A 45,678-nucleotide genomic window follows, 5' to 3' on the forward strand; every position below is an offset into this window, starting at 1 on the left:
ATCCCATCGCTTTATTAATGAGATTATGAGAAATAAGGGAAGCGAAGCGGAGTAACTATATTACTTTGCAATATACATTTAATAAAATAATGCTATATTTTATCTTTATATTTTTTTAAGCTTATAAGTTAAGTTTATTTTAATATTTATATTCTCTCTTAATCTAGAAAATATATTTTTAAATTAAAAGAAACTTAAATATTATTTTTCTTTATTTTTTTTCAGCTAAATTTTTTTAATTAATTTTTGCTTAAATCTTGCATTTTGTTATAATTCAATTATAATTTTTTATTTAAGTTTATTTTTATAATTGATTAAGCTTTAATCGAAAGCTTAAAAAAATAAAAACTTTCAAATTTGCGTTTTAAAAGCTTTTTTGTTTCATTAATAAAAAAGTATTTGTTTTAATTGTTTTTTGTCATTTAAGCTTATTTATTCTTTGATTAAAGTTTTGATTTTTATTTATTTGATTTTATTTCAAAAGATGAAATTTATTTTTTAGTTTAAGGTTTAAAGAAAAAAAAGATTGAAACTTTTATTATAAGATATAGAAATAAAATTAAGCTTAAGAATTAGATTTTTCCATAGTTTGAAAGAAAAAAAATTAAGCTCAAGTTAATTTTTTTTAAGCTCAAGTTAATTTTTTGCTTATATAAAACTTAATCTTATAAATATCTTAATTTTATTAAAGTATGGTAAAATAGCGTTTTGTGTGTTTAAACTTAAATATTTTTTAATTTAAGGTTTGGTGATTTTTTGGCTTAAGTTTATTTTTTTCCTTAAAATTATAGTTCAATTATAATTTTTTTAATTAATGTTTGCTTAAATCTTGCATTTTGTTATAATTCAATTATAATTTTTTATTTAAGTTTATTTTTATATATAATACTATATAATACTATATAATATAATATAATATAATATAATATAATATAATATAATATAATATAATATAATATAATATAATATAATATTAATTATCTTTGGAATAAAAGGAGAAAAAATGAATGACAAAAGAAAAGTTAGGGAATTTCTGTCTTATGCGGAGAAATATCTGTCTTATGTGTTATTTTTTTGTATAGGTTCTTGTTTCGTTGCTTTAATGCTAAGTGCGGTCATTGATAGTGATTTTTACTCACTTTTTATTATTTTATTTTTAACAACTACGATCAGTCCTCTTATTTGTATCGGGTTGTTTACATTAATAGAAAAATTGATAAAAATAATAAAAAAAGAAAAACAATGAAAATTGCATAAAAAATAAGGTGAGAACAATAATGCTTGATTATGAAAAATTTCAAACAATGAGTAAAGAAGAATATTTTAAAAAATATAATGTCGGAATTAGGTTTTTGTTTGGGTGCGATCTCAATCAAAAAAATGAAACTGAGATGATAAGTCTTAGAGTTTTTTTGCCAAAGAAGCACTTTCAAGAATACAAAAACATTGATATTTTTAAAACAATGGACTTGTTTAAAGAAACGCTATTGTTTAAAGGATTAACAGAACAAAGCATTAAGATTGATTTTGAAAAAAGAGAATTTGTAATGCCTGATTTTTTTATTAAACACGATATAGAAATCATTCCTTATTTTACGCAAGGTGGCGAAAAAGAAGAAGAATTAAGCAAAGAGAAATTTTTTGAACTTTTAAAGCAAAACAAGATTAAAGAATTAAACTATTTATGCTTTTTATTTTTCGGCTCTTTTTGTAAAGAAGAGTATGAGTATTTTTATAATCAGGAGTTACTAAAATGAAAATATTAGATTTATTTAAAGTCAAGGCTTATTATTTTTGTAGTTATAAGGCAAATAAAGAGGATAAAATTATAACAGGCAGTTGTTTAGTAGATTATAGTAGATATTTTTGGAAAAAAACAGATTTTGAAGTTGTTTATCATCTTATTTCTAATCAAATAAAAAAAGATTTAAAAGCTACTGGTATTTATTTCACGCAATTTCATAAATTATAAATCGGAGAATTAAAATGAATTATGGAACATTAACAATTAAGCCAAAAGTTTTTGGGACAATTTATGTTATTTTGGTTTTTAGTTCTATGGATAAATAAATAATTATACAAAGGAGAAACAGTGAAATTAAAAGATTTTGATTTTAGGATTTGGGATGGTAAAAAATATTTAAAACAGAAAATATACAATGATAATATAAACAATAATGAGTATATTGCAGTTACAGGAAATGTTGATGATGAAAACTATGTTCTTACTATAGAACATAGTTGCGAAAGCAATTATTACGGTGGAGACTATGATGAATATTGTAAAGTTAAAGACTTTACATCATGTAATTATGAGATAGAATTATTTACAGGACTTTATGATAAAAATGGAAAAAAGATTTATGAAGGGGATATTATTAAATATGTTTATATATTTAAACATGAGCTTCTGGATAAAGGTATGATTAAAAAATTACCTAAAAAAGTAAGCATAGGTTGTATAGGAATTGATAATTTTCTTGGTTTTAGAATATTGAAAAATAAAGAACTTCAATGCTTTATGAAAGATATTGCAAATATCGAAATCATAGGTAATATACATGAAAATGCGGATTTATTAGAAGTTAAGGAGTAAAAATTTTATAATATAATATAATATAATACTATATAATACTATATAATATAAAACTTAAAGTAAGGAGAAAACAAAATGATTATTTCTATTGCAAATGAAAAAGGTGGAAGTGGAAAAACAACTATTGCAACTAATTTGGCTTTTAAATTGGCTTTTGAAGGTATAGATTTAATGTTAGTTGATGCTGATCCACAAAGAAGTGTTGAAACATTTATTGATTATAGGGTCAATAATGACTTGGAGTTGCCTTTTAGTTCTATGTCAAAAATAGGTAGTTCTTTAAGTCAAGAGGTTATTAAATTAAAAGAAAAATATGATAGTATTATTATTGATACTGGAGGGCGTGATAGTAAAGAAATGCGTCAAGCTTTTGTAGTAAGTGATTTAATTTTAATTCCAACTATTGCGAGTGGTTATGATTTAGCTGTTTTAAATAAAATGCTTGAGATCATTAAAGAAGCAAGTGTTATTAACGATAAATTAAAAGTTTTAATTTTTATTAATAGAGCTTCTCCAAATCCATTTTTGAAAGAAAAAATTAAAAATTTAAAAGAATATTTAAATGAGAAAGATATTCCTGATAATGTTAAAATAGCAGAAACTATAATTTTTGAAAGAGAAAGTTATAGAAATGCAGTTTATGATGGTTTGAGTGTTATAGAATTAAAAGAAAAAAATAAAGCTAAAGAAGAAATAGAAACTTTTTATAGTGAAATTTTAGAATATTGTAAAAATTAATTATAAGGAGATTAAAATGTCAAAAACAAATCCATTTAAAAAAATTGATTTTGTTGAAAAAGAAAAGAAAGAAAAAGATTTAAACGATAAATTAGAAAGAAAATTTATTGAAGAAGCTAGAGGTGAAACTAGTTATGAAGCTAAATTAAAAAAGAGTAAATTAATAATAATGGAATATAATTTATATAAGAGATTAATTAAATATATTTCCGAGAAAGGAAGCAGAGTTGAGTCCCAAAATTATGTTATTAATTTAGCTTTAGATGACTGGCTTACTAAAAAAGGTTTTTGAAAAAAAAGATAAATGTATAAGATTATATGGACTTGTCAAAATTGCTTATTTCAAAATAAACTTAAATCAATAAAAGCAGCTAAACAAACTAATCATATTTTAATAGATTTAAATTGTAATAATGAGATAATTTTGACATGCTATAAATGCAAGGCACAAAGTATTTTTAAAATTGATTTTCAATTAATTTCAATTGAAAAAGAAAATAAAATAGAATTTGAAGATAAAAGAATTAAAAGATTAAAAATTTTTAATAAAAATAGAGCTAGTAAAAATAAAAGAATTGTTTTTAATGCTCTTAATTCATTATTTAAAGAAAAATATTATTCAAATGGAAAAATAGATATTAAAACTTTATGTGATGATACTAATTTGAATTATCTAACTGTGGTTAAATATATAAAAGAATTTGAAAAAGAAAATGAAGAATTAAAAAATAAAAATGATATAGATTTGTGAATATCATAGTAACTTTAGAATGTAGGAAATTATTCTAAAGTTACTATTTCTTATTTTCATAATTAAACTTTTAGTTCTTTTAAAATTCTATAAGCTTCTTTAATAAATTGTCTTTTATTTATATATTGAGTTAATGGAATTTTTTTGTCGCTCATTCCCTCGTAAGTAACTTTTTTTCCTAAAGTAAGTAAAGAGCTTTCCGCTTGGGCTATAGCTCTGTGTAATTTTCCATTCGCAAATACCATCATCTCACCGTTATTCATGTTTGCAACTTCATTATGTTCGAAAGCAGGTTTTTCTTCAAAGTCATAAGAATCTTCTATGCTTCCTTCCCCTTTAGCAAATTCTCTTCTTTTTGTAAATTTTCTTTTCATAACTTTAATCTTATCTACCATTTTTTGATAAAACTCTGTGGTTTCTGGATGAAGAGTTTTCATAATAATATGCACTCCTGTTACATCTATAATTTCTTTTTTTTCATATTCAGCTTTTGCTATAACATCAATTTGTGCTAATGATTGAAATATTGGCATAATTGAAATACCTAGAGAACGAGATTTAGATTCTAGTCTTCCAAAACCTTCTATAGCGTAAGAGCCAAATTCATCACCAAAAAATGCAAATGGAATTTTTGGTTCTTTTGCAAATTTTGCTTTTTGAGCTGCAACGCCTTTAATTAATCCTAAAAACAATCTTCCAAGTTCTTTAGGAGTGGTATCAGAGTCCATAGTTGGTAAAGTTACAAAAATGATTTTGTTTCTTTGAGTTGCTTCCCATAAAGAAATATCAGGATTTGGAGCATTAAAAATTTTTCCATAATCAGAACTTAAATTTGTTAAAACATTTCTCCATGCTCCAACACAAACGCTTACATCATAAACTCCTTGTCCCGAGTTTTGTGGATTAATTTTTTTATACATTTCATCTATCCAGTTTTTATCGTTTTTATCACCATTTAAAAAATCATTAATATCAACTTCAATTGTTGTTGAAACATATTTCACATAATCCATTAAACCTATATTGTTTTTTGCTAAATCTTTATATTCTATAGCGTATTTTAGTAAGCTAGCTAAACTCATCATATTTGTTAAAGCTGAAAAATCAAAAATAAAATCTTTTTCATTATCTCTTTTATAAACCATAAGTTTTAAAACATTTTTCATAAATTCTTTTTGTTTTTCTTTCCATTCATTCTCTTCGCCAATTAGTAAAGCTATTAAAATTTCGTATATAGCTAAAGCTCCTCCACTTAATAACGGATTAATAGTATGAGTATTATCCATGTCTAATAAATTTAAATGAACAAAATCATCTTCTCTACCCAAACTTGCTACAAGTCCATAAATTTCTTTTGCAAATTCAACCGTTCCTTTTCCATCTATTATAAAACATCCGCCACCTAGTTTCACATATTGTTCTATAAGCCCTTTCATCAAAACCGATTTTCCTGCACCAATAGTAGCCATAACCAAAAAGTGTCTTTTCATTGTTTCGGCATTAATTAATAAAGGACGAATTTTATTATTTTTCTTTTTTCCGCTTTTAACAGCATCGCCATAAAATTTTTTTACTTCAGTTCCTAAAGAAATAAGATAATCTTTATTTTTTTCATTTGGTATAATAGCTTCTTTTTCATCTTTTTCTTCTTCGCACATTGATAAATTTACTGCAATAAAAGCTGTTAAAATGGAAACGATAATAACAAAAACAAGAATATTAGAATTATTTTTATAAAAAGACATAATTATTAAAAATATTATATTTAAATAAACTAAGCTATTTAAAAATAAAATAAAATCATTATTTTTTCTCAAATATTCCAATATATTCATTCTTTGTGGTTTTATATGCTGAACTCGAGCGTCAATATATTCCATTTTTACCTCATTTCATTTTGTTTTTTAAATTCAAATATTTTTCTATTTATTTCTAATAAATCATTACTTAAAATTTTATTGTTTTTTTCAATTATATTAATCTGAGTTATTATTGTGTTTTTGTTTGTTTCGATACTTTTTTGTAATATTTTTAATACTTCTTCTTGTTTTGATAATCTTGTGATAATATAATTTTTATAATCATTATAAGAAGAATTAATTTGTGATGAACAAACACAAGCGTTAAGTGTTTGACTTAGAATATATAAAATAATAAAAAATCTAATAATCATTTTTTAACCTTTGTATATTGTCTTATCGCTGTCATTTTCTAAAGCATAGCTTTCATCGAAAATTTTATCATTTGTAGGATTATCATTATGCTCTCCTTTTAAATATTCCTTAATTCTATTTTTATGTTCTAAATACTTATAATAAATTACAGCACCTTTTCTTTTGATACAATTTAAATGAACTAGATCAACAGCTCCTAAAAATTCAATTTCTTTTTCATTTTTAGCTAAAATATCTAAATTTGCTACTCCTATATTAAATCTTGAAGTATAATTTTCCCATAAATCTAATAGAAAGAATTCCAAACAATTATTATTTTCTTTTAATTTATTTTCATAATTAATATTAATTTCTTGTTGTTTAATAAAATTTTGTGCTTTTTTGAAAATAATATTATGAATTTTATAATTCTCAATTTCATTTAAATTTTCAATTTTTGTTAATTCCATATTTTTATAATTTATAAAAAATTCAGGAACTATATAACCGTTTTTCATTAGTTTTTTTGAATTTTCATTGACTGATACTTCAATTCTATCTCTTTTTATTATTCTTCTATTTTTATAAAATTCATCAATCATTTTAGAGTTAACCTCATCAAAATATCTCTGCTGGTTTGCTATAATATCAAGTCCTTTAACTTTAATTCTTTTTTTAATATATTTAAGCATTAAAATTAAAAATGGTATTAAAATTAAATAGTATAAACTTTTTTCAGGTTTTGAATCATCAGCAATAAAAAATGTAAAACATATAAATGAAACCAAACCAATTACATAAGAAAAATTTTCATAGATAAATTGATTTAAAATATCTGTTTTTGACTTTTTATAAAATATAAAAGCTAATATAATAAAAAAAATAGATACTATCATTTCTTATCTTCCTGTTCGTTTTCTTTTTTAATATCATCAGGATTTGTTGTAAAAATTTTCATTTCATTTTCTGGAATATCAAATTTCATGTGGAAAATTCCTTTTGAATACCAAAAGCACATTTCATGTTCTTCTGTATTTGTTAATGCTATTTCTACATTTTTTGGAATATCAAAATTTTCTTTAGCTTCATTAATTGCTTCTAATTTTTTCAAAGGAGATAGCATAAAAATTCTTGTATCTAAATTTTTTAATATTCTTTTTGGAATATGATCAGCATCTTGAACGATAAAACATAAATGAACGCCGTATTTTCTAGATTCAAACGCTATCTTTTCAAACATAGTTGTAAAATAATTTACTCTAAAATAATTTCTAGCTTCTTCTATAGCATAAAAAATTTTAGGAAAGTCTAATCCTTGGTTTTTTCTTGATAGTGCATACTCTCTATCTTTTAAATAAGTTTTTTGGAATATAGATAAAAATATTGGAGTGAATAAAGAACTTTCTTTAAAATTATTTAAATCCATGGATAAAAAATCAACATCACTAATATCAATTTTATCAAAATCAGAAAAAATTTCTAATTTATCTATACCATCTAATTTTCTAGCTAAATTTAAATAATCTTGTCTCTCATTTTCTTTAATTTGTTGATTTTGTCCTTCTTTATTTGCAAATTTAATTACATCTATTAGTAAAGGAGTTTTTAGAAAATTAAATTCTTTTTCTTTAATATCTTGCAAAAAAGTAGATTCCAAATAATTTAAATTAATTAATTTTTCATAAACTTCTTTATTTTTATCCTTTAAGTCTCTAACTCTATATCTTTGATATTGTTTTGTATGATATATTTTTCTTATAATTGATTTAAAATTTCCACTTTCATTGCTTGTTAATGGTTCTGAATTTTGCGTTTCTAGAATAATAGAAACCAAATCTGTATTAAATGTTAAATCAGCTTCGAATAATTCTTTATTTTCAAAATCGATAAAGCCAACTAGATTGTAAGAAAAGTCATAAAAATTTGAAGCGATATGTGCTATATTATTATCAGGATTTAGCTTTATTAATCTAATTAATTTTTCATCAGAAAAGCCTATATCATAACTTCTAATTCTTACATTAACTCCATTTTTTCCCAAATTGGAACATTTTCCATTTTCAAAATTTAAACCTATCATTTGAGAGATAATTTTTTGTTTAGCCACAGATTTTCCTGCACCTGATTTAGCAATAATACAAGAGTGCGGGTTGAAGTTTTCTTCTTGAAAAGCAAAATTAACAAAAGCTCCATTTTTATCAATTCCGTAAATATCAGGCGTATTAGTTTGTTTTTTGTGAGTAGAAGCTATAAAATTATGCAAAAAGCTATCTTTAACAATAAAATCAAATTCACTATCTCTAAATTTTAAAGGTGTTTTTTGAAGATGAGAACTTTTATACGATTCTTTGGAAATAAATGAAGTTTTTAAATAACTTCCTAAAGAGCCTATAATTTCACTATCATACTTTTTTAAATAAGCTATTGCGTTAACAACAACTAAATTATATTCTTTGTTTTCATAAGATTTTTTTAATTCTACAAAAGGTTTTTTATCTCCTAGCAATTTAGAATAATTGATTAATTTATCAATATGTTTTTCAATTTGCAAAGTTGAAATATCAAAATAAAACCAAATAGATCCTTCAAAATTTAATTTAAATATTTTTTCTATACTAGCTTGATTTATGTCTAAGTGTCTAAAACCTTGAAAAATTTCAATATCATTATAATTTTTTCTTATAGCTTGTTTTGCTAATCTTTTAAAAATCATAAATTCAGGTTCGCTTAACTCCGTGTTTTTTTGTATAGTTAATGCTGTTTTAAGTTTTTTATCTTCTTCATAAAAATTATTTTGCAAATATTGATTATAAATAATATTGCATAATTCAACTCCACTTAATAAATTAACGCCAAAATATGAAGCTAGAATTTTTATTAAAGTTTTGTTGTATGATAGAATATATTGTTTTTGAAATTTTTCTTGTTTTTGCAAAACATAATAAAAAAAAGCATCGTTATTTTCTTTCAAATTTGAAATTAAAGAATCAATTTCATTGGAATTTATATAATTTGGTAAAGTTGAATAAGAAGAGATTTCAATTCCGAAAAGTTCGGAATAAGGAGTATTGCATAAAATAGAATTTTCTTTAATAGAGTCAATTAACAATAAAGAATTACTGTGATATTCGTTAAATAAAGTATATAATGGTGTTGCTAATTTATCAAAAAAGCAAGAGCTTATATTTGTATTTGGATCTTTCTTTTTAAATCCAAAATAAGTTCCAGCTAATGCTAATCCACTTAAAGCTAATAATGTAATATTCATGAAATTTCCTTATTAATAAATATTATCTTAAATATAATTTTTTATTATATTTAAGATAATATTTAGCCAAAATCTTTAAGATAATGACTTAAAAATCTTTTATAATAATCATAGTTTTTTCCCAATTTATTCCCTTTGTTATAGCATTCAATGGTATTTTTTACATTTTTAAATTTGTTTTTGCATTGATACAAAATATCAACGGCTTTAGAGATATTGTAATCAAGATTAAAAATATAGTCTAATTCCTGTAAGGTAAAATTTTGAGAATTAATTTGCATTAAGCCAACATCTATTTTATAACCTTTTTGTATAAAGAATATGGCTATTTTTTTTAAAGTATTAATATCAGAATTAATTTGGATTAAATATTTATTTTTATAATTAAGATTTTTAATTTTAATATTTTTTCCTATGATATTAACTTTTTTATCACTTACAAATGCTATAACATTTGTATTAAAATTACTTTCAATCTTTGCTATAGTATAAAGTATTTTTTTATCAATATTATATTTTAAAGCATTATATTTTAAAGCGTTTGCTATTTCTTTTGAATTAATATTGCAAAAAGATAAACTAAAAGTTAAAAACATTAAAATTATTATTTTCATTTTTTTATCTTTTTAATTTGATTTACAATATTTTTATTTTCATTTTTGTTTTCATAATATTCTTTAACCTTAGGATTTTTAAATTCCATTGCTTTATTAAGATTTCTATCAGAATAAAAGGTTATAATTGCTTCATCAGAGGGGGATAGTGGCGGGATGAGACCCTCCCCTTTGATTTTATCTGTTGCAATTCTAAAACGCACTCCATTATTATTTTGCCACTCATATACTTTTCCACCTCTACCATCATCAAAAGGCTCTTTGAATACTTTTAAATATTCTCTTATAGAATTACCTAAATTTAAAAGTTCATCTAGGGTAATTTCTCCTTCACTTCCCTTTTCTAAATGAAATTTAATGTGTTTTGCACCTTTGCCTTTATCTCTTTTTATATTATGAAAACCCTTAATATAATGAATTATATAATCTATAACAGCATTTTCTATGAGTTCTAAATCTGTATTTATAAGAGTTGAATTTTTATTATTAAAACTTACATTATAAATACCTCTTATTTCTTGCTTAAGTTTTTGAGTCCTATTTTTAAGTTGTTCTAGCTTTTTTTTCACAATATATCCTAAAAAAGTTGAGCAAAAATATTAAATTTAAAACATATAAACAATAAAAGTCCAAAAGATAACATAGACATTAAAAACGATAAATTGACTATTATAGAATTTTGTTTAACATTAGAATAAACTGGTTTTGTTTTGCCTCCCAACTCTCTTCTTAATTCTTCAATTATTTCGTGTTGTTTTTTAGCAAAATCTTCTTGTAATAAAGATTTTAGAAAATTTGTATAATTATTACCAGAATTTTCTTCACTTTGTTCGATTACTTCTTCGATGATCTCGCTAGTTTCATTAATGTGATTAATCATTTCATTATTTAAAGTATTCATCGTTTTCGTTGAATTGCTTTTTAATATTGATAAATGCTGTGCATTAACCACTGTATCTTCTCTTAATTCCTTAACTTCTTTTTGTAAAGTTAAAACTAGATGAACTAGTTTGTCGCTTAATTCTTTATTTTTTAAAGTCATTTCATCATTCATTTTATCTCCTTTAAATATTTGAAGAATTTGATTTTATAAGTGGATAAATTTTTAAACTTTCTATTCTTAAACCATAAGGATTAATATCATTAGATTTACTTAAATCAAAACTTCCTTCACTAACAATTTTAAATATTCCTTGTTGTTGAGTATAAGCTCCTTGGCTTATAATCCAACTTTGTGCAATAACTTTAATAGATAATTCAATCTTATATTTGTTTCCATTGTATTCATATTTATCCAAAGAATAATCTTTTATTGAAATATATTCTGGAAGTTTATCTTCTGCAACCGCTGAAATAAGCCATTGTGTATAAGCGATTAAATCGCCTAAAGCTTTTTTATTAACTTTTATATTTTTTGCATCATCTGCTTTTGAATCAATATAATAATAAAAAATATTTCTAAGGGTAGGAACGCCTTTTAAAACTTCACCATAATTTTTAAAACTATTTTTTTCAAAATTATTAGTAAGTTGAGATTTTGAAACAATGAAGTTATTTACATAGACTGAAATTGCATATTGTTTTAAATATTCTGCTCTTAAAGGCTCTTTCGTAACCTTTAAGGCTCTCCCATCACTAGTTGTTAGAACTACTTTTCCATTATTATCTTCGACAACTTTTTCAAGTTTTTCCATTCTTGAGCTTATATTTGAAACTTCATAAGCGACTATAAGTAACGATAAACCTATAAATAAACCTACATACTTCCAATTTTTTCCAAAAAATTGTTCGCATTTAAAATTAAGATTTTCTTCTTTTCTTATTTCTTTTTTTGAATGATTATTTTTTTCTTTATTGTTTTCCATTGTCATTTTACTCTTCTTTATTTGAATTATCCGAATTTGCATCTTGAATGATTTTATCAATTTCAGCTTTTGCACCTTGTTCATCAAATTTTTGTGCTAAAATTACTTCTTTGTCTGCTAAAAGCTTTGCGATTTCATATTTTTTTTGCCATTTTTCTTCAATTTGAGATATAGTTTCAATTTCAATTGCTTGTTGCTTTCTAATTTTGGCAATCATTTCTGGTCTTAAATCTCTTCTGATACCATTAACATATTCTTGAGTAGGAATAGCTATCTTTTCATATTTTCTAGCTGATAAAGCTTGTCCTATTTCAATATTTTTTGCAAGGTCGAATTGTTTTTTGTTTTGTTGAACTAGATTTTTAGCTAAATCTTCATTGTTTTCATTGTCTTTTCCATTTTGAATTTTACTTCTAACGAGAGAACTTATATCACTTGGACTAGTATCTTTTAATATTTTTTTATAATTTTTAACGCTTTCACTAATTCCTTTTTTATATTCTTCTAAATTTGCAGGAGCTTGCAAATCTTCAATTTTAATTTCAGATGGATCAGTTTTAGCACCATTACTTTTTGCATAATCCATAAATAAATTTACTACTTCTTGATTTCCTTGTTTTAAATATTCTAAAACTTGATTTTCTGGAGAATTTTTATTTGTTATTGAATTTATATCCCATGTTCGTAAATAAGTTTTCATATCTTGTCCATTAGGTAGTTTAGACAAAAATTGTTTAGTTTCATCATCAGCATTTAAACTCGCATACTCTGCAAAATCACTAACTTGTTTTGAAGCATAATCAGAAAATTTTTTAACTTTTGCATTACAAAAAGCATTAGCTCCACTTAAACCAATTTGTTTTCCGCCTTCTCCGCCTATTAAAGAACAAGAGTCTATTTTTAACTTATCAATTGCACTAGCAATTTTACAAATATCAAAATCTGTATCAAAATCAATTTTTGTATCAAAACAAGTTTCAGAGAGAGATAAAGAATTTGAAAAAATATTATCAAATTTTTTATCAAGTTTCCCAAGAACATTATCAACTACATCATCTAATGAAACGGCATTAAGATTTATTATTGCTAATAAGCTAAAAACTAAAAAATATTTTTTCATTTTATCTCCTTTATTTTTTATTTTTTTCTAAATAGTCAAGTATTAAATAGCGAATAACTTTTTCTTTATCTGTAGTATTGTATTTTTCTACCATTTCTGTATTATTCATAGCCATTACATTTTTTTGTATTTGTTCAAAAGCTGTAAAATTATCTTTTAATTCAAAATAAGCCCAACCAATTAAAACAATAAAAAAAACACTTAAAACAAAAAATATTTTTAATAATAATTTAATTGTTTTCATTTCATATCGCTTTATTTACAAATTTGAAATTCTTCACAAAAATTTTGTTTTTCTGTATTTGTAAAAAATAAAACTTGATAAGATGTTCCTTCGTCAGAAAAAACAACATTAGCTTTTTTCAAAATATCTAAATTTCTTGAGTTTTTTTCAACTGATAAAGTTTTTTTATTTGCAAGTTGTGATACTTTTTGTGGCATTTTATTTATATTAGAATCTCTATAAGATAATTGAACACTATTTTTTTCATTTATATTTAATTCTAAATTTTGATTAATATTAGGTTTTATTTGCGGAATAGAAGCGTATTTAGCAAAAAGTTCATCTATATTAATTTCTTTTTCAATTTTTGAAGGTAAAACTCTAAGTTTCACTAAACCATTATCATCAATTTCTTGCCAAACTTGCGGATAGGTAAGATTTTGATTTTTTATAAGATATTTTCCGATTTCATAAGCTTTCAGTTCGTTTTGATAATTTTTCAACATATCCTTAGCCGCTAAAAATGCTTCTTTAACTCCTTGCTCATAACCACTGCTAAAACCATTTTCATAGCCTCTTTGATAGAAAAAATCTTCTGTGCTAGTATTTTGAGCATAAAGGCTATTTGAAATTCCAAATAAAATAAATAGACAAATTTTTAATTTATGATTTGATTTCATTTTACATATTCTCCTTTTTTATTTACTTTTAAATCAATCCATATTTTTGTTTTTGGAACAATTTGATACAAATAAGGTAAGTCTTCTTTTGCTATGTCAGCAAAAGCTTTAACAGCACTTGCAGTTACATTAACAGCTCCTTTAATTAAATAGTCCAAAGGATCTGGTTTTTCAGTATTTGTATTTTGAATAGCTTGCGGATAAACATTTCCTTGCCCATCAGAAATATTTACATAACTGATGTTTTGTTTTTTCTTGCTTTCTTCTAAAGCTCTTAAATATTCATTAGTTGAATTTTTAACTTCATCACTTCCAAGACTTAAAGCTCCATATCCAACTTTTGCTAACATTCTATCATTAACAAAAGTAGCTATATTGTATGAAGTCTTTTTTTCATTTGTTACAATAGAGCTTTTTACTTCAAATCTTACTCCGTTTTTTTCTATATATTTTGGATCAACTACCAAAGAAGCTTTTTCATTCAAATTGATTAAATTTCCAAACATTACTATTGAGCCAACATTTGTTTGACAATCAAGACGAAGGCTTGCTGGTTGTTTTCCAACATTAATTTCATCTTTTATAAAGCAATAGCCTTTAACAACGGCTAATTCTTCAGGGTTAGTTATATTGGTATCTTTAACTAGATTTTCTTCTTTAATATTTGCGACTAAAATGTTTTCTCCAGTTTTGCCAATAATTTCTACGCCTCTTGGATTTTGAGCTTGAAAATAACGATTCCAATTTAATATAGTTTCACTATAATATTTTTTATTGCTATTTTTATTAATATTTATAGGGTCTAAAGATTTTTCTGTAATAACTTTTCTTCCTTCGCTTGCACTTTGTATAATGCTTTGTGATTCTTTTGAAGCAAAAAGACTTAATGGCAATAAAAACAATAAAATATAATTTTTTTTAATCATTAAAATACCTCATGCCTGTTTTATAAATATTTTGTTCATTTTCCTTTTTTTCTTTATAATTAAAAAAATCCTTTAATGCTAAATTAAAGTCTTCTAAAATTTGCGGATCAATTTTTACTTCTTTGTTTGATGTTTCACTTGGTAAAAAGTATTTTTTATCATTTGGAATATCATTTGTTTGAACCTTTGAACTGCAAGCTATAAAAGAATAAGCACAAAATAAATTACATATTACAACAATTATTTTTTTCATTTTTAGCCTTTTTATTTTTAATAGTAATATCTTTTATAGAAAAATAAATATTTTCACCTACAATTTTTACAAATTTTTCACCTGAATTTGTTGTAATATTTTTTTCAATTTCATATTCTTTTCCACTTTTAACAAACCCTTTTTCTATATAATTTTTACTATCTTTTTCACTGCCTCCTAAGCTATAATAAGACATAGCTTTGGTATTATTAAGAGTAAAAATTTCGTATGATTTTTTAGGAATGCTTTTTGGCTTATTAGAACTTTTAATTTGTTTAATAGGAATTTTTTCAATAATTTTCGTTTCAATAATAACACCTGATGCTTTAGCTTCATCAAGTAATTTTTCATAAAATCTTTTATAAAGATAAGGATAAGTAATAATTTCTTTTATATTTTTTTGAATTTTAAAATCTTTTGCATTAAGTTTAAATTTTGAAATTAAAGATTTAATTTTTTCTCTAGCATCTATTTCTCTTTCAAATTCTCCAAAAGTAATAAATTCTTTTGTTAAATGACTTTCATATCCTTCTCGTGATGAAATTACTTGTAAAAATAGTGCTTCATTTAATGGAATGTTTTCAATATTATAAACAATTAAATAAGGTTTATTGATTTCAATTTTCTTATAAGAAAAACCATCAATTTGAGCTTGAAATTTTAAAGCTTCTAAACCAGCTTCAAAGCCATCTTTAAAATTTTTATCATTTGGTTCATAAAAAGCGTAAGAAGTTGAAGATAAAATTAAAAAGCTAAAAGCTAAAAAAGATTTTTTTATATTTGATATTTTCATTATAAAGTCCTTTTAATATTTGTTTGATTTAATAATAAAGTTTTATCGTAACTTAGTATTGAGTTAAAATTTTGTTTTTTAGCAATTTCTAAAAAATCAAATCCGAGATTATGTTCATTAATTACATCATAAATAGCATCTATTTCTTTTTGCAACTTTTGAACTTTTCTTATAGCATTGTTTAATTCTAAAGCTAAATTTGTTAAAACCATTGCAGTTGCAATTTCATTATTCATTTTTATCTCCTAAAAATCTTAGATTATAGCTATAATCCAAATTTTCATCTCTAAAGCGAATGAAGTTATTATTAATATCTTCAATTAAATACCAGTCTAAAAATTTATCTCCAATTTGATATTCTTTTAGATCATATTTAAAAGTTTTGTCTAATAAGGTAATATCTTTTTGAATTTCTTTTAAATAAACAACCATATCTTTAGGTTTTTGAGTTTTGCTAATTTTTTTAATAGCTTCTTCTTGTTTCATTGCTTCAAAAGAAATATCTGAGATGTCAGGAATTTCTTCTTCTTTTTTAGAAACATTTTTATTTGTAATATTTAAATCTTTTTTGTCTTCAAGGACAAAAGGGTTATTTAGTTTGGGTGGGTTTTGATTTTGAATTTCTTTAGCAGGTTCTTTAAATTCATAAGTTGAATTTTTTTCTACATTTTGTGCTTGAGTAGGTGTTTCAATGCTTTTAGCTTCAAATTCATTGGTTTTTTTATTTGGATTAGTAACTATTAAAAAAATAAATAATAAAACGAAAAATATACCAATAATAGTTATTATTGATTTTGTTTTATTTTTTTCATAGTAATTTTTAATATTATCTATGTTAATTTTTTTCATTTTTATTTCCTTTCAAATTTCAATCTTCATTTAATGTAAAATGGAATTGATTATTTCTAATAATTCCATGTTCTTTTATTTCTTCAAATATTGTTTTGTTTTTATAAAATTTAAAATTTTCTAAAATTCCTTTATTTTTTTCTTCTAAATTTTGAACATGATTGCAAATTACTAGAATGCAAGCTTTTAATTGTTCATATTCTTCATTTGTTTTTTTTATTTTTAACTCCATAATTTCATTTTTCATTTTTAACTCCATAATTTCATTTTCTAAAAAATTTAATCTTTCATTTTGCATATATATATTCCTTGTCTATTTATATATAGTGTTATTATCTACTCTATATTTTTTTCCTTGAATAAATATATTTCCATATTTTTCATCTTCTACAATCCGATAAGAAATATCATTAATTTGTATATAGGAATATTTTCTTTTTGGAAGAGAATTATATTCTTTAATATAAGCCTGAATAACCTCTAAATCATCTAATTTTTCTAAATTGGAATAAGAATAAATAAGATTTAATTTATCCATTTCTTCATTTTTTTCATAAAAAGTTGCTAAAATATTTAAAATGTGATTAACATCTTTTAATTTATAAAGAATAGTTAAATTAGCTATTTTAAAATCTGCATTAGGGCGAATTAAAATTGCATTATTTTCATATTTTAAAACTGCCATAGGAGAGCTAGAATCTACATGGCTAACTATACTACCTTGTGGCAATAAAAGAGTAAAAGTAAAATAAGGGTGTAAACTAATACTATCCATGCTCGATAAAGGTCTAATTACAGGTTTATAGTTTATTTCTTTTTGTGAAAATCTATCAAAAGCTTCTTTAATTTCTTGATCTTTTTTCTGTATAGAATCAATTTCTTTAGGATTTAAATTTAAATAAAATTCATTCGCTTTTAAATCATCATATCCATCGGACTTATTTTGAGTTTGTAACTCGTTTGGAGTAGGTGCAATAAAATTTTTTGGTTCTAGTTCATCCTTAGAAAATGCAAAACTTTGCAAAAGCAATGTAAAAAAACATATTTTTTTAAAATTTGTCATTAAATATCCTTGATTTGATTTTTCATTATCATAAAATGAGAAATTATTTTATTTTCTTTATTATAAATTGAAAAAATTCTGTATTTAAAATCAATGTAAATAAGCAAAAAAATGCTAAATAAAATAAAATATTTAAAAGTATAAGGCATTAAAAAAAAGTCATTAATATAAAAAGATATTAAAATTCCAATTATAAATAAAAAAATAATTAATACTTTTCTTAGTAAATTTTCTAAAAAATTAATTGATAAAAGTAAAATAAAAGATAGTATATAGGCAATAATATTTCTGGTATTAAAATAAAAATCATATTGATTAAAAACAAAATAAAAAATAATAAATATAGGTGCATATTTTAAAATTAAAAAAAGATAAAAATTAAAAGGTTTAAAGGCAAATTGATTATTTAGTTCTAAATTTTTATATATAAAATCACTAAAATTAATTTTACATTTTAGTGATTTGTTAAAACTCCAAAAGAAGTAAGGAAATTTTGTAGTTCTAATATTTAAAAGCTTTTCCATTATTCTAATCCTTCTTTTGAAATTTGGTTAGATTGTAAAGAAATATTTTGTTTTAATAAAAACAATATTTCTTTATTTTTAAGATTTTTTTCGCGAGTTAAAGCAATTTTTTCATCAAGCTCTTTATTATTTTTTTCAATAGATGTTAAGAGATCTTGATATTTTTCTTTCACTATTTTTAACTCATTATTTACTTTATCAAAAGCAGTTTTTAAATCATTTTTTGTTTGCTCTTTACCATTTTGAACATTTTGATTGCAAGGGACATAATAGCATTTAGCAAAAGAATTTGTAGTAAGCAATACAATTGATATAAAAATTGCTTTTTTTACCATTTAACGCTTCTCCAAAAATCATATATTTTGTTAGCTAGTTCGTTAAAATCTCCATATAATGCACGAGAAATTAGCATTACTATAACCGCGTATACAAAAAATCCAGCTATTGCACAACCAGCTAAAATTACAAATAATTTAAAAGTTGATTGATCCTGTTCTGCTTTTTTGGATTGAAATTTATATCCCAAAGCTACACCAACTATCATAGCAACGAGAGGCAAAACCACAGAAAAACCCCAAGACATAATAGCACCTAAAATAGTTTTTCCACCTTCACTTGCACTTCCAATAGCTTCAGCAGCTTCTGCAAATTCATCAGCTGCATTTAAATGAATAGCAAAGAAAAGTGCCATTAAAAACATAATCTGTTTAGTATTTTTAGTATTAAAATTTTTTAAATACTTCATTTGAAATCCTTTATTTTTCAATTGTTTTTAAATATTATCCGCAATTTTACAAAAAAACAAAATTTGAAAAATAAAAGATTTCTGAAACTAGAACAAAATTTCCCACTTTAAGAAAACTTTTATTTTTTTTATTTATTTTTTTAATACAATCACAAGAAAATAATAAATAAGGATAAATTCAATGATTGAAATTAATGCAAAAGAGCCAGAAATTTTAGATAAAGAAACAATTTTAAAAGGGAAAAAAATTGCAAATGGTTTAATATCTAGATTCAAAGAATATAAAAGTAAAGCAGATAATGCAACTTATATTTTAAAGCAAAATAGAATAGATATTAATGATAATGACGCTTATGTTGAAAAAGGCTTTTTTGCATTTTTAGCAGATTTGTTGCAAATTAAAAAAATGAATTTAGATTCTGATAATTTAATTTCGGAACTTTGGAAGAATGAAAAATTATCAAGAGAAAGTTTAGCCAATCACTTAAAAGAAGAATTAAATAAATATTCTAATTTAGAAAAAGAAGTTTTAAAAGAAAAGGGTTTAGAAAATGTTAATTTTGAAAAAATAGCTAAGAATTTAGAAAATGAAAAAATTATAAATTTAACTTCTCAAATTTTAGAGAATAAAATAAAAGATTTTAAAAAAGAAAATCCAAATATAGAAAATATTGCTAATATTGAAAATGATTCAAAAATAAAAGAAATTAAACCTAATGATGTTATAAAAGCTTTCAATTCTTCAAATGAAAAAGAATTAACAAAAGAAAAAATTAATATAGCAAAAAATATTATTACTAAAAGATAAAGTATGAAAAAAATAATTTTATTTTTTTTATTTTTGTTTATTTCTAATTCTTATGCTGGAGTTTGGAGTTCTATGTCTAAAAGTGGATTTAATGAAGCCTATACAGAACTTAATGATTTTGTAAAAAATCAAAATTCTTATATTGAAAAATTTTGGAATGAAGAAATTAAACCAATTATAGATAAAATTGCAAAAAATGAAAAAGAAAAAGAAAAGAAATTAAAAATTTTAAGAGAATTAGAGAAAAATAACTTAATAACCGATAAAAAAATTGAATTCTTATTAAATCAAAAAAAAGAATTATTAAGCAATGAAGCAAATATTATTTCAAAATAATAAATTATATTATTATTGTAATATAATTTTATAATTAAAGTATAATTTTTTAATTATAGAAAATAATGTGTATAGATTTGCAAAAATAAGGAACATAATGAAGCAAATATTATTTCAAAATAATAAATTATATATTCAATTTTATATTTTTTTAATAAAATTATATTACAATAATAATATAATTTTTAGTTTTAAAGGTTAAAAATTGATGAAAGATTTAAATGTTTTAGCAACGAAAGATCATTATTATATTGATAAAAAAACAGATATGGAAACTTCACGGCATAGTGTTGTTGCTCAAAAATTTACAAATAGAGAGCAATTTGTTAAATTTTTTGCAGAAAATTTATTCGTTTTAAATAATTTAAGTGGCAATGAAATGAAATTTTTTATTAATTGTTTAAGTTTTATGAATTATCAAAATACTATAATTATTAATAGTGATTTTAGAAAAGATCTTTCTAAATTATTAGATATTAGTCTTCCAGCAATTTCAAATCATTTAAAAACTTTGATAGAGAAAGAAATACTAATACATTTAAATCCAAAGGATTTAAATGAGTCCGAAAAACAATATTTTAAATTAACAGATAGACAAACTAAAATGTATCTTATCAATCCTAAAGTAGTTGGAAAAGGAAGTTTTAGAGATTTAAAAGAAATGCGTCAAATTTTAATTAGAAGATTTAATTTTGATGATTTAAGATTTGAACAAGAAATTATTGATGAAAGAGAATATAATACAAATTTCGATAAAACAAAAAAATATCAAGTCGCGGATATTATTAAAAGTAAAAATGATAATAGCGAGAATACTACTATTATTATAGATGAAAAGAAAGAAGCTATAGATAATAACAATAATGAAAATAATGCTATTTTATCTTTATCTGCTGAGCTTAAAACAACTTTAAATGAGATAAAAAAAGATTATATTAGACAAATTCAAGGAATTGAAAAAATCGTTAATAAAGTTCAAGATCAGCTTATTGAAAATAATCAAATAGAAGAATATAAAGATTTAAAAACTATATATAATGGATTGTCAAATGTTAAATAACAATAACCTTCTTATCGGGGGGGGGGGGGGGAGTTTTATGCCCCCAATTAATAAAAGTAATTTTTGTAATTATTGGTTCATTTTTGAAGATTCCTTTTACACTTTGTCGAAACAAGCTTTATTTGACGAAGCAAAAAATAATTTGCCTGAAGAATTAAAGAAAATTTTTAATAATTTAAGAATTATTGAATTTCCTAATAAAAATGATATTCTAAATTTATTAAGAGAAAATAGCAATGAAAACATTATTGTTTTAACCAACCAAGAACCTTTTAAAGAATATGAAAATTTATTTATTACTAAAAAAATAAAAAACAAATTTGGTTTATTAAGTTCTCAGCACAAAGAAATGAATTTCAGCGAAGAAAAAATTTTAGAAATGGAACTTGGATTAAGCGTTATAAAATCTCCATTCACTCTCAAAGATATTGGTGGTGCGAAAGCTTTAAAAGAATATACAGATTTGTTAATTAAAGCTGAGAAGAATGGTTTTAAAGCAAAGGGCGTATTTTTAGTTGGAATTCCGGGCACAGGTAAAACATTTTTTCCAAAATGCTTTGCAGGAGAGTTGGGTAGAAAACTAATATTATTAAATCTTTCTCAAATTATGGAAAGCAATGAGCCTATTCAAAAGTTAAATAATATTTTTGAATTTTTGCATAAAAAACAAATTGATTCTAAAGATGAAAAATATGTAATTTTAATTGATGAAATAGAAAAAATGATTGGAAGCTCAAGTGTTAAAGAAAAGCAAATGTTAGGAAGATTGCTAACGATTTTAAATGATATTAATACGCCTGCTTGTGAATATAGTTTTAATGCTATATTTTTTGCAACAGCAAATGATTTAAATTCCATTCTAAAAAATAATCCTGAATTTTTAAGACGGGGAAGATGGGATGAATTATTTTTTATCAATTTGCCGACTCACGAAAATGCTGAAGAAATGTTTAAAATATATATCAAGAAGTTCAACTTAAAATTTGTATTAGAAGAAATAATGAATCTTGATTCTATTTTTGCAGAAATTGAAGCTATTTATCAAAAAGAAAATCCAATTTCTAATAGGTTTCCTTATACTCCTGCAGAAATTGAAAATTTTTGCAAAAGATTAGATTTTTGTAAAAAAGCAAAAGGAGATGAGTTTAACAAAAAAGATATTATAGAATGTATTCAACTAATAATTCCACTTGTGAAATCAGCAAAAGAAGGAATTGAAAAAATGGTTGCACAGTCGGAATTGTTTATAGAAATTTAAATTATTTGAAAGGAGTGGTTGGTCTATGTTTATAAAAGATTATTTTAATATTTATGAAAAATTCTCTAAATCATCTAATTTGTTAAGAAAATTTTCCATAATTAGTCAAAAACAAGCAATTTGTAAATATTTAAAACTCAATAAAAATTTCGTAATTAATAATATTAATTATTGTTTTTTTGAAAGTGAAGAAAATTATTTAATTAGCGTATTTACAAATGACAATTTAAACTATATTCATATTAATAGCAGGAAGACAAAAGAATATCCAAGAAGTTTTGAAAATCAGGAGAACTTTGAAGTGTTTTTATCTATTTTCGCAACCATAAGTGTTTTATTAAATTTAAATTATCAAATTAATAATTTAAATGATTCTAGATTATTGCTGAAACAAAAAGAAAAAATTGAAGATATAGCTTATTGTATTTATTATGATGAAAAATTTAATTTAAATCTTTCCAACTATATTAATGACAAATTAAGCTATATAAAAAATATTTATTACTTTGGCGAAGATTTTTTATTTTGCTTATTCAAAAATTTTTATTTAAAGAATATATTGAAAGAAGATCTTTTCAAAATTCTAAACATTGATGAAGAAGATTTTAAAAAATTATATTCCCATTTTAAATTAAAAATTAAAAAAAATATTAGTGATGAAAATGCTTTAAATCGATTAAAAGGTGAACTATGAATTTTCAACCAAGAATTATTAGAGATCAAAATGATGAAGAATGTTATATCATGAGTTTAAGTGATTTTTGCAAAAAAATTGGAATTTCAAATAAAACTTTTAGAATTAACAAAGAGAAATCTTATAAAAATATTGATTTTTATAAAGAAAAGGGTGAAAAAAAGACTCTAGTAAAAATCAAAGTAAAAGATTTGATTATCAAAAACGTTTATGTCGGAGGCTGAAAGCTTTAAAAAAATATTATATAATGTTTTGTAAAAAGGAGAAAAAATGCTTAATCTAAATATTAGTAAAGTAAATTTTGATGAATTAGACATAAAAAATATTACAAAAAGGGGAATTTTAGATACTTTAAAAAAATTCTGGAATGGAAATTTTGATGAGTATTTAGAATATTTGCAAAGTATAGGAATTAATTATTATGAAAAAATTGACAATATTTATAAATTAAAGCAAACTCTAAATAATGATATTGAAAAATTAAAAGAGAATGTTAAAGATGGAAAGAATGTAGGAAAATTTAATTATCAGGCTATAAGTCAATTTAAAAATTTACAAGAAGTTAGAGATAGTGAATATTATAAACTTAATATAGATCTTAGAGAAGTAAATGATAAAAACACAATAACAAAAATTAAAGATGTTTTTTTGAGTGTTGATAGTTGTTCTTTAGTTGATTTTAAAGAAATAAATGAAGAAAGAATATCTTTAATTTATCATAAAAAAGGAGCTTTAATATTTTTTGATAATTATATTATAGCAAATACAAGAGCTGAAAATATGAGCTTAATAGAAAATTATCAAGTTCCAAAAGATAATAATTTTATCGTTTCAAAGTTTTTGTTATTTTTAGCTACAAAATTAAAAACTGAAAATATTAATGAAAGTTTTTGTTATTCTTATAATAACGGAAAGCAGAGAATTAATAATATTAAAAGTATAGAAGAAATTATAGTTTGGGGAAGATTAAAACCTGAAGAAAAAAAACTTGAAAAAGATAAATTAAAACAACAAGATGAGAATAAAGAAATTGCTAAAGAACAAGCAAAAGTTGAAATTAAGCAAGAAATAAATAAAAATAGAGATTCTTTAGAAAAAGATTCTGTAGAAAGAATATTACAAAATTCTACTTCTAATGTAAAACTTTATAATATATCTTCTCTTTCAGAAAGTGATAAAAATCAAAAAGTTGAAAATGAAATAAAAAATGAGAAAGAAGAAATAGAAAATATTATTAAAAATAGTTTTGAAGTTTATCATTTAAAAGAACTTGAAAAAACAAAAGAAAGACTAAAAAGAGCAGAAAAAGAATCTTATGAAGCCTATAAAGATTTAAAAGATTATTTATATAACGGAACTTCCATTTTAGAAGCAATTAGAAATATTCAGCAAAAATATAGAAATGAAGATACTATTAATTTTGCAAGTTTGCTTTTTAGTAAAGATATTTTAAATTTGAAAAACAAAGAAAATGAAATAAATACATTAAAAGATGAAATTGAAAAAAGTATTAATTATGAAAATGAGCTAATGGATGAAATAACTAAACGAGAAGAAACTATCTCAAAGCTTAAAGGAACTCTTCAAAGTAAAATTAATGAAATTACAGCAATGAGAGATGATTTTGAAAAAGAAATAGCAGAAATAAAATTAGTAGAAGAAAAATTAAAAGAAGTAGAAAAAATTTCAGAAGAGCAAGAAATTACAATTAAAGAGCTAGATAATGAAAATGATATTTTATCCAATGAAAATAAAAAATCAAAAGAAGAATTAATAAGATTAAAAAGCGAAAATGAATATTTAAATAAACAAATTGAAGAAAATAAAAATAGAAATTTAAACAATGAAAATCTGACAAAAGATTATTATAAACTACAAATTGATTTAGAAAAAGAAAAAATTCAAAATCAATATCTTTTACAATCTATAGCAGATTATAAAGAATCAGAAAAAGAATATAAAAGCAAAATTGAAGATTTAACTTCTAAATTAATAGCCAATAATGATAAAACTTCTGATCAAGAGAAAAAAGTAGAGTATACTCCAAGAAGTAAAGATATTTTAGGAAAGATTTAAATAATGATGAAAAAATCAAATTATAGGAAAAAATTATGAAAATATTATCAATTAGCTTAATTGTATTAGTTTTTATAAATAGCCTTTATGCATGTGGTGGTTGTGTAGATTCATATTTAGGTAGCGAAAAAGCAAATGAAGGAAAAATTCAATACGATAAAGGCGAAAATCAAATTGCAAATGCTATTGATAAACTAAATGAAATTATAAAAGAAGAAATTATAGCAAATGAAAAAAATGTTTTAAAGGAAAAAGAAATTTTAACAAAACTTAAAACTGAAAAAACATTAGAAGCTAAAAAAGAATCTTTTATTTTAATGAAAAATAATCAACTTCAAAATATAATTAATAATATTAAAGCTAAATAAATGGAACTCACAATAGAACAAATTGAAATTATTGAATTATCTAAAAAAATGAATAAAAGCGAAATATTAATTATTAATGCTTGTGCGGGAAGTGGAAAAACATTCACTTTAAATGAAATAGCTTCAGCAAATCCAAATAAAAAATTTTTATATCTGGCTTTTAATAAAAATATTGTCGAGGATATGAAAAAAAAAGCAAAAAAAAATATAGATGTTAAAACTTTACATTCTTTAGCTTTTTCTTTTGTAAGAAAAAAAATAGGGAAAATGAATTTTATTAATTCTTATACTATATTTGATATTGAAAAATTTTTTCCAAATCAAACTTCTGAAGAACTTTTTTTAATTTTAAAAGATTTTAATGATTTTTTAATTAATGATGAAAAAGAATTTAAAAATAACTATATAAAAAAACTCTGGAATTTGGTTTTAACTAGAAAATTAGATTTTATACATAATTTCTATTTAAAATATTATTTTTTATATGAAGAAAGTAAAAATTTAGTTAAAAAATATGATTTTATTTTATTGGATGAAGCACAAGATACTAATTCTATTATGCTCGATATTGTTTTAAATAATAATTGCTCTAAAATATTAGTTGGGGATACTTTTCAAAATATTTATGGTTTTAATCAAACTATAAATGCAATTGAAACTGTTCAAGCAGATTATAAAAAAAATCTTTCAAAAAGTTTTAGAAGTAAGCAAGAAATTTTAAATTACGCAGATTATTTTTTATTAAAATATACCAAAAAAAATAAAGTTAAAATGACTTCCAATATTTCCAATAAAGAAAAAAATGAAATTAAAAACAAATCTTATATTATGAGAACAAATGCTGGAATTATTGAATTTTTAGACAAAATTAAATATGATAAAAATATTGAACAATATTGTCTATTGAAAAATCCTGATGACATTTTTCAATTAGTATTTGATATTTTAAATTTTAGATCTAATCGTTTTTCCTATATAAGCAAGAGAAATTCTTTTTTACTTAATTTTAATTCAATGCTTGAATTAAAAAACTATGCCAAAGAAGCTTTTGATAATAATTTAAATAAAGTTTTAATTTTAATTGATAAAAAATATGATTTTAAAGTCTTAAATGCATTAGCCATAAAACTTTATAATAAAAAAAATAAAGAAAATATTTTTTTTTATATCACAAATTCTCATATAAGCAAGGGATTAGAGTGGGATAGTGTAGAACTTTATAATGATTTTCCAAATTTAAATAAATTACAAAATGAAATTAAAAAAGAAAAAAATTTGGAAAAAAAACAAGAAATGGAATTCTTTTTAGAACAAGAAGTAAATTTATTTTATGTAGCTATCACAAGAGCAAAATTTCAATTGCTTGACAAATCGGAAAATAAAATTAATGATACAGCCAGCTAGAAAAAATAATTCAAAAAGCTTTTTAAGAGAAGCTGAAATTGCTATATTTGCAATAAAAGATGATAAAGCTAGAAATTATTTTTTAAAAAAACTAAAAGAAGTTTTTGAAAAAAGAAAAAATCCAAATTGCACTTTAACAGGAGAAAAAGCTTTAAAAACTGAAATATTAGCTTATTTAAATCAATTAGATGAAATTAAAACAGCTAACATATGGTGTAGGGATGTATCTATAGATAGACAAGATATTAACAATCTTTTAATGAACATACAAACAGAACTTCTTAATAATAATATTCAAGGAATAGTTGAACTTCATTTACAAGATAGAGAAATTAATTCTCCACATATCCAATTTATAGGAACTGAAGCAGAAAAAGCCGAATACATAATTGCAACAATTTTAGTTAATCTAAAATACGAAACAAGCATAGAAAATGCTATTGGAAAAAAAAGTGATTTTAAACCATATTATGAAATTAATGATAAGTTTAGGACACAAAATTTAGATGATGAGCTAGAATATAGAGAGAATATAAAAAAAAGAAAAGAAGAACAAAAATTTGAACTAGATAAATTAGATGATTTGATTATGAAATTTGAAGAAGAAATGCAAAAAAATAAATCTCTATTAGAAAAATCAAAAAATGTAAAAAATAATTTTTGGAATAAATTAGAAAAATTAAAAGAATATAAAAATAAAATTAGAAATAAAAATTATAATATCAAAAGAATTAGAAGAAAAATCAGAAGAAGATAGATGTATTTCGTTTGGCATTCAGCCCAACCGCTAAAGCAGTTGGGATTTCTGCCTAAATGAGTTTAAAATAAATTTCATAATAATTGAATAATAAATTATTATTTTGAAGTAAAAGAAAATTATGTTTTTTAAGTTCTAATAGAGAATTTACATCTAAAGCAATTATTTTTTTGTTGGTAAAGTTTTGTTTAGTATTAATTGTATCAAGTTCATTAATATAAGAAGTCATTTTATTAATAGAATCAGTAGCATTAGCCAAAAGTGCTATACATGCAAAATTAATAATTATAAAATATTTAAAAATCAATTTTTATTCCTTAATTTTTTAATTAATTTATCCCAGAAAATAAGCAAAAATATCTTTTTAAATGGATTGTCATCTTTCTTAATATTAAAAAAGAATCTATATAAAAATAAACACCCTATAGAATAAATTAAAATGAAACTTTCAAATCCATCAGAAAAGATATAAGAATAAATAAGAGATATAAAAAAGAAATAAATGTTATTTTTGCAAGCAAAAAAATAAAAAATATTTCTTTTTAATAAATATTGCTCTTTAAATACATCTTTTTTATAACTCATTTTTTAATTCCTTGTTTAAAAAAATTATTTGTTTCTTCAGTTTCAATTTCAGATTTAGAAAACTTTTCATTTAAAGCAATAAATAATTTATTAATCTGTTCTCCATTATCTTTAATTTCAGGTATTTTGTTATATAAATTATAAATTTCATTTTTTGATTTTTCAATTTGCTCTTTAGTAATATTAAATTCATCTTTTTCTAAAAATTCTTTTAAAATAGAAAGTTTTGAAAGATATAAAAAGTATAAAGTTTCATCAGAACAATTGATATTTTCAATTTCTACTGAAAATATATTTTCGATAGAAATGTTTTGTTTATCATCTAATTTTTTTTCTTCAATTATATCGTTTAAGCCTTTCAATATATATGAATGAAAATTATTTAATTTTTGAGCATATTGTGCATCAGAAAATTTATCCAATAAATTATTGTCTCTACCAAAATTAATAAATTGATTAAAAATACTATTTAATTTATTAAAAGTTTTATAATCTAATCTGGCATTTAAACATATTTTGATTTTATTTCTAATTTCCGAAGATTTTTCGTAAATTCTTTTTGCATGAATAGTTATATCTTTAAAAACTATTTTTTCTATTTCATTTTCTGTCATACTTTATTGTCTCCTATTATTATAATTTTTATTGATTTCTTGATTCTCAACTTTTTCATCTTGTGTTTCTTGTGCTTCTTGTTTTCTTTCTTCAGCTATTTTATCCATTTCTGCTTGTGCTTTAGCGATTTTTTCATATAAATCATTATTTTCTTCTTCTAATTTTTCTTCTATTTGCTCTTCTTTTTTCTCATCGTCAATATCTTTATTAGTATTTTCTTTTTCAATTTCATCTTTTAAATCTTCATTTTCTATTTGTAAATTTTCTAAATTTCCATTTTGCTCTTCTTTGTTTTCTACTTCTTCTTTATTTTCAACATTTTCTTCTAATTTTTCACCTTTTTCACCTAAAATTAATAAAGTTTTATTTGAATTTTCAGCCATTTCTTCTTTTAATTCTTGTAATTTTTCTTTTTTTTCAATCATTAAATCATCAAGTTCTTTTTGCAAAATAGCATTTTTTTTCTTTACAGACTCTATCATTTCTTTAATTTCTGCTGTGCTAAATGTTAATAATTCTGTTTGAAATTTCAACATAAAGCCTACATTATTTAAAGTTTCTTTTCTTTTGAAAGGATAATAAATCTGTTCATCATCTTTAATAAAATCAATCATCTTTTGAACATCACTTCGTTCAGTTTCAGTTTCATTTGGATATTTTTGTTCATTTAAAATAGAAATATCTTCTTTAATATCATTTACTTTGGTTGCTAAAGTTTCATTTTCTTCTAATACTTCACAGAGTTCATCTATTATTTTTTTATGTTCTAAATTCTCTAAATCTTCAAAATTCTCTAAATCTTTTAAATAAGATTTAGTAAAATTATTATAATAATTTTCCAAGTTCACAAATCCTTCTTGCTGAAATTCTAATAATAAAGCTCCTGTTTGAGTTAAAAAGAATTGTTTATAATTTTCATCTTCTTGAATATTTTTATCTATATACTTTTTCATTTCTTCTGAAAAATTATCAATATCATTAATATCAATTTTATTTTCTTTTTTAAAAGTATCTTTTAATAAAGTTAATTGCTCAACATATTCTCTATATTTTTCATCATTTTTAAGATTTGCATGATTTTTTAGAGTTTCAATAATTTCTTCCATATTTTTCTCCTTATTTTGTAATATTTTATTTATTGTATACAATTTCTTTTTTTACTGCTTAAAAGATTTCTGAAAGTAGAACAAAATTTCCCACTTTAAGAAATAATTAAAAATTTTTATACTTTTGATTGCAAAATATCTTTTGCTCTAATAAAATTATTTATATTTTTTTGATTATTAATCAATATATCAATTTTTTCTTCATCTGTTGAATTATCATCTATTTCATTTATTTTAATTTCTTCAGTTTCAATCTCAATAATATTATTTTTTTCTTCATTTTTAATTTCGATTTTTTTTTCTATATCATCTTTACGCAAATTAGAAGCTACAAATTTACCTTTTTCGTTTAATAGTTTTGAATAATCTGGTAATAAATTTTTAATTTCAGGACTATTCATATTTATTTTAATTCCATTTTTTCTTAATTTATTTCTAATAGTAAAAATTTCATTGATATTTCTTAAATCTTTTTTAAGTGTATCTAAAAGTATTTTTCTATCATAAGTATCTAATTTATTTTCACTTAAAAATTTTTCTTTTAAAAAAATTTCTTCGTCTGTATTTTTTAATCTTTCATTTAAATTATTAAGAAAAGTATTTGATTTTTCAATTGTGTTTGTTAATCTTATTAAAATATTGTCTATCTCTGGATAAGAATAAAAAATTGAACCATTATCAGCCTTAAAAAACAAATTATTTGGAATATACTCTTTGTCATATTTATTAATTAAAACGCCTTGAACACAGAATTGCTTTGTAAGTTCTCCAATAAAAGTTCTAAAAACTAATTTTAAATCATTTGCTTTAAGAATTTCAACTTCAGCTTCATTTTTAAAATTAATAAAAATATCTTTTATTTTTTCATTAATTTTATTTTTTAAAGATTTATGACTTTCTTCATCTTCTTTATTTTTTGGTTTTTTAGTAGTTTTTATACCAAAGCATTCTAAATTATAATTTTCCTTTTTAAAGTCTTTATTATGTATAAACTCATTTAAAAATTCTATATCATTAAGTAATAATTCTTTTTTTTCTTTTAAAGAAGTCAAAAGTCTTTCATTTTGAAGAATATTTTTTTTGTATTGTTCGAAGTATCTTTCTTCTGTTTTTAACATAGTTGAAATTTTATGTTTTTCTAAAATAAAAGGATTACCAGTAGCAATAGCTTTCATTTCTGAAACATTAGCGATTTCTGCATCAATACTTTCAAAATTTCTTTTTCCGTCTAAAAGATTAATTTTTTTAAGTTGTGCTAAAGGTAAAAGCTTTTGTTCATTGATTTGAAACATTCTTGAATCGTAAGTTTGTTCAGTTGCATATCTATAATGTGAAATTTCAAAATTATCTTTATCTTTTTCAAAAAATAAATTTCCTTGTCTTACAACTCTTCCTGCTCTTTGTTGTAAATCACTAGGTTTCCATGGACAATCTAACTCATGTAAAGCAATAACTCTTTTTTGAACATTAGTTCCTGCTCCCATTTTTGCTGTAGAACCTATTAAAATTCTAATTTCTCCAGCATTAACTTTATTAAATAATTCTTGTTTTTGAATATCTGAATTTGCATCTCCAATAAAAGCAATTTCATTTTGTGAAATACCGCTTTTAACTAATTTTTTTAAAATTTCTGCATAAAGATCAAATTTATCTCCAACTTCTTCCATTAACTCTTCAATAGTATATCGTTTAATTATTTTTTCTTTTCCTTTTTCATTAATTTCTACTTTGGCGTAAAATTCTTCTTCAGTTTCTTCATCTGTTAATAAAACTAATTTTAAATCAGCTATAACTTCTTCAATATTGTTATATCTTGCTTCATTTTCAGCATTTATATTTATTTTTTGAGAATGAAATTTTGAAACACCCATATCGCAAAATATTAATTGAGTAGAAGAAGGATAAGTCTGATCATTATAATGAAACATAACTTTCTCAATTAATTTATTAATTTTAGAATCTTCATAATCACTTGCACTATTATCAATCAATCTAAAATCTAATGCCGCTTTTTTAGCATCAGAAGTGCATTTAAGCATATTGTTATTTCTTGGATCTTCTTTTAGATTATCCATTCTATCAATTATACTTCCTTTGTTATAAAATCCTTTTTCATTTTCAATTCCTATATAACTTTCTATATCATAACTTCTTGGAGAAATAACATTTATAGGGCGTCCATTTTTAATTTTTGGAACTAATCTTCCTGTTTGTTTTTCTATATCTTCATTTGTTACAATATCAACATTTTCTCTATAAGCAGACATTAGTTCTGGAACATTAATAAATTGAGATAATCTTGAGGTTAATTTGTAATTAACTCCGCTACTATCAAGTTCTTCATTAAAAGTAATTTTTGTAAAAGTTTTTTGCCAATCATCAAAATGAGAAACTCCCAATTCTTCTAATATTTTTGGTTGTAAAAACTTTTGCATAATATAAAATTCTGCAATAGAATTGCTTACTGGAGTTCCTGTCAAAAAATACAATTTATAATTATTTTGATGACAATAACTTGTAGCACAAAGCATTTTCATAGCTTTAAAAGAATCATTTAATGGAAGTCCTTTAACACTATCCTGATTTGTATCAATATATAAGTTTTTAAAATTATGAGCTTCATCAACAACTAAAGCATCTATTCCTAGTTCTTCAAAAGCAATTTCTTCATCGTATTTTTTTCCAATAGCTCTTTTTTCGAGTTTAGCTTCTAAATATTTAATTTTTTTATCTATAGTTTTTCTTAAATTTTTTAAATCTTTTTCACTTGAAACCTTTATTGTTTTTGTTAAATAGTTTTTTAAATTTTCAGCATATTCATATAAAATATTTGTTTGAAAACTTTCCATAACGTTAATATTTTCAAAAGTAGAATGCTTCATAATGATTGCATCGTAATTACCATATTTAATTTTATATAAAAATTCTTTTCTATCTTTTTTATCTTTAATTTTATCCCCTACTAATATATTTGCATTTGGATAAGCAAATAAAAATTCTTTTTCCCATTGAGTAGCTAAATGATTGGGAACTAAGAAAAGAGCTTTTTTAACTATTCCCATTCTAACTTGTTCCATAATCAAAGTAATCCCTGCTAAAGTTTTTCCTGCACCAACTTCGTGTTCTAAAAGCATGCTATTTTTTAAAATACCTTTAAAAACAGCATTTTTCTGATGTTCTCTTAAAGTTATATTCTTATTTAAATACGGTGTTTCTAAATATTTTGAAAAACTAAAATTAGTTTTATTGTAAACATTTAAAACTTCATTATATTTTTTTTCTATTTTTTCTCTTACATTTTTATTATTAAAACAATAAGATTCAAAATAATCTTTAACAGCTTCTGCGTTCTCTAAAGCAATTTTTGTTGGAATGTTTTCATTAACTTTAACTTTTAATTGTGGATTATCATCTTTTTGTTCATAATGAAAAACTTCTAATGATTTTCCATTAATTATTTTTTCTATTAATGTTTTTAAATCAAAAAATAACTCACTTTTTTCATTATAAACCATCAAATTAATACCATTATCGTTTAAATCAGTATTTTTAATTTCTTCTTCAACCAAAATATTTTCATCTCTATATTCATCATAATTTTCTTTTAAAATTTTAAAATTCTCAAATACATACAAACTATTCACAAAATTAATATCTATAATAATTTTATCAGGAGAGTGAAAGAAAGTGTTTTTAATAAAATCTTTATAAATCTCAATATCTATATAACTTGCACCAAAATTAAGCTCTATATCTTCAAATTTAATATATTCTGGAAAATATTTTTTTAATTCTAATGCAACTTCTTCAAGTGGTAATGAAAAATTGTTAAAACTAATGTTTTTTTCAATCATTTCTTTAATTTCGTTATATTTAGCTTTAACATTTCCTGTTAAAAATTCATCTGCTAAGATATAATCACTTTTATGTTTATCTCTATCAGAGTTCAAAACATGAAAAATAAGTCTTTTTTCTAATAAATCAACTAAAATTTTTTCCAAATCTTTGTCTTTTGAATAATTTTTTAAAGTATTTAAATCTATATAACCTTTTTCTGTTAAAGTTTTTTGCAAAGCTTCTTCATTGCTTTGTGCCAATTTTCTTTCATAAGGAATATAAATCCTTTCTTTTAAAAAATCAGCTTCTAAATAAGTATTTTTATTATTTAATGTTACTTTCTTTTCTGTAGAGAAAATAGAAAAAGAATTTATTTTATCAAGTTCAATTATATCTTTTAATCTATGTTTTAAAATCAATCCATTTTTATCTTTTTTACTATTTCCTAAAGAGTTCAAAAATTTAGAATCACTTAAATTTAAAATATTTCTTCTTATAAATCTTAAATTTTCTTTTTCCCTTTTTAATACTTCATTATCAATAAGATGATTTCTTTCATTTGCTAAATTTTCTTTTATTAAATCTCTATACTTAATAATTTCACTAGCAATTTTTTTTTCTTCGTGGTTTAAATAGCTTTTATATACAAATTTACTTTTATTTTCTTTAATGATATTTTCTTCATTAATTAAATATTTTTTTTCTAAAGGTAATTCATCTTCAAAATAAGCTTCTTCACAAGAATCTATGTCTTTTTTAATATAAATTTTATCATTCATTAAAAACATACTACCAATGTTAAGTTTTTTTATATTTTGAAATTCTTTTAAACTTAAACTATCATAATCAATAAAAGTATATTTTTTTTCAAAAGGCGGATTATCTTTAAAAATGAAAGAGTGTATTCTTTCCATACGATTTATTATTTCATCATTATAATTATAATCTGGTGCTTTTACTTCCATTGAAAATCTACCAAACTGATTAGAACCTAAAATAGGATTTCCAATTATTTGCTCTGGATTTTGAATAAAATAATTATTAATTTCTACATAATCTTCATCACTTAATTTAAACAGATTTACATCCATAAAAATATTATTTGATTCTGTTTCCATTTCAAAAGATTCTTTATTATTTTTTTTATTAAAAATTCTTTGGTAAAAAAATATATCAGTTGAAACATCAGCATGAGAATTTTTAAAAACATCATTTGGCATTCTAAAAGCTGAAATAAAATTTCCTAAATCATTTAAAATTTTTCTATGCTTATTCCCATTGGAATCTAAAAAATAACTTGAAATAATAAAAGATAAAATTCCATTATCTTTTAAAAGCTCACTTGATTTAACAGCAAAATAATTATGGATTGATAGATTATTTCCTAAACTACCCATATCTTTAATTTTTAATTGTTCATAAGGTGGATTACCAACAACAACATCATATTCTTTTTTATTAAAATCAACTTTTTCAAAAGAATTATTATAAATTCTTACATTTGGATGTAAAAATTTAGCAATAGTTGCTGAAATTAAGTCTTTTTCTACAGCATCAAATTCATAATTTTGCGGAGCACAAGAAAAGAATTTTCCAATACCACAACTTGGTTCTAAAGCCTTAATTTTATTATTTTTACTTACACCTAAAGAATCTAATCCTTTATAAATATTTTTTATAATAAAATCAGGAGTAAAATAAGCATTATAAGAAGAGTCTTTTAAATCTTTATATAAATCATCATCAATTAATTCTTTTAATTCTAATTTATATTCTTCATATTTTTCATTATAAAATAAATCTCTTAATCCTCCAAAGGCAGTATATCTAGCAAGAATTTTCTTTTCTTCTTCGTTTGCAAAAAGCCTATTTTCATTAAATATTTTTTGAGTAAGTTTAATAGCTTCAATATTTGCTTCAATTCTTTCTTTTACACTTAAATTTACAGGATATTCCCCTTTATAATTTTCCTTATCAAATCTTTTTAAAAATTGATGTGTTTTAAAAGATTTAAATTTAAATTCGCTTGTTCTTGATACTGATTGAGGTTCTCCTTGATCTGTTGTATTGTCATATTCTTTAAATTTATTACTTGTATTAATTTCTGATTGCTCATCGGTATTGTTATGCTCTCTATTAATTTCAAGCGATTTATTTTCTTCTGCATTAATGCTATTTGATATTCCATTGTTATTATCAATAACAATCTCATCGCTTGCTCCAAAATCAAATTGTTGTTCTCTTGGTTTTTCTTTACTAGTGAATTTAAAATTTTCACTATGTAAATTATTGGATGTGTTTTCACTATTTTGTCCCAATAACTCAACTTCTGACTGACTAGAGTTAAAATTATTAATATTCTCATCATTTGAAAGCTCTTTGGAAATATCATCCTTAATTGATCTATCGTTTGTGATATTTTCTTCGCTTCTTCGCTTAAAATTAACATGTTCTTGTTCTTGTATTCTCTCATTAACACCCACAATTCCTCGTTGTAAGTATAAATTTTCCTCTCGATTAAATTGATTACTTGATAACTCAGTTCTTGTTTCAAGCTCATGCAAAGTTCTTCTATTTTCTCCTGATTGTTCTTTAAAATCTCTAAAATCATCTCCTCTTTTTCTGTTAATTCCGTTATTATGCTGTTCTCGAAGTTGAATTGTTGAGTTATTAAACACTCTTGCAAATATTCCATTTTCTTTTCTATCGCTATCATTTCTTTTTTCAAAATTTTCATCATCGATTTTATCAATATATTTTCTAAAACTATCAAAAATTCTGTTTGAAAATTTTCTAATATATGATTTTGTAATGTCGGAATATAATATATCATCAATTCTTGTAATAATGGATTGGTTTCGATTAATTCCATCTTTATATTCAGTTCTTGAAAATTCATCAAAAATGAATCTATCTCCATTTTGTCCAAAACTTCTTTGGCTTGTATTTCTAGTTGCTTTACTTTCTCTATCTCTTTGGAATTCAATTGTTTCAAATTGAGTAAATCCATTTTTATTCTGAAATTGTCCAATTCCTCCTGATATTTCTCCTGAATTTTTGATATCTCTATTTGATATATTTTCTTGTTGCTTAAATCTATCCTCTTGAATTTGTTCTTCAACTCTATTAATTTCATTGGTTTTATGTTCCGAAAATTCATTAAAAGTTTGTCTATTTTCTTGCTCATTTTTGTCAATATTTCTTGTTGTATCGTATTGAGTATCATCAGTTGTTCTTGTTCCCCATCGTTCGCTTCTTCTAATATTTTCATCGCTTGTGTAAAAGTTATTATATTTTCTTTCATCATCATTTCTGGTAAATTCATCATCTCTTGTAAGGTTATATTCATTTTTTAAATCCTTTAATTTAATTTTTTTAAAATAATCTTCTAGCTTAACTTCATAATCTTTACTATAAATTAATATATCATCATTTTTATAAATTATATTTAATTCTATATTATTGTTTATTAAAATTTTATTCAATTCTTCATCATTACTATGATTAAAACTAAAATTACTTGCATTTGTAGTTATAAGTGGATTTTCATTAAGTATTTCATTTGCAATAAAATTTTTAATTTCATATTTTCTTTCTTTTTTTTGAGAATTTTTTTGAATATTTATTAAAAAACCATTAAAAATATTTTCTTCAATTTTTATTATTGTTCCAAAAGATGAATTTATATTATTGTTATTTTCGTGATATAAAAAAAGAATATTGATTTTATTTTCTTCCATATTATTTTCCGTAGACAAATTAATCCTAGTTTTTAAATAAAACTAGGAGATTTAATTAATTCTTATTGTTTTTGAGTTCTTAGGTTTTTAACTTCATCAGAACTAAATAACTCATTTTGATTTTCTGTTTTTTCTTGCATTCTACTTTCTGCTTCAGCCTGTGCTTTATCAACAGCATTAATTTTACTTTGAATATGATTTTGATGTTCTAAAGCTTTTTCTTGCGTTCCTTCTTCTAAAATTTTTCCTTCCTTGTCTGTCTTATTGTAATAACTAAAATCATTGTTTTCTATATAATTAGAAACTTCTTGATTTCTGGCTTCATAATAATCTTTCCAAGCTTTACATTCTTCACTATTTGCTAAAGCTTTTTCAGGATTATTATTTAAAAAAGTTGTAAAAGCTTTTTTTAATTTCTCAATGGATTTTTCTAAGTAATTCATTTTTGCATTAACTAAAGATAAGCCACTGTTTTGATAAACTTCGCCCGTTTCAAGATCAATTTGTTCTTTAAAATATTGATCACGATTAAGTTTAGAATCTACCATTAATTCATTTTTCTCTTTATTAATCCAACTTTGGAATTGACTTGAAATAATAGTATCTTTAGGAATTACTTCTTTGATCATTTTATCGAAAGCATCTGCAATTACTATAGAAAATTTATATTTAGAATTCAAATTATAAGGATTCCAAGGTACAAATATTTCTTTTCCTATTTCATTTGTGTATTTAGACATATTAATCTGATCCGTTTTTTCTTGTGCTTTAAGCATAGCTTGCCCTAAATCTGAACTAATTAGCTTATTATAAGCTTCATCACCTAAATTTTGGAATTTCATTTTTTCTCCTTTTAATTAAAATAGTGGCGAAATAATAAAATAAAAAAAAATTTTTTTCTTAAAAGTTTTCTTAAAGTGGGAAATTTTGTTCTACTTTCAGAAATCTTTTATTTTTCAAATTTTGTTTTTTTGTAAAATACTTCAAAAATTGGCAAAGGAAATAAAATGAAAACAAGAACAAATCGATATTTGTTCATACTATTATCAATAGTCTTTATTTTTTTAGTTAATTTAAAACTTTATGCTAGTGATAATAATTATAAAAAAACTTTAACTTTATCTAAAAATGAAAAAATTGAAAAAATAATTCAATTTTATAAAGAAAGATTAAAAGATATTCCAAATTTAGAAATTAAATTTGTAGAAGAAAAAAATAATTTTCCTTTTGAAGCTTATGTTTTTGAATTCAAAACAAACAAAGAACAAACAAAAGAAGTTATTTTTATAAAAGATAATTTTTTCTTTAATGAGTATGTAGATTTCAACACTTTAGAATTTTCAAAAGATAAAGTCCAAGAAGAACTATCAAAAGATAAATATTCTAATATCATCAAAGAACTCATGAATGATAAAAAATATATTATAACCTTAGGAAATGGAAATAAAGAAGTTTATGTTTTTTCAGATCCAGAATGTCCTTTTTGTCAAAAACACTTAAAAAATATTGATGAAAAATATTTAAAAGAACACACTATTCATTTTATTTTTATAAGCGTTCATGATAATTTTAAAATCTTAACTGCACTCTATAACGATTTGGACAAAGCTAAAACAAAACAAGAAAAACTAGCAATTATTAAAAAATTCTATTTTGGAGACAATGATTATAAAGATTTTAATTTTAAAAATAATGAAAAATATAAAGAAGAAGAAATTAAAAAAATATTTGATAAATATCTTAAATTAGGAGTTAATTACACTCCATTTATAATTAATTGGAAGCTATAATGGAACTGAATGCTATTCCAACTCAACTTATAACAACTGCTTTTGTTTTTGGCTTAGCAGCTCTAGCTTTCTCAACAGCTCCATTTTTATTCACTCTATCTAATGGAATTTTAAAAGCAAGAAATGGAAACACTTCATCAAGTTCAATAATATCTGTTTTTTGTATCGCTTTTATATTACACACAGCTTCTTGTATATTTTTTATCTTAGGTATAAAATTATTAGATATTTTAAATAATTTATATGAAAGCAATTATTATACAAATAAAATATTTCCAATTTTTTGGGCAAGAGGCGAAAATGAAGTATTTCAATTAGCAGGAGCAAGTGGCAGTTTAGAAGAAAAAGGTGCTTACTTACAATTATTCGCATTACAAACTATAGTTGATTGGATAATAATTATTATTCCAATTCTTATTTTTATAACTGCCTCTACTTATGGAGCTATTCAAGCTAGAAAAGATACTATGCACACGGATTATTTAAGTTTTTTTATTTGGATGGGAATATCGAACATTATTGCTTTCTTTCTTTTTTTTATATGGGCTAAAATTGCTAGTTTAGCCCTATTTATACCTAACGGAGCTGATTTAATAAGCAAAATGTTTGAAATGTATAAAAATTTACCTATATAGGAGTAACTATGAGATTTTTTTCTTTCAATACAAAAAATAATGGATTTTTAGCAACAGCAATAAAAAAAGAATATGAGAATTTCGAAATTGAAAAAATATATCAAATGTTTAATAAAAATAAAAATGATTTTATAAAAATTAATTTTGATAAACAATTTGATGATATTTATACTTTTACAAACAAAGAAGATTTAATTGATTTTTTTAAAACAGAAAATATTGATGAAGCGTTTTTTAAGATAAAAGATTTTATTTATTATTGGGATAATGAAAATCAAGAAGTTTATAATTTAGAAGATATCGTTGCAAAAAGAAATATTAAAAAAATTAATGAAGAACATTTTTATTTAATAAATGATGAAAAAATAAACAATAAACTTGAAAAATGGTTTAATTCCACTGATATGATAAGTCTTTCTAAAACAACTCAAATAATATTTGATGAGTGTAAAGCAGATTTACATCATAATATTTATGAAGTTTTTCCTTATTCTATTTTAATGATAGGTGATAAACTTGCTTATTTAAGTAAAAATTTAAGTAATCAAACAAACATACAAATACTTAATGAAAATTTACTTCCAAAAGATTTAAAAGATGAATTAAATTTTATAAATTTTAATCAAAAAAAACCTGAAGAAATACTTGCAAATTTAAATAATTATCTAGAAGCAGAAAAAGATCAAATTACAAATTCTAAAAATAGAAAATTACTTAAAAACTTTTATGAAATAAAAAATAATAAACTTGATAAGCTTATAGAAAGTATTGATTTAGCTACAAATGAAATGAAACAAACTAGCTTATTTGATGAAGAAGAAATAAAGCCAACTTATAAACCAAATTCAAATTATCAAAATCGTGAAGATTTAATTGCAAAAAAAAGGAATAAAAGATGAAGCTATTTATTGCAGAAAAACCTGAACTTGGAAGAGCAATTGCAGAAGGCATTGATGGAAAAGCTGAAAATTATAAAACTCATATTGTTAAAAATAATAATATTATAACTTGGGCATTTGGACATATTATGAAATTAGCAGAACCAGAAATTTATGATGAAAAATATAAAAAATGGAATATTCAAGCTTTGCCACTTGATATAAAATTTCCTTTCAAAAGAATTCCCATTACAAGTTCTGAATCTCAATTAAAATTAATTATAAAATTGATAAATGATAATAAAGTAAAAGAAATTATACATTGTGGCGATGCTGATGAGGAAGGACAAATTTTAATTGACGAAATTCTTTACTACTCAGGAACTAAAAAACCAATCTTAAGATGTTTAATCAACGACATAACACCAAAAGCTATAAAAAAATCAATTAACGAAATGAAGCCAAATTCAGAATTTAATGGACTAAGTGAAAGCGGTTTTGCTAGAAGTGAAGCTGATTGGATAGTTGGACTTAATCTTACAAGACTTTATAGCATTTTAAACAATAATAAATTAATTAGCGTTGGAAGAGTTCAAACTCCAATTTTGGCTTTAATAGTAAATAGAGATTTAGAAAATAAAAATCATATTAGCAAGCCTTATTTTGTAATTAATGGTGAATTTGATATCAATAATGAAATAATAAAAATTCCATTAAAAGTGGAAGAAAAAATTGAAGATGAAGAAATTGCTAAAAAAATAAAAACAGAAACAGAAAATCAAAATGTTAATTTAAAATTAAAAATTAATCAAAAATTAGAATATCCACCACTTCCATACAATTTATTAAATCTTCAAGCAGAAGCAAGTAAACTTTATGGTTTTTCGGCTAAAAAAACCTTAGATATTACGCAAAATCTTAGAGAAAAGCATAAAGCTATAAGTTATAATAGAAGCGATTGTGAATACTTACCAGAAAATATTTATAATGAAGCTCCACAAATTATAGAATTGATTAAAAATAATTTTAATGATGACATAGGACAAAATAATGTAAATTTAAACATTAAATCAAAAGCATTTGATGATACTAAACTTTCAGCACATTATGGAATTATTCCTACTCAAAGTAAAATTGATATTAATAAACTTTCAAAAGATGAAAAATTAATTTATACTCTAATTACTCAAAGATTTTTAATGCAATTTTATGAACCATGTAAATACGATAGCTACAATTTAGAAATAAATATAAAAGATTATGTTTTTTCAACAACATTAAGAGTAGATACAGAACTTGGTTTTAAAGAATATTTCAATAAAAATGAAAAAGAAGAAATTGGCTTTTTGAAAAATATTAAGGATAACGATCTTGCAAAATGCCAAAATATTGAAATTAAAGCTGAAAAAACTAAGCCAAAACCATTTTACACTATGACTACTTTATTAAAAGATTTAAATCAAGTTTCTAAATATGTTAAAGATGAAAAAATCAAAAAACTTTTAATAGAAAAAGATAAAGATAAAAAAGGCGAAAATGGCGGAATAGGAACTCCAGCAACAAGAAGTAATCACATAGAAACTTTAATAAACAGAGGCTATATTGTAGTTTCAAAGGATAAAAAGCAAGTTGTTAATGCTACAGAACTTGGAATTAATTTAATCCAAAATTTAGATCCTATATTGACAAATCCAGACATGACAGCTTTATGGTTTGAATCTCAAAAAGAGATACAAGAAGGAAAACTAAAAAGAAGCGATTTTTTAAATTCAATTAATGATTTTATTTTAAAAATAATTGATAATGAAAAGAGTTTAAACAAAAAAATTGTTTCTAATGAAGAAAAAGAAAAAATAACTTGTCCTAAATGTCAAAAAGGTTTTTTAAGAGAAATAAATGGAAAATTTAGAAAATTCTTTTCTTGTTCTGAGTATTCTAATGGTTGTGATTTTAAGGCGAAATCTGTTAATGGAAAACCTGAATTAGAAAATAAAAGCACTAATTTAAATACATCTTTTAAATGTCCTCAATGTAATCAAGGAAACTTAATAAAAAGAGAAAGTAAAAATGAAAAAAACAAATTTTGGTATGGTTGTTCTGAATGGAAAAATGGTTGTAAATTTATGTGTCCTGAATTAAATGGCGAACCTAATTTAAATGCTAAAAATAATTTTCAAAACAATTATAAGCAAAAGGTTAAATACAAATGAAAAAAATAATTTTATTTTTATTGCTGTTTAATTTCTTATTTGCAGAAGGAACAAATAATGGGCAAGGAGTTGTTTCTGAAACTACTAAAGAAGAAATGCAAAAAATATTTCCTAATAGTGATGATGACATAGATTCTAAAAATGGATGTAGTTGGGAGTGTAGAAAGGTTAATAGCGGATATGGAACTCAAATCATAGGATTTGATTTTAAAAATGGGACAACTTTTTGTAGAGTTTATAAAAATGAAAATTTTGATTTAGATTTAAAATTTAATGCTTCAAAAACTAATTTATCTTGTGCTAAACAAGTGTATACAGGACTTGATACTGAATTAAAAAATTATGAAAATATAGATAGAAAAATTAATTTAGAAAGTATAATTAAATGGACGCCAAGCGATACTAAAATTAATTTTGCAAAATATTTAGTTGCTTTAGCAACTTTAAATCCAAATATTATTGATAGAGAAAAAACTTATAATTTAGGAGAATTAACCTTAAAAGATGGTATAGATAATTTTAGCATTAAAACTATACAAAAAAATCAAAGTTTTATGGATTTTTTGATAGCTCCAAATTCTGTTTTAAATCAAAATAAAGGATTTTCTACTTCAAGTATAAGTTTGCAAGAAACTTCAGCTGTAGATGGTTTTAATAAAAACAATATGGCGTATTTTTCAAATCTATTTTTAGCCAATGAAAAAATTTATCAACATTTACAAATTCTAATTCTTGTTTTAGTTGGTGGATTTTTTCTTACTTCAATTAGTGCAGAAAAAATTCAAGCTTACTTAGAAAATAGGGGCGAAAATGAAGGAAAGCAAAAATTTTTACATAAATTTTATATTCCAATGATTATGATAGGAACATTTTTTATGCCTATACCCGAAGGAAATGGTTTAGCTCACTCAACAATTATGCAAAACGTCATTAGATATTTTGCATTAAAATCAACAGATATTGCAGATATGGCTAGTGCAATTGGTGGAAAAACCTATATGGATAAAATTTATAAAAGTATAGGTGGAGTAAATATTCAAGGTATTAAAGCCTTATTAGAAAAAAAGAAAGAAAATGAGTTTCTTATAAGTCAAGGAGATGAAATTTATAAAAAAACTTGTTCTTTAAGATATAAAAACCAACTATCTGCCATTAGAGAAAGCTATATCACTTCTTTAACAGATGAAGATAAAGAAAAAATAAAACGATTTTTAGCTGAAGATAGTAATGATATGGCAGGAAAAAATGGCGATATTTCCTTGGAAGCTTGTATAGCTTTAGAAGCTGATATTTTAAAAGCAAGAAATGAAATAACTAAAATAAATTCTCAAATGGAAAAAATTGATAAATTAAGAGATAACACTCAAAAAATCAATGAAATGAAAAATCTTGATGCTTATTTTGCAGTAAGAGAAATGCAACTTGGATGGATAAATTCTTTATTTACGCCAAGTAGTGCAATTTTAGCAGAAGTAACTATGTTTAAAGAAGAGCAAGGTGATGAAGATGAACAAAAAGAAAGGATGATTAAAGCAACTAAAAAAAATATTCAAAACACTAAAGAAAATATAAATAAAGGAGATATTGAAATTAGTAAAGATGATATTACAGATAGCTCTTTAGGATGGATAGCAGGTAAATTAGTATGGATGATGTTACCAGGAGCTTCAACTATAAAAGATTTTGTAATGGAAAATACTGGAAAATTCATGGCTGTAATTCAAGCAGCAGCAGCTTCTACTGTGCCAATCATAGGAACAGTAGGTGGAGCTATCGTTGGATACATAACAGGAACAGTTGCCTCAACAATTACAGGATATGCTATAGCTATAATGTTAATAGAATGGACTTTTCAAAAAATACCATTATTGGTTTGCACTACAGCTTCTATTATAATATTTGTATCTTATTTAGTTTCTTTGATAAAATATTTTTATATTTCACCATTCGTTGTAGCTTTCTCCTTAGCAACTAAAAGAATGGATAAAATTATTGAATTCTTAATTAATGGTATGGCTATATTTTTAAAACCCGTATTAATTATTCTCTTTATATATTTATCATTATTTATAAATGTTTTAGTAGACGAATTTTTCTTATTTGTTTCTGTAGAACAATTTACAGGAATTAAAACTAGCGTATATAATTTTCACACTAACTTTATTATAGGTGCAATCACAGGCTTATTAACTATATTTGCAAAAATTGCTTCAGCGGTAATTATGTGGAATTTAATTATTAAAGGGCCTTCATGGGCTTTATCATTAGTAGGTATTGATGGAAAACAAAGTGAAATGATTTCTCAAGGTATGGAAAACACTTTAAACAAGAGAGCAAATATTGTTTAAAGAAATCTCAAC

General features: G+C 22.7%; 48 protein-coding genes. 22 read left to right on the forward strand and 26 right to left on the reverse strand.

From position 1 onward, the window contains the following. Nucleotides 1-1,003: 1,003 nt before the first annotated feature. The 7 genes from AJ887_RS02680 to AJ887_RS02710 all read left to right on the forward strand — a co-directional run bounded on the left by AJ887_RS02680 (nucleotide 1,004) and on the right by AJ887_RS02710 (nucleotide 4,085). Entirely contained in the window at nucleotides 1,004-1,246 is a 243-nt protein-coding gene (locus AJ887_RS02680; RefSeq protein WP_070273886.1) for a hypothetical protein, read from the forward strand. A 31-nt stretch (nucleotides 1,247-1,277) separates the two neighbouring features. Further along, complete coding sequence (locus AJ887_RS02685) at nucleotides 1,278-1,757, forward strand: hypothetical protein (protein ID WP_070273887.1); 480 nt, start codon at nucleotides 1,278-1,280, stop codon at nucleotides 1,755-1,757. Further along, nucleotides 1,754-1,972: a hypothetical protein gene (locus AJ887_RS02690; protein ID WP_070273888.1), complete on the forward strand. Its 219-nt coding sequence runs from the start codon at nucleotides 1,754-1,756 to the stop codon at nucleotides 1,970-1,972. Before AJ887_RS02685 ends, AJ887_RS02690 begins: the two co-directional genes overlap by 4 nt. Nucleotides 1,973-2,092: 120 nt before the next feature. Continuing rightward, a complete protein-coding gene (locus tag AJ887_RS02695) occupies nucleotides 2,093-2,596 on the forward strand; it encodes a YopX family protein (protein ID WP_070273889.1) in 504 nt (167 codons plus the stop codon). Nucleotides 2,597-2,671: 75 nt separating this feature from the next. After that, nucleotides 2,672-3,334, forward strand: coding sequence for an AAA family ATPase (locus AJ887_RS02700; RefSeq protein WP_070273890.1), 663 nt, complete (start codon nucleotides 2,672-2,674; stop codon nucleotides 3,332-3,334). A gap of 16 nt (nucleotides 3,335-3,350) precedes the next feature. Continuing rightward, entirely contained in the window at nucleotides 3,351-3,626 is a 276-nt protein-coding gene (locus AJ887_RS02705; RefSeq protein WP_070273891.1) for a hypothetical protein, read from the forward strand. 132 nt (nucleotides 3,627-3,758) lie between these two features. Then, a complete protein-coding gene (locus AJ887_RS02710) occupies nucleotides 3,759-4,085 on the forward strand; it encodes a hypothetical protein (RefSeq protein ID WP_126221500.1) in 327 nt (108 codons plus the stop codon). A gap of 62 nt (nucleotides 4,086-4,147) precedes the next feature. On the opposite strand, the gene AJ887_RS02715 is transcribed toward AJ887_RS02710, so the two are convergent. The 20 genes from AJ887_RS02715 to AJ887_RS02815 all read right to left on the reverse strand — a co-directional run bounded on the left by AJ887_RS02715 (nucleotide 4,148) and on the right by AJ887_RS02815 (nucleotide 19,161). After that, nucleotides 4,148-5,965 (reverse strand): type IV secretory system conjugative DNA transfer family protein, encoded by a 1,818-nt coding sequence (locus AJ887_RS02715; RefSeq protein ID WP_070273893.1) that lies wholly within the window; start codon nucleotides 5,963-5,965, stop codon nucleotides 4,148-4,150. Nucleotides 5,966-5,967: 2 nt separating this feature from the next. Continuing rightward, nucleotides 5,968-6,258 (reverse strand): hypothetical protein, encoded by a 291-nt coding sequence (locus AJ887_RS02720; RefSeq protein WP_070273894.1) that lies wholly within the window; start codon nucleotides 6,256-6,258, stop codon nucleotides 5,968-5,970. A 3-nt stretch (nucleotides 6,259-6,261) separates the two neighbouring features. Next, nucleotides 6,262-7,134, reverse strand: coding sequence for a hypothetical protein (locus AJ887_RS02725; protein ID WP_070273895.1), 873 nt, complete (start codon nucleotides 7,132-7,134; stop codon nucleotides 6,262-6,264). After that, the gene (locus AJ887_RS02730; protein WP_070273896.1) at nucleotides 7,131-9,506 is read right to left on the reverse strand and encodes an ATP-binding protein; all 2,376 of its coding nucleotides are present in this window, start codon (nucleotides 9,504-9,506) and stop codon (nucleotides 7,131-7,133) included. Before AJ887_RS02730 ends, AJ887_RS02725 begins: the two co-directional genes overlap by 4 nt. A gap of 62 nt (nucleotides 9,507-9,568) precedes the next feature. Further along, nucleotides 9,569-10,120 carry a transglycosylase SLT domain-containing protein gene (locus AJ887_RS02735; protein WP_070273897.1) on the reverse strand — a complete coding sequence of 184 codons (552 nt, stop codon included), beginning with the start codon at nucleotides 10,118-10,120 and terminating at the stop codon, nucleotides 9,569-9,571. Beyond that, nucleotides 10,117-10,689, reverse strand: a complete 573-nt coding sequence (locus AJ887_RS02740; RefSeq protein ID WP_079861687.1) for a hypothetical protein — start codon at nucleotides 10,687-10,689, stop codon at nucleotides 10,117-10,119. The genes AJ887_RS02735 and AJ887_RS02740 overlap by 4 nt, the downstream gene beginning before the upstream one ends. 8 nt (nucleotides 10,690-10,697) lie before the next feature. Next, a complete protein-coding gene (locus AJ887_RS02745; protein ID WP_070273898.1) occupies nucleotides 10,698-11,174 on the reverse strand; it encodes a hypothetical protein in 477 nt (158 codons plus the stop codon). A 10-nt stretch (nucleotides 11,175-11,184) separates the two neighbouring features. Next, a complete protein-coding gene (locus AJ887_RS02750; protein WP_126231988.1) occupies nucleotides 11,185-11,991 on the reverse strand; it encodes a hypothetical protein in 807 nt (268 codons plus the stop codon). A 1-nt stretch (nucleotide 11,992) separates the two neighbouring features. Then, complete coding sequence (locus tag AJ887_RS02755) at nucleotides 11,993-13,105, reverse strand: hypothetical protein (RefSeq protein ID WP_070273900.1); 1,113 nt, start codon at nucleotides 13,103-13,105, stop codon at nucleotides 11,993-11,995. A 10-nt stretch (nucleotides 13,106-13,115) separates the two neighbouring features. Further along, the gene (locus tag AJ887_RS02760) at nucleotides 13,116-13,349 is read right to left on the reverse strand and encodes a hypothetical protein (protein WP_070273901.1); all 234 of its coding nucleotides are present in this window, start codon (nucleotides 13,347-13,349) and stop codon (nucleotides 13,116-13,118) included. Between the two features lie 11 nt (nucleotides 13,350-13,360). After that, entirely contained in the window at nucleotides 13,361-14,008 is a 648-nt protein-coding gene (locus tag AJ887_RS02765) for a hypothetical protein (RefSeq protein WP_070273902.1), read from the reverse strand. Beyond that, nucleotides 14,005-14,934 (reverse strand): hypothetical protein, encoded by a 930-nt coding sequence (locus AJ887_RS02770; protein ID WP_070273903.1) that lies wholly within the window; start codon nucleotides 14,932-14,934, stop codon nucleotides 14,005-14,007. The genes AJ887_RS02765 and AJ887_RS02770 overlap by 4 nt, the downstream gene beginning before the upstream one ends. After that, nucleotides 14,927-15,187 (reverse strand): hypothetical protein, encoded by a 261-nt coding sequence (locus tag AJ887_RS02775; RefSeq protein WP_070273904.1) that lies wholly within the window; start codon nucleotides 15,185-15,187, stop codon nucleotides 14,927-14,929. Before AJ887_RS02775 ends, AJ887_RS02770 begins: the two co-directional genes overlap by 8 nt. Then, complete coding sequence (locus AJ887_RS02780) at nucleotides 15,159-15,980, reverse strand: hypothetical protein (protein WP_070273905.1); 822 nt, start codon at nucleotides 15,978-15,980, stop codon at nucleotides 15,159-15,161. Before AJ887_RS02780 ends, AJ887_RS02775 begins: the two co-directional genes overlap by 29 nt. Next, a complete protein-coding gene (locus AJ887_RS02785; RefSeq protein ID WP_070273906.1) occupies nucleotides 15,980-16,216 on the reverse strand; it encodes a hypothetical protein in 237 nt (78 codons plus the stop codon). The genes AJ887_RS02780 and AJ887_RS02785 overlap by 1 nt, the downstream gene beginning before the upstream one ends. Continuing rightward, a complete protein-coding gene (locus AJ887_RS02790) occupies nucleotides 16,209-16,829 on the reverse strand; it encodes a hypothetical protein (RefSeq protein WP_070273907.1) in 621 nt (206 codons plus the stop codon). The genes AJ887_RS02785 and AJ887_RS02790 overlap by 8 nt, the downstream gene beginning before the upstream one ends. 19 nt (nucleotides 16,830-16,848) lie before the next feature. Then, on the reverse strand, nucleotides 16,849-17,127 hold the full coding sequence (locus AJ887_RS02795; protein ID WP_070273908.1) for a hypothetical protein: 279 nt from the start codon (nucleotides 17,125-17,127) through the stop codon (nucleotides 16,849-16,851). A 15-nt stretch (nucleotides 17,128-17,142) separates the two neighbouring features. Further along, nucleotides 17,143-17,892: a hypothetical protein gene (locus tag AJ887_RS02800; protein ID WP_070273909.1), complete on the reverse strand. Its 750-nt coding sequence runs from the start codon at nucleotides 17,890-17,892 to the stop codon at nucleotides 17,143-17,145. A gap of 523 nt (nucleotides 17,893-18,415) precedes the next feature. After that, nucleotides 18,416-18,751 (reverse strand): hypothetical protein, encoded by a 336-nt coding sequence (locus AJ887_RS02810; RefSeq protein ID WP_070273911.1) that lies wholly within the window; start codon nucleotides 18,749-18,751, stop codon nucleotides 18,416-18,418. After that, the gene (locus AJ887_RS02815) at nucleotides 18,745-19,161 is read right to left on the reverse strand and encodes a hypothetical protein (protein ID WP_070273912.1); all 417 of its coding nucleotides are present in this window, start codon (nucleotides 19,159-19,161) and stop codon (nucleotides 18,745-18,747) included. The genes AJ887_RS02810 and AJ887_RS02815 overlap by 7 nt, the downstream gene beginning before the upstream one ends. Before the next feature lie 181 nt (nucleotides 19,162-19,342). Between AJ887_RS02815 and AJ887_RS02820 the strand changes: the two genes are divergently transcribed. The 10 genes from AJ887_RS02820 to AJ887_RS10165 all read left to right on the forward strand — a co-directional run bounded on the left by AJ887_RS02820 (nucleotide 19,343) and on the right by AJ887_RS10165 (nucleotide 27,922). Then, nucleotides 19,343-19,969 (forward strand): hypothetical protein, encoded by a 627-nt coding sequence (locus AJ887_RS02820; protein ID WP_070273913.1) that lies wholly within the window; start codon nucleotides 19,343-19,345, stop codon nucleotides 19,967-19,969. A gap of 3 nt (nucleotides 19,970-19,972) precedes the next feature. After that, the gene (locus tag AJ887_RS02825) at nucleotides 19,973-20,305 is read left to right on the forward strand and encodes a hypothetical protein (RefSeq protein ID WP_070273914.1); all 333 of its coding nucleotides are present in this window, start codon (nucleotides 19,973-19,975) and stop codon (nucleotides 20,303-20,305) included. A 208-nt stretch (nucleotides 20,306-20,513) separates the two neighbouring features. Continuing rightward, nucleotides 20,514-21,365, forward strand: coding sequence for a hypothetical protein (locus AJ887_RS02830; RefSeq protein ID WP_070273915.1), 852 nt, complete (start codon nucleotides 20,514-20,516; stop codon nucleotides 21,363-21,365). A gap of 103 nt (nucleotides 21,366-21,468) precedes the next feature. Beyond that, the gene (locus AJ887_RS02835) at nucleotides 21,469-22,623 is read left to right on the forward strand and encodes an AAA family ATPase (protein ID WP_166739187.1); all 1,155 of its coding nucleotides are present in this window, start codon (nucleotides 21,469-21,471) and stop codon (nucleotides 22,621-22,623) included. Between the two features lie 25 nt (nucleotides 22,624-22,648). Continuing rightward, nucleotides 22,649-23,317 carry a hypothetical protein gene (locus tag AJ887_RS02840; RefSeq protein WP_070273917.1) on the forward strand — a complete coding sequence of 223 codons (669 nt, stop codon included), beginning with the start codon at nucleotides 22,649-22,651 and terminating at the stop codon, nucleotides 23,315-23,317. Next, on the forward strand, nucleotides 23,314-23,541 hold the full coding sequence (locus AJ887_RS02845; RefSeq protein WP_070273918.1) for a hypothetical protein: 228 nt from the start codon (nucleotides 23,314-23,316) through the stop codon (nucleotides 23,539-23,541). The genes AJ887_RS02840 and AJ887_RS02845 overlap by 4 nt, the downstream gene beginning before the upstream one ends. Before the next feature lie 46 nt (nucleotides 23,542-23,587). Then, the gene (locus tag AJ887_RS02850; protein ID WP_070273919.1) at nucleotides 23,588-25,393 is read left to right on the forward strand and encodes a hypothetical protein; all 1,806 of its coding nucleotides are present in this window, start codon (nucleotides 23,588-23,590) and stop codon (nucleotides 25,391-25,393) included. A gap of 35 nt (nucleotides 25,394-25,428) precedes the next feature. Further along, entirely contained in the window at nucleotides 25,429-25,761 is a 333-nt protein-coding gene (locus AJ887_RS02855; RefSeq protein ID WP_070273920.1) for a hypothetical protein, read from the forward strand. Next, nucleotides 25,762-27,165 carry an AAA family ATPase gene (locus tag AJ887_RS02860; RefSeq protein ID WP_070273921.1) on the forward strand — a complete coding sequence of 468 codons (1,404 nt, stop codon included), beginning with the start codon at nucleotides 25,762-25,764 and terminating at the stop codon, nucleotides 27,163-27,165. Beyond that, complete coding sequence (locus AJ887_RS10165) at nucleotides 27,149-27,922, forward strand: hypothetical protein (RefSeq protein ID WP_070273922.1); 774 nt, start codon at nucleotides 27,149-27,151, stop codon at nucleotides 27,920-27,922. Before AJ887_RS02860 ends, AJ887_RS10165 begins: the two co-directional genes overlap by 17 nt. 52 nt (nucleotides 27,923-27,974) lie before the next feature. On the opposite strand, the gene AJ887_RS02870 is transcribed toward AJ887_RS10165, so the two are convergent. From AJ887_RS02870 to AJ887_RS02895, 6 genes are all read right to left on the reverse strand, one after another. Beyond that, nucleotides 27,975-28,229, reverse strand: a complete 255-nt coding sequence (locus AJ887_RS02870) for a hypothetical protein (protein WP_070273923.1) — start codon at nucleotides 28,227-28,229, stop codon at nucleotides 27,975-27,977. Further along, nucleotides 28,226-28,507, reverse strand: coding sequence for a hypothetical protein (locus AJ887_RS02875; protein ID WP_070273924.1), 282 nt, complete (start codon nucleotides 28,505-28,507; stop codon nucleotides 28,226-28,228). Before AJ887_RS02875 ends, AJ887_RS02870 begins: the two co-directional genes overlap by 4 nt. Further along, complete coding sequence (locus AJ887_RS02880) at nucleotides 28,504-29,121, reverse strand: hypothetical protein (RefSeq protein WP_070273925.1); 618 nt, start codon at nucleotides 29,119-29,121, stop codon at nucleotides 28,504-28,506. Before AJ887_RS02880 ends, AJ887_RS02875 begins: the two co-directional genes overlap by 4 nt. 3 nt (nucleotides 29,122-29,124) lie before the next feature. Next, nucleotides 29,125-30,228: a hypothetical protein gene (locus tag AJ887_RS02885; protein ID WP_070273926.1), complete on the reverse strand. Its 1,104-nt coding sequence runs from the start codon at nucleotides 30,226-30,228 to the stop codon at nucleotides 29,125-29,127. A gap of 116 nt (nucleotides 30,229-30,344) precedes the next feature. Further along, the gene (locus AJ887_RS02890; protein ID WP_070273927.1) at nucleotides 30,345-37,805 is read right to left on the reverse strand and encodes an SNF2-related protein; all 7,461 of its coding nucleotides are present in this window, start codon (nucleotides 37,803-37,805) and stop codon (nucleotides 30,345-30,347) included. 62 nt (nucleotides 37,806-37,867) lie between these two features. Beyond that, entirely contained in the window at nucleotides 37,868-38,647 is a 780-nt protein-coding gene (locus AJ887_RS02895) for a hypothetical protein (RefSeq protein WP_070273928.1), read from the reverse strand. 165 nt (nucleotides 38,648-38,812) lie between these two features. Between AJ887_RS02895 and AJ887_RS02900 the strand changes: the two genes are divergently transcribed. Genes AJ887_RS02900 through AJ887_RS02920 form a run of 5 tightly spaced genes read left to right on the forward strand, consistent with a single transcriptional unit; the run spans nucleotide 38,813 to nucleotide 45,666 of the window. After that, nucleotides 38,813-39,595 (forward strand): thioredoxin fold domain-containing protein, encoded by a 783-nt coding sequence (locus AJ887_RS02900; protein WP_070273929.1) that lies wholly within the window; start codon nucleotides 38,813-38,815, stop codon nucleotides 39,593-39,595. Then, nucleotides 39,583-40,230 (forward strand): hypothetical protein, encoded by a 648-nt coding sequence (locus tag AJ887_RS02905; protein WP_186820926.1) that lies wholly within the window; start codon nucleotides 39,583-39,585, stop codon nucleotides 40,228-40,230. The genes AJ887_RS02900 and AJ887_RS02905 overlap by 13 nt, the downstream gene beginning before the upstream one ends. Nucleotides 40,231-40,238: 8 nt before the next feature. Continuing rightward, nucleotides 40,239-41,129, forward strand: a complete 891-nt coding sequence (locus AJ887_RS02910) for a hypothetical protein (RefSeq protein WP_070284781.1) — start codon at nucleotides 40,239-40,241, stop codon at nucleotides 41,127-41,129. Continuing rightward, nucleotides 41,126-43,318, forward strand: coding sequence for a DNA topoisomerase III (topB, locus tag AJ887_RS02915; RefSeq protein WP_070273932.1), 2,193 nt, complete (start codon nucleotides 41,126-41,128; stop codon nucleotides 43,316-43,318). The genes AJ887_RS02910 and topB overlap by 4 nt, the downstream gene beginning before the upstream one ends. Beyond that, the gene (locus AJ887_RS02920; protein WP_070273933.1) at nucleotides 43,315-45,666 is read left to right on the forward strand and encodes a hypothetical protein; all 2,352 of its coding nucleotides are present in this window, start codon (nucleotides 43,315-43,317) and stop codon (nucleotides 45,664-45,666) included. The genes topB and AJ887_RS02920 overlap by 4 nt, the downstream gene beginning before the upstream one ends. Nucleotides 45,667-45,678: the final 12 nt, after the last annotated feature.

The organism is Campylobacter sp. BCW_6466 (assembly GCF_001762835.1).
In the GTDB taxonomy this organism is placed as follows: domain Bacteria; phylum Campylobacterota; class Campylobacteria; order Campylobacterales; family Campylobacteraceae; genus Campylobacter_D; species Campylobacter_D jejuni.

Bases quoted from the DNA above. Each gene is read 5' to 3' on its own strand.
- AJ887_RS02680 (WP_070273886.1), top strand. From the start codon at position 1,004: ATGAATGACAAAAGAAAAGTTAGGGAATTTCTGTCTTATGCGGAGAAA.
- AJ887_RS02685 (WP_070273887.1), top strand. From the start codon at position 1,278: ATGCTTGATTATGAAAAATTTCAAACAATGAGTAAAGAAGAATATTTT.
- AJ887_RS02690 (WP_070273888.1), top strand. From the start codon at position 1,754: ATGAAAATATTAGATTTATTTAAAGTCAAGGCTTATTATTTTTGTAGT.
- AJ887_RS02700 (WP_070273890.1), top strand. From the start codon at position 2,672: ATGATTATTTCTATTGCAAATGAAAAAGGTGGAAGTGGAAAAACAACT.
- AJ887_RS02705 (WP_070273891.1), top strand. From the start codon at position 3,351: ATGTCAAAAACAAATCCATTTAAAAAAATTGATTTTGTTGAAAAAGAA.
- AJ887_RS02715 (WP_070273893.1), bottom strand. From the start codon at position 5,965: ATGGAATATATTGACGCTCGAGTTCAGCATATAAAACCACAAAGAATG.
- AJ887_RS02720 (WP_070273894.1), bottom strand. From the start codon at position 6,258: ATGATTATTAGATTTTTTATTATTTTATATATTCTAAGTCAAACACTT.
- AJ887_RS02725 (WP_070273895.1), bottom strand. From the start codon at position 7,134: ATGATAGTATCTATTTTTTTTATTATATTAGCTTTTATATTTTATAAA.
- AJ887_RS02730 (WP_070273896.1), bottom strand. From the start codon at position 9,506: ATGAATATTACATTATTAGCTTTAAGTGGATTAGCATTAGCTGGAACT.
- AJ887_RS02735 (WP_070273897.1), bottom strand. From the start codon at position 10,120: ATGAAAATAATAATTTTAATGTTTTTAACTTTTAGTTTATCTTTTTGC.
- AJ887_RS02745 (WP_070273898.1), bottom strand. From the start codon at position 11,174: ATGAATGATGAAATGACTTTAAAAAATAAAGAATTAAGCGACAAACTA.
- AJ887_RS02750 (WP_126231988.1), bottom strand. From the start codon at position 11,991: ATGACAATGGAAAACAATAAAGAAAAAAATAATCATTCAAAAAAAGAA.
- AJ887_RS02755 (WP_070273900.1), bottom strand. From the start codon at position 13,105: ATGAAAAAATATTTTTTAGTTTTTAGCTTATTAGCAATAATAAATCTT.
- AJ887_RS02760 (WP_070273901.1), bottom strand. From the start codon at position 13,349: ATGAAAACAATTAAATTATTATTAAAAATATTTTTTGTTTTAAGTGTT.
- AJ887_RS02765 (WP_070273902.1), bottom strand. From the start codon at position 14,008: ATGAAATCAAATCATAAATTAAAAATTTGTCTATTTATTTTATTTGGA.
- AJ887_RS02770 (WP_070273903.1), bottom strand. From the start codon at position 14,934: ATGATTAAAAAAAATTATATTTTATTGTTTTTATTGCCATTAAGTCTT.
- AJ887_RS02775 (WP_070273904.1), bottom strand. From the start codon at position 15,187: ATGAAAAAAATAATTGTTGTAATATGTAATTTATTTTGTGCTTATTCT.
- AJ887_RS02780 (WP_070273905.1), bottom strand. From the start codon at position 15,980: ATGAAAATATCAAATATAAAAAAATCTTTTTTAGCTTTTAGCTTTTTA.
- AJ887_RS02785 (WP_070273906.1), bottom strand. From the start codon at position 16,216: ATGAATAATGAAATTGCAACTGCAATGGTTTTAACAAATTTAGCTTTA.
- AJ887_RS02790 (WP_070273907.1), bottom strand. From the start codon at position 16,829: ATGAAAAAAATTAACATAGATAATATTAAAAATTACTATGAAAAAAAT.
- AJ887_RS02795 (WP_070273908.1), bottom strand. From the start codon at position 17,127: ATGCAAAATGAAAGATTAAATTTTTTAGAAAATGAAATTATGGAGTTA.
- AJ887_RS02800 (WP_070273909.1), bottom strand. From the start codon at position 17,892: ATGACAAATTTTAAAAAAATATGTTTTTTTACATTGCTTTTGCAAAGT.
- AJ887_RS02810 (WP_070273911.1), bottom strand. From the start codon at position 18,751: ATGGTAAAAAAAGCAATTTTTATATCAATTGTATTGCTTACTACAAAT.
- AJ887_RS02815 (WP_070273912.1), bottom strand. From the start codon at position 19,161: ATGAAGTATTTAAAAAATTTTAATACTAAAAATACTAAACAGATTATG.
- AJ887_RS02820 (WP_070273913.1), top strand. From the start codon at position 19,343: ATGATTGAAATTAATGCAAAAGAGCCAGAAATTTTAGATAAAGAAACA.
- AJ887_RS02825 (WP_070273914.1), top strand. From the start codon at position 19,973: ATGAAAAAAATAATTTTATTTTTTTTATTTTTGTTTATTTCTAATTCT.
- AJ887_RS02830 (WP_070273915.1), top strand. From the start codon at position 20,514: ATGAAAGATTTAAATGTTTTAGCAACGAAAGATCATTATTATATTGAT.
- AJ887_RS02840 (WP_070273917.1), top strand. From the start codon at position 22,649: ATGTTTATAAAAGATTATTTTAATATTTATGAAAAATTCTCTAAATCA.
- AJ887_RS02845 (WP_070273918.1), top strand. From the start codon at position 23,314: ATGAATTTTCAACCAAGAATTATTAGAGATCAAAATGATGAAGAATGT.
- AJ887_RS02850 (WP_070273919.1), top strand. From the start codon at position 23,588: ATGCTTAATCTAAATATTAGTAAAGTAAATTTTGATGAATTAGACATA.
- AJ887_RS02855 (WP_070273920.1), top strand. From the start codon at position 25,429: ATGAAAATATTATCAATTAGCTTAATTGTATTAGTTTTTATAAATAGC.
- AJ887_RS02860 (WP_070273921.1), top strand. From the start codon at position 25,762: ATGGAACTCACAATAGAACAAATTGAAATTATTGAATTATCTAAAAAA.
- AJ887_RS10165 (WP_070273922.1), top strand. From the start codon at position 27,149: ATGATACAGCCAGCTAGAAAAAATAATTCAAAAAGCTTTTTAAGAGAA.
- AJ887_RS02875 (WP_070273924.1), bottom strand. From the start codon at position 28,507: ATGAGTTATAAAAAAGATGTATTTAAAGAGCAATATTTATTAAAAAGA.
- AJ887_RS02880 (WP_070273925.1), bottom strand. From the start codon at position 29,121: ATGACAGAAAATGAAATAGAAAAAATAGTTTTTAAAGATATAACTATT.
- AJ887_RS02885 (WP_070273926.1), bottom strand. From the start codon at position 30,228: ATGGAAGAAATTATTGAAACTCTAAAAAATCATGCAAATCTTAAAAAT.
- AJ887_RS02890 (WP_070273927.1), bottom strand. From the start codon at position 37,805: ATGGAAGAAAATAAAATCAATATTCTTTTTTTATATCACGAAAATAAC.
- AJ887_RS02895 (WP_070273928.1), bottom strand. From the start codon at position 38,647: ATGAAATTCCAAAATTTAGGTGATGAAGCTTATAATAAGCTAATTAGT.
- AJ887_RS02900 (WP_070273929.1), top strand. From the start codon at position 38,813: ATGAAAACAAGAACAAATCGATATTTGTTCATACTATTATCAATAGTC.
- AJ887_RS02910 (WP_070284781.1), top strand. From the start codon at position 40,239: ATGAGATTTTTTTCTTTCAATACAAAAAATAATGGATTTTTAGCAACA.
- topB (WP_070273932.1), top strand. From the start codon at position 41,126: ATGAAGCTATTTATTGCAGAAAAACCTGAACTTGGAAGAGCAATTGCA.
- AJ887_RS02920 (WP_070273933.1), top strand. From the start codon at position 43,315: ATGAAAAAAATAATTTTATTTTTATTGCTGTTTAATTTCTTATTTGCA.